The 55,831-nt window shown below is 60.9% G+C and carries 53 protein-coding genes and 1 tRNA gene (2 of these 54 only partly in view); 26 read left to right on the top strand and 28 right to left on the bottom strand.

Annotated features, from left to right (window positions below; translation table 11 throughout):
- Nucleotides 1-651, bottom strand: partial view of a bifunctional proline dehydrogenase/L-glutamate gamma-semialdehyde dehydrogenase PutA gene (putA, locus tag VXL81_RS06700; protein ID WP_416553440.1) — the start only. It extends 2,826 nt beyond the left edge of the window; the window shows 651 of its 3,477 coding nt (coding positions 1-651); it begins with the start codon at nt 649-651; its stop codon lies beyond the left edge, outside the window.
- A 136-nt stretch (nt 652-787) separates the two neighbouring features.
- Here putA and VXL81_RS06705 point away from each other — a divergent pair, with 136 nt between their 5' ends.
- From VXL81_RS06705 to VXL81_RS06720, 4 genes are all read left to right on the top strand, one after another.
- Complete coding sequence (locus tag VXL81_RS06705) at nt 788-1,261, top strand: Lrp/AsnC family transcriptional regulator (RefSeq protein ID WP_416536269.1); 474 nt, start codon at nt 788-790, stop codon at nt 1,259-1,261.
- Between the two features lie 69 nt (nt 1,262-1,330).
- Nucleotides 1,331-1,963, top strand: coding sequence for a tetratricopeptide repeat protein (locus tag VXL81_RS06710; protein WP_416553442.1), 633 nt, complete (start codon nt 1,331-1,333; stop codon nt 1,961-1,963).
- Between the two features lie 144 nt (nt 1,964-2,107).
- Nucleotides 2,108-2,193, top strand: a tRNA-Leu gene (locus VXL81_RS06715).
- 30 nt (nt 2,194-2,223) lie between these two features.
- Nucleotides 2,224-3,198: a glycosyltransferase family 2 protein gene (locus VXL81_RS06720; RefSeq protein WP_416542896.1), complete on the top strand. Its 975-nt coding sequence runs from the start codon at nt 2,224-2,226 to the stop codon at nt 3,196-3,198.
- Between the two features lie 133 nt (nt 3,199-3,331).
- Here VXL81_RS06720 and VXL81_RS06725 read toward each other — a convergent pair whose 3' ends face one another.
- The gene (locus VXL81_RS06725; RefSeq protein ID WP_416553444.1) at nt 3,332-5,860 is read right to left on the bottom strand and encodes an ATP-binding protein; all 2,529 of its coding nucleotides are present in this window, start codon (nt 5,858-5,860) and stop codon (nt 3,332-3,334) included.
- Between the two features lie 452 nt (nt 5,861-6,312).
- Between VXL81_RS06725 and VXL81_RS06730 the strand changes: the two genes are divergently transcribed.
- Nucleotides 6,313-7,680 carry a methyl-accepting chemotaxis protein gene (locus VXL81_RS06730; protein ID WP_416553446.1) on the top strand — a complete coding sequence of 456 codons (1,368 nt, stop codon included), beginning with the start codon at nt 6,313-6,315 and terminating at the stop codon, nt 7,678-7,680.
- Between the two features lie 338 nt (nt 7,681-8,018).
- Nucleotides 8,019-8,201: a hypothetical protein gene (locus tag VXL81_RS06735; RefSeq protein WP_416553530.1), complete on the top strand. Its 183-nt coding sequence runs from the start codon at nt 8,019-8,021 to the stop codon at nt 8,199-8,201.
- 30 nt (nt 8,202-8,231) lie between these two features.
- Here VXL81_RS06735 and VXL81_RS06740 read toward each other — a convergent pair whose 3' ends face one another.
- Nucleotides 8,232-8,990: an alpha/beta fold hydrolase gene (locus VXL81_RS06740; RefSeq protein ID WP_416553532.1), complete on the bottom strand. Its 759-nt coding sequence runs from the start codon at nt 8,988-8,990 to the stop codon at nt 8,232-8,234.
- A 144-nt stretch (nt 8,991-9,134) separates the two neighbouring features.
- On the opposite strand from VXL81_RS06740, the gene VXL81_RS06745 reads away from it, so the two are divergent.
- From VXL81_RS06745 to VXL81_RS06760, 4 genes are all read left to right on the top strand, one after another.
- Nucleotides 9,135-9,500 carry a hypothetical protein gene (locus VXL81_RS06745; protein WP_416553448.1) on the top strand — a complete coding sequence of 122 codons (366 nt, stop codon included), beginning with the start codon at nt 9,135-9,137 and terminating at the stop codon, nt 9,498-9,500.
- A 66-nt stretch (nt 9,501-9,566) separates the two neighbouring features.
- Nucleotides 9,567-10,154, top strand: a complete 588-nt coding sequence (locus VXL81_RS06750) for a TetR/AcrR family transcriptional regulator (RefSeq protein WP_416537362.1) — start codon at nt 9,567-9,569, stop codon at nt 10,152-10,154.
- A 91-nt stretch (nt 10,155-10,245) separates the two neighbouring features.
- Nucleotides 10,246-10,923 (top strand): PspA/IM30 family protein, encoded by a 678-nt coding sequence (locus VXL81_RS06755; RefSeq protein ID WP_416553450.1) that lies wholly within the window; start codon nt 10,246-10,248, stop codon nt 10,921-10,923.
- Nucleotides 10,924-10,999: 76 nt separating this feature from the next.
- A complete protein-coding gene (locus tag VXL81_RS06760; protein WP_416537364.1) occupies nt 11,000-11,284 on the top strand; it encodes a hypothetical protein in 285 nt (94 codons plus the stop codon).
- A gap of 81 nt (nt 11,285-11,365) precedes the next feature.
- Here the strand turns inward: VXL81_RS06760 and glyA are convergent, their stop codons facing one another.
- Nucleotides 11,366-12,664, bottom strand: a complete 1,299-nt coding sequence (gene glyA, locus VXL81_RS06765; protein ID WP_340545252.1) for a serine hydroxymethyltransferase — start codon at nt 12,662-12,664, stop codon at nt 11,366-11,368.
- A 169-nt stretch (nt 12,665-12,833) separates the two neighbouring features.
- Between glyA and VXL81_RS06770 the strand changes: the two genes are divergently transcribed.
- The gene (locus tag VXL81_RS06770) at nt 12,834-13,595 is read left to right on the top strand and encodes an NAD kinase (RefSeq protein ID WP_340545253.1); all 762 of its coding nucleotides are present in this window, start codon (nt 12,834-12,836) and stop codon (nt 13,593-13,595) included.
- A 428-nt stretch (nt 13,596-14,023) separates the two neighbouring features.
- On the opposite strand, the gene VXL81_RS06775 is transcribed toward VXL81_RS06770, so the two are convergent.
- Together VXL81_RS06775 and prpE are read right to left on the bottom strand one after the other, a co-directional pair.
- Nucleotides 14,024-15,451, bottom strand: coding sequence for an amidase family protein (locus VXL81_RS06775; RefSeq protein ID WP_416553452.1), 1,428 nt, complete (start codon nt 15,449-15,451; stop codon nt 14,024-14,026).
- Nucleotides 15,452-15,579: 128 nt separating this feature from the next.
- Nucleotides 15,580-17,469 (bottom strand): propionate-CoA ligase PrpE, encoded by a 1,890-nt coding sequence (gene prpE, locus VXL81_RS06780; protein WP_416553454.1) that lies wholly within the window; start codon nt 17,467-17,469, stop codon nt 15,580-15,582.
- Nucleotides 17,470-17,509: 40 nt separating this feature from the next.
- Here prpE and VXL81_RS06785 point away from each other — a divergent pair, with 40 nt between their 5' ends.
- Nucleotides 17,510-17,689, top strand: a complete 180-nt coding sequence (locus tag VXL81_RS06785) for a hypothetical protein (protein WP_340545256.1) — start codon at nt 17,510-17,512, stop codon at nt 17,687-17,689.
- 85 nt (nt 17,690-17,774) lie between these two features.
- Here VXL81_RS06785 and VXL81_RS06790 read toward each other — a convergent pair whose 3' ends face one another.
- Nucleotides 17,775-20,063, bottom strand: coding sequence for an NADP-dependent malic enzyme (locus VXL81_RS06790; protein WP_416553456.1), 2,289 nt, complete (start codon nt 20,061-20,063; stop codon nt 17,775-17,777).
- Nucleotides 20,064-20,215: 152 nt separating this feature from the next.
- On the opposite strand from VXL81_RS06790, the gene VXL81_RS06795 reads away from it, so the two are divergent.
- The 6 genes from VXL81_RS06795 (at nt 20,216) to VXL81_RS06820 (ending at nt 26,741) form a co-directional block, all read left to right on the top strand.
- Nucleotides 20,216-21,313 (top strand): cupin domain-containing protein, encoded by a 1,098-nt coding sequence (locus VXL81_RS06795; RefSeq protein WP_416536257.1) that lies wholly within the window; start codon nt 20,216-20,218, stop codon nt 21,311-21,313.
- Nucleotides 21,314-21,467: 154 nt separating this feature from the next.
- On the top strand, nt 21,468-21,860 hold the full coding sequence (locus tag VXL81_RS06800) for a cytidine deaminase (RefSeq protein ID WP_340545259.1): 393 nt from the start codon (nt 21,468-21,470) through the stop codon (nt 21,858-21,860).
- Between the two features lie 3 nt (nt 21,861-21,863).
- Entirely contained in the window at nt 21,864-23,174 is a 1,311-nt protein-coding gene (locus tag VXL81_RS06805) for a thymidine phosphorylase (protein WP_416553458.1), read from the top strand.
- Nucleotides 23,174-24,391, top strand: coding sequence for a phosphopentomutase (locus tag VXL81_RS06810; RefSeq protein WP_416553460.1), 1,218 nt, complete (start codon nt 23,174-23,176; stop codon nt 24,389-24,391). Before VXL81_RS06805 ends, VXL81_RS06810 begins: the two co-directional genes overlap by 1 nt.
- 156 nt (nt 24,392-24,547) lie before the next feature.
- Entirely contained in the window at nt 24,548-25,180 is a 633-nt protein-coding gene (upp, locus tag VXL81_RS06815; protein ID WP_014874324.1) for a uracil phosphoribosyltransferase, read from the top strand.
- 229 nt (nt 25,181-25,409) lie between these two features.
- Nucleotides 25,410-26,741, top strand: coding sequence for an SPOR domain-containing protein (locus VXL81_RS06820; protein WP_416553462.1), 1,332 nt, complete (start codon nt 25,410-25,412; stop codon nt 26,739-26,741).
- Nucleotides 26,742-27,350: 609 nt separating this feature from the next.
- Here VXL81_RS06820 and VXL81_RS06825 read toward each other — a convergent pair.
- The 4 genes from VXL81_RS06825 to VXL81_RS06840 form a co-directional block, all read right to left on the bottom strand.
- Nucleotides 27,351-28,103 (bottom strand): VOC family protein, encoded by a 753-nt coding sequence (locus tag VXL81_RS06825; protein WP_416537372.1) that lies wholly within the window; start codon nt 28,101-28,103, stop codon nt 27,351-27,353.
- A 4-nt stretch (nt 28,104-28,107) separates the two neighbouring features.
- Nucleotides 28,108-29,190, bottom strand: coding sequence for a ribosome small subunit-dependent GTPase A (gene rsgA / locus VXL81_RS06830; protein WP_416553464.1), 1,083 nt, complete (start codon nt 29,188-29,190; stop codon nt 28,108-28,110).
- Between the two features lie 457 nt (nt 29,191-29,647).
- A complete protein-coding gene (locus VXL81_RS06835; RefSeq protein WP_340545265.1) occupies nt 29,648-30,658 on the bottom strand; it encodes a hypothetical protein in 1,011 nt (336 codons plus the stop codon).
- A gap of 111 nt (nt 30,659-30,769) precedes the next feature.
- Nucleotides 30,770-32,398 carry an AMP-binding protein gene (locus VXL81_RS06840; protein ID WP_416536245.1) on the bottom strand — a complete coding sequence of 543 codons (1,629 nt, stop codon included), beginning with the start codon at nt 32,396-32,398 and terminating at the stop codon, nt 30,770-30,772.
- A gap of 137 nt (nt 32,399-32,535) precedes the next feature.
- Here VXL81_RS06840 and VXL81_RS06845 point away from each other — a divergent pair, with 137 nt between their 5' ends.
- Both VXL81_RS06845 and VXL81_RS06850 read left to right on the top strand, forming a co-directional pair.
- Nucleotides 32,536-33,201 (top strand): sulfotransferase family 2 domain-containing protein, encoded by a 666-nt coding sequence (locus VXL81_RS06845; protein ID WP_416553466.1) that lies wholly within the window; start codon nt 32,536-32,538, stop codon nt 33,199-33,201.
- Nucleotides 33,202-33,376: 175 nt separating this feature from the next.
- Nucleotides 33,377-34,066, top strand: a complete 690-nt coding sequence (locus tag VXL81_RS06850) for a Hint domain-containing protein (protein WP_416537375.1) — start codon at nt 33,377-33,379, stop codon at nt 34,064-34,066.
- 158 nt (nt 34,067-34,224) lie between these two features.
- Here VXL81_RS06850 and VXL81_RS06855 read toward each other — a convergent pair whose 3' ends face one another.
- The 8 genes from VXL81_RS06855 to VXL81_RS06890 all read right to left on the bottom strand — a co-directional run bounded on the left by VXL81_RS06855 (nt 34,225) and on the right by VXL81_RS06890 (nt 43,177).
- Nucleotides 34,225-36,426, bottom strand: a complete 2,202-nt coding sequence (locus tag VXL81_RS06855; RefSeq protein ID WP_416536239.1) for a 3-hydroxyacyl-CoA dehydrogenase NAD-binding domain-containing protein — start codon at nt 36,424-36,426, stop codon at nt 34,225-34,227.
- A gap of 23 nt (nt 36,427-36,449) precedes the next feature.
- Nucleotides 36,450-37,661 (bottom strand): acetyl-CoA C-acetyltransferase, encoded by a 1,212-nt coding sequence (locus VXL81_RS06860; RefSeq protein WP_416553468.1) that lies wholly within the window; start codon nt 37,659-37,661, stop codon nt 36,450-36,452.
- 10 nt (nt 37,662-37,671) lie between these two features.
- The gene (locus VXL81_RS06865; protein WP_416553470.1) at nt 37,672-38,310 is read right to left on the bottom strand and encodes a glutathione S-transferase family protein; all 639 of its coding nucleotides are present in this window, start codon (nt 38,308-38,310) and stop codon (nt 37,672-37,674) included.
- A gap of 281 nt (nt 38,311-38,591) precedes the next feature.
- The gene (locus VXL81_RS06870; RefSeq protein ID WP_416536233.1) at nt 38,592-39,743 is read right to left on the bottom strand and encodes an acyl-CoA dehydrogenase family protein; all 1,152 of its coding nucleotides are present in this window, start codon (nt 39,741-39,743) and stop codon (nt 38,592-38,594) included.
- Nucleotides 39,744-39,810: 67 nt separating this feature from the next.
- A complete protein-coding gene (locus VXL81_RS06875) occupies nt 39,811-40,023 on the bottom strand; it encodes a hypothetical protein (RefSeq protein WP_340545272.1) in 213 nt (70 codons plus the stop codon).
- 141 nt (nt 40,024-40,164) lie between these two features.
- Entirely contained in the window at nt 40,165-41,946 is a 1,782-nt protein-coding gene (locus VXL81_RS06880) for an acyl-CoA dehydrogenase C-terminal domain-containing protein (RefSeq protein ID WP_416553472.1), read from the bottom strand.
- Nucleotides 41,947-42,025: 79 nt separating this feature from the next.
- On the bottom strand, nt 42,026-42,427 hold the full coding sequence (locus VXL81_RS06885; protein ID WP_340545274.1) for a MerR family transcriptional regulator: 402 nt from the start codon (nt 42,425-42,427) through the stop codon (nt 42,026-42,028).
- Between the two features lie 372 nt (nt 42,428-42,799).
- On the bottom strand, nt 42,800-43,177 hold the full coding sequence (locus VXL81_RS06890) for a MerR family transcriptional regulator (RefSeq protein ID WP_340545275.1): 378 nt from the start codon (nt 43,175-43,177) through the stop codon (nt 42,800-42,802).
- A 115-nt stretch (nt 43,178-43,292) separates the two neighbouring features.
- Here VXL81_RS06890 and VXL81_RS06895 point away from each other — a divergent pair, with 115 nt between their 5' ends.
- From VXL81_RS06895 to VXL81_RS06905, 3 genes are read left to right on the top strand one after another with little or no spacing between them, the layout of a single operon-like run.
- On the top strand, nt 43,293-43,715 hold the full coding sequence (locus VXL81_RS06895) for a PaaI family thioesterase (RefSeq protein ID WP_340545276.1): 423 nt from the start codon (nt 43,293-43,295) through the stop codon (nt 43,713-43,715).
- On the top strand, nt 43,712-44,278 hold the full coding sequence (locus VXL81_RS06900; protein WP_416540323.1) for a PaaI family thioesterase: 567 nt from the start codon (nt 43,712-43,714) through the stop codon (nt 44,276-44,278). Before VXL81_RS06895 ends, VXL81_RS06900 begins: the two co-directional genes overlap by 4 nt.
- A gap of 5 nt (nt 44,279-44,283) precedes the next feature.
- Nucleotides 44,284-45,615 (top strand): MATE family efflux transporter, encoded by a 1,332-nt coding sequence (locus VXL81_RS06905; RefSeq protein WP_416553474.1) that lies wholly within the window; start codon nt 44,284-44,286, stop codon nt 45,613-45,615.
- 63 nt (nt 45,616-45,678) lie between these two features.
- On the opposite strand, the gene arsC is transcribed toward VXL81_RS06905, so the two are convergent.
- The 3 genes from arsC to VXL81_RS06920 are packed head-to-tail and all read right to left on the bottom strand — an operon-like array spanning nt 45,679 to nt 47,410.
- Entirely contained in the window at nt 45,679-46,020 is a 342-nt protein-coding gene (gene arsC, locus VXL81_RS06910; RefSeq protein WP_340545279.1) for an arsenate reductase (glutaredoxin), read from the bottom strand.
- Entirely contained in the window at nt 46,017-47,075 is a 1,059-nt protein-coding gene (locus VXL81_RS06915; protein WP_416553476.1) for a quinone-dependent dihydroorotate dehydrogenase, read from the bottom strand. The genes arsC and VXL81_RS06915 overlap by 4 nt, the downstream gene beginning before the upstream one ends.
- Complete coding sequence (locus tag VXL81_RS06920; protein WP_416553478.1) at nt 47,072-47,410, bottom strand: DUF952 domain-containing protein; 339 nt, start codon at nt 47,408-47,410, stop codon at nt 47,072-47,074. Before VXL81_RS06920 ends, VXL81_RS06915 begins: the two co-directional genes overlap by 4 nt.
- 154 nt (nt 47,411-47,564) lie before the next feature.
- On the opposite strand from VXL81_RS06920, the gene VXL81_RS06925 reads away from it, so the two are divergent.
- Both VXL81_RS06925 and VXL81_RS06930 read left to right on the top strand, forming a co-directional pair.
- Nucleotides 47,565-49,142, top strand: coding sequence for a bifunctional metallophosphatase/5'-nucleotidase (locus tag VXL81_RS06925; RefSeq protein WP_340545282.1), 1,578 nt, complete (start codon nt 47,565-47,567; stop codon nt 49,140-49,142).
- 100 nt (nt 49,143-49,242) lie between these two features.
- Entirely contained in the window at nt 49,243-49,551 is a 309-nt protein-coding gene (locus tag VXL81_RS06930; protein ID WP_416536219.1) for a DUF1992 domain-containing protein, read from the top strand.
- 117 nt (nt 49,552-49,668) lie between these two features.
- Here VXL81_RS06930 and VXL81_RS06935 read toward each other — a convergent pair whose 3' ends face one another.
- Entirely contained in the window at nt 49,669-50,160 is a 492-nt protein-coding gene (locus VXL81_RS06935) for a MarR family winged helix-turn-helix transcriptional regulator (RefSeq protein ID WP_416536217.1), read from the bottom strand.
- 163 nt (nt 50,161-50,323) lie between these two features.
- On the opposite strand from VXL81_RS06935, the gene mnmH reads away from it, so the two are divergent.
- Nucleotides 50,324-51,376 carry a tRNA 2-selenouridine(34) synthase MnmH gene (gene mnmH, locus VXL81_RS06940; RefSeq protein ID WP_416553480.1) on the top strand — a complete coding sequence of 351 codons (1,053 nt, stop codon included), beginning with the start codon at nt 50,324-50,326 and terminating at the stop codon, nt 51,374-51,376.
- An 8-nt stretch (nt 51,377-51,384) separates the two neighbouring features.
- On the opposite strand, the gene selD is transcribed toward mnmH, so the two are convergent.
- From selD to VXL81_RS06965, 5 genes are all read right to left on the bottom strand, one after another.
- Nucleotides 51,385-53,544: a selenide, water dikinase SelD gene (selD, locus tag VXL81_RS06945; RefSeq protein WP_416553534.1), complete on the bottom strand. Its 2,160-nt coding sequence runs from the start codon at nt 53,542-53,544 to the stop codon at nt 51,385-51,387.
- A 91-nt stretch (nt 53,545-53,635) separates the two neighbouring features.
- Nucleotides 53,636-54,016 (bottom strand): Na+/H+ antiporter subunit G, encoded by a 381-nt coding sequence (locus VXL81_RS06950; protein ID WP_340545286.1) that lies wholly within the window; start codon nt 54,014-54,016, stop codon nt 53,636-53,638.
- Nucleotides 54,017-54,025: 9 nt separating this feature from the next.
- Nucleotides 54,026-54,295: a K+/H+ antiporter subunit F gene (locus VXL81_RS06955; protein WP_014874349.1), complete on the bottom strand. Its 270-nt coding sequence runs from the start codon at nt 54,293-54,295 to the stop codon at nt 54,026-54,028.
- The gene (locus VXL81_RS06960; protein WP_416553482.1) at nt 54,292-54,789 is read right to left on the bottom strand and encodes a Na+/H+ antiporter subunit E; all 498 of its coding nucleotides are present in this window, start codon (nt 54,787-54,789) and stop codon (nt 54,292-54,294) included. The genes VXL81_RS06955 and VXL81_RS06960 overlap by 4 nt, the downstream gene beginning before the upstream one ends.
- A protein-coding gene (locus VXL81_RS06965) for a monovalent cation/H+ antiporter subunit D (protein WP_416553484.1) crosses the window boundary here: on the bottom strand, nt 54,786-55,831 show its 3' portion. Its footprint extends 517 nt past the window's final position; 1,046 of the gene's 1,563 nt are visible here — the last part of the coding sequence; the start codon falls outside the window, past its right edge; the stop codon is at nt 54,786-54,788. Before VXL81_RS06965 ends, VXL81_RS06960 begins: the two co-directional genes overlap by 4 nt.

The raw sequence follows: 55,831 nt of genomic DNA on the forward strand, positions 1-55,831 counted from the left end.
GGCCTCTCCCAGCATGTCGTAGGAATAGGTGTAGCCTTTGGCTTCCATCCCGGCGGCGCGTTTCATGGCCCCTTCAATGGTCTCGCCCAGCACGAACTGGCGGCCCATTTCCTTCATCGCGCGGCTGACGGCGGTGCGGATCACCGGTTCGCCCAGACGTTTGATGGCGCCGCGCAGCGCCGAGACCGGGCTGCGTTTTTCGTCAAGCACCTTGCCGGTCAGCATGAGGGCCCAGGTGGACGCATTGACCAGAGAGGAGGTGGATTTGCCCAGATGCTTGCCCCATTCCGACGGCGCGATCTTATCCTCGATCAGCGCGTCGATGGTGTCGGCGTCCGGCACCCGCAAGAGCGCCTCGGCCAGGCACATCAGGGCAACGCCCTCGTCGGTGGAAAGACCGTATTCGGCGAGAAATACTTCCATCAGGCCGGGCGAGGAATGGCCCCGGATGTCGCGCACCAGGGCGGCGGCATTGGCGCAGATGGTGCGACGGTCCGCAGCGCTAAGATCGGCCAGCGCAAACAGCCGGTCGCGCATCTGAGCCTGATCAACATAGGTGCCCGCGTCGATGCGGTAGCGTAGCGCCTCCGCGTGGTCCGCAGTCTGTGCGGAGGACAGGGGGGGCGTGGGCCGGGATTGGGTCGCTGTCATTTTAGGGAACTCTCCGAAGGAACCACAGGTCGTGCCGTGGTTGGTCTATCCGCATATGATATCGCGAAATTCCCGGGACAATCGCCCTATGTTGTGCAATCAATAGGCATAACGCCCAAAAAAGGACCTCAGGACAATGCAAATAGACTTTCCGGGCATGGATCGGTTCGATCAGGCGATTCTGGAGGCGCTTGGAGAGGATGGCCGCATGTCCATCGCGGATCTGGCGCGGCGGATCGGCCTGTCCAAAACGCCGACACAGGCGCGGCTGCGGCGGTTGGAGACCGAGGGCTTCATTACAGGCTATCGGGCGCTGATCGATCCGATCCGGCTGGGCCTGGATCACGTCGCCTTTGTCGAGGTGAAGCTGACCGATACCCGAGAGGAGGCGCTGGCGAAATTCAATGCGGCGCTGGCGCGGGTGCCCGAGATCGAACAGGCCCATCTGATGGCCTCGCATTTCGACTATCTGCTAAAGGTGCGGACGCGGTCGATGTCGGCTTATCGTGCGGTGCTGGGCGAGAAGATTTCGGCGCTGCCACATGTCGCGTCGACCTCCACCTATGTCGCCATGCAGGCAGTAATCGAGGATAGCGCGCTGCTGCCGTGACCCCCCAAGTCGTGACATCCACGCGAAATCGTGACTTGTCCGGCGATCGCTTTGCGGCAGAATAGGGGGATGCGACAGTCTTGGATTGCCCCGTTTCTAGCTCTTGGCCTCGCGGCCGCTGCACCCTTTGCTCTGGCCGAGGGGGCGGGCCAGGCGAGAGAATCCGAGGCGGCCGGGGCCTGTCCTGCCGCACCGGATCATGGTAATGCGGTCGAAGGGCTGATCCGCCGCGTGCAGGCGGCAAGCGATGAGATGACGGCGCAGGCCATTTCCAACCAGTTCTGGCAATATTGGGCAGATGCACCCAATGCGCAGGCGCAGGCGCTGTTGGATCGGGGGATGACCCGGCGCTCGGCCTTTGACTTTCTCGGTGCACTGGAGGCATTTGACAGGTTGGTCGCCTACTGCCCGGATTACGCCGAGGGCTACAATCAGCGCGCTTTTGTCCATTATCTGCGGCGGGATTTTGGCGCGGCGCTAACGGATCTGGATCGCGCAATCGCCCTGTCGCCGCGTCATGTTGCGGCGCTGAGTGGTCGGGCGCTGTCGCTTTACGGGTTGTCGCGCCTGACGGAGGCGCGCCAGGCGCTGGAGCAGGCGCTGGCGCTCAATCCTTGGCTGCCTGAGCGGCATCTGGTGGCGCCGGGTGGTCCATTGGCACCGGAAGGGGCAGGCCCGACGGCGCCTGAAGTGGACCTGTGATCTGTGGGCATTGAAACCCCTGTTTCGCATGACGCGGCGTCCGAAACACCGATGCGGGAAAAATTCCATGATCCGTGAGATATCCCATTGTGCCGCTGCGGCGTCCTCGCTAGGTCTGTGATTGCAACGGGCCAAGCCCGCTGTGCGGACGTGGTGGAATGGTAGACACCGGAGACTTAAAATCTCCTGGCCGTATGGCCGTGCGGGTTCGAGTCCCGCCGTCCGCACCAGTTTCCTCAGTTTGAGATCAGGAGCCTCCGTTGTCTTTTACGCTGGTTGCGACTGCCAAGAATGAGGGGCCCTCGATCCTGGAATGGGTCGCCTACCACAAGATGATCGGGTTTCAGAACATCATCATCTACCAGAACGACTCTGACGATTTTACAGATGAAATTCTGAAAACTCTGCGTGATCTCGGTGAAATTTCCTATTTCTACAATCGGGCTGAACGCGGGCGACATCAGGTCAAAGCCTACAAACGTGCCGCGCGCCAGCCGGAGTTCCGGGATGCGCGATGGGTCCTTGCGCTTGATCTTGACGAGTTTCTCGTCGTTCACACCGGCGCGGGAACCGTCGGCGATCTCATTGATGCCGTGCCGGACTGCGACCAGATCATGGTGAACTGGAAGAAGTTTGGCAGCGCAGGCAGTGCAACCCTGTCGGAGCAGCTGGTGGTGGAGACCTTTTTGCTGGCCGAGGATGACGAACGGGTTGCTACGCATCTGACACCGTTCAAGACGATGTTTGATCCTGCTGCTCATGAGCGGTGCGGCATCCACAGGCCAAATGGCGCGAAGCTTCCCGATGATCAGATCAGAATTTGCAATGGATCCGGCCTGCCGAGCAGCGCCTACGAACATCGCAATTTCAGGGCCAAGGACCCCAGCCTGCGCGCGCTGGCCCAGATCAACCACTACATCACCAAGGATGCGGCGAGTTTTGTTCTGAAGTCGCACCGTGGCAGTGCCCATCAGGCGAACCGGCTGATTGATCGCAAATACTGGCTGCGCCGCAATCACAATGTTCAGGCCGACACACGGCTTGCGGCCAAGGCTGATAGAATCAGGGCGGGTATGGCCGCATTGGATGTGGCGTCGGGCGGGCGGTTGTTTGACCTGCGCAGCAAGGCCATCGCGCTGCATCGCGCCCGGTTTGAGGCGTTGATGAAAGAGGCCGCCTATCGCGAACTCTATGAGTTCTGTCTGGAAAATCAGATGCTGCCAACAGGCGGCTGACCGTTGAGGTCTCCCCTAGATCTGATCGTTTTGCGGCCCATTCGTCGGACGGATTATCAACCCCAAGGCCGCAGGAGGGCGTCGGCCGTGGGGTTGCGGAGTGGTTGGATGAGGGCGCAAGCCGAGGCTGGCGTCAGGAGTTGGTGCCGTCCTTGGTCTGATCCTGCGGTGCCGCGCGTTCGGCTTGCACGGCGGCGATGGTTTCCAGCAGCAGCGGCTTGCGGATCGGTTTTTGCAGAAAACGGTCCATCCCGGCATCCAGGCAGGCGCGGCGATCGCTGTCAAACGCATTGGCCGTCAATGCGATGATCGCGGGCTGGGCCATGTCGCTGGCGCGGATCTGGCGGGTTGCAGTCAGGCCATCGACCTCGGGCATCGACATATCCATCAGGATGATGGCGGGTTGATGGTCGCGGCACATATCTACCGCTTCGCGTCCATTTTCGGCTTCGATCACCTTCAGCGGCGTGTCGGCCAGGAATTTCAGGATCAGCAGGCGGTTGGTGCGGTTGTCATCAGCCAGCAGCAATACCCCCGGACCAAGCTGCGGCTGGGAGGTTTCCCGGCTGATCTGGGTCGGGGCGATGGGGGCCGTGCGGGCAGCTGAAAGGCGGATTTCCAAGCGGAAGCAGGCGCCGTTGCCGGCGCTGGATTGCAGGCTGATACCGCCGCCCATGCGCTGTGCGAGAATATTGGAGATGGTCAGCCCCAGACCGGTTCCGCCATAGTGGCGTGTGGTGGCGGCATCGGCCTGCGAAAACCGCTCAAATACGTGTTTGGCCTGATCTTCTGAGATGCCAATGCCGGTGTCCACCACGTCGATAAAAAGATGATAGGGATCCTTTGCTCCGCGACTGACGTGCAGGGCGACACTGCCATCGTGGGTGAATTTCACCGCATTGCTCAGCAGGTTGACCAGGATCTGGCGCAGCCGACCGTCATCGCCATGGACCTGTTCGGGCAGGTCATGGGCAAAGCTCTGGGTAAAGGATAGCCCCTTTTCGCGCAGCTTCGGCCTGAGCACATCGACGGCGCCGTCGACGCATTTGCGCAGGTTGAAATCGACCGTGCTGATTTCCATCTTTCCGGCCTCGAGCCGGGACAGATCCAGGATGTCGTTGATGATTTTCAACAGCGCGACTGAGGAATCCCGAATGGTTTCGACACATTGCTCCTGTTCCTCCGACAGCGGGCTCTCAGCGAGGATGTCGGACATGCCGATGATCCCATTCATCGGCGTGCGGATCTCGTGGCTCATATTGGCGAGGAATTCGGTTTTTGCCTGATCGGCCTTTTCGGCGGATTGTTTGGCCTGGGTGAGCTGGGCGTTGCGATGGGTCAGCTGCTGGTTCGCGCGCTTCAACTCGTTGTTCAACTCAACATCGCGGGTGACATCCCATTCGACACCGATCATCCGGTTGCGCCCCCGTCGATCACGGAACGAACAGCCCATGGCCCGGATATTCTTATGAGTGCCATCTTTCAGCTCGATGCAGAAATCGACCGAGTGGTTGTTGCCATTGCGTAGCGCCTCCTGGAAGCCGCTAATAACGCGATCGCGATCCTTGGCGTGCAGAAATGATCGCCAGAGCGACAAAGGCACTTCACCGGATTCGGCAGGGTCGCCGTAGAGTTCACGCATCCGGCGGTCCCAGAGGGCGTTGTCAGAAGTCTCGTCTATTTCCCAGATGCCGATTTTTGAGGTTTCAACAGCCATTTCGAGACGGCGCGAGAGCGCCTCCAGATCACGTTCGCGCCGTTTGAGCGTCTGGATAACCGAACGCCGCGCTGCGGACAGGCGACCGGCGAGCGCGGTTGGAAACAGAATGAAGGCGCCAGCCAGCAGAACGGTGAACCGCAGTTGCCACTGGTTGTCTGCATGGGGGGGCCAGCCACCTTTGGGTCGGGCGGCCAACTGCCAGGTGCCTACGGGCAGAACAATATCCATCAGGACAGGATTGTCCCTCAATATGCTCGCGTCACCGTAGAACTGCTCGCCTTCGGCGCCCCTGCCGTCTTTGCCGACCAGCGCCACCTCGATCATCAGATCCGGGTCGTTGAGCCCCCCTTGGGTATAGATTGCATCGACATCAATCACCGCCGAGAGAATGCCCCAGAATGATCTGGTTGCTTGCGGACCCGCGAAGATCGGAAAGCGGGCGATCATACCGCGACCGCCCTGCATCAGGTTGACCGGTCCGGCAAGGACAAGGTCGCCGCTGTCGCGTGCGCGGAGCGCCGCAGCACGCTGTGCTTCATTCTTGCGGTAGTCCAGGCCGATTGCAGCCTCGTTGCCCGCAATCGGATACATCAGACGGATCACCAGATCCGGCGCCGCGGCGATGTTGCGCAAACTGGCTTGATCAGCAATCAGTTGTGACGCCAGCTCGGCAAATCGTCGCTGGGTCATTTTGGGTTCGGTCGAGAGGACCGCCTGCAGCCCGCGAACCAGCTGGATATCGGCTGACAGGTTACCCTCGATCCGGGCGCGGATCAGCCCCGCCTCGTATTGAACATCCGCACGCAGCTTTTGTTCATAGATGGTGTCATTCTGGGACTCGGCAGACAGCCCGGCCGCCACGATCACCACAAAGGCGACCAGGGTCGGAAGATAGGTCCGATTGTTCAGTGCCTGGATCCATGCTTTGGGCCGAAAACTCATGAAGGCTACACCAGTAGTTATCGTTTACTGCAATCTAGGGTCATTTCTGTCGCAAAACTGTTCAACCAGTATTAACAATGCCCAGTCTTTTCCGCTTTAGGCGATTTTTGTGAATTCAGGTCGCGCGAAAGGTGCTCTGCATAGGGTCGTTCTGCGAGGTTATCCTTGATTAATATCAAATGGCGTTGATTTCCGACTGGCCGTTCGTCAGAAATCCAACCACCTTGAGTTGAAGGCTCAGAAAATCAGTTTCTCATAGCGTTCAAATCGGCCGTATTCTTCAATTGCAGGCGTATTTTAAGTGTCTGGGATTATTGCGCAAAATCATGCCTCGGGTTCTCTGGCCATCGGCTTTCGATCGTGCTGGTGTCGCCCTCCCGGGTTAATGTTTGAGCAATGTCTCTTGGGTATTGAATTTATAGTGAACTTTCAATGTTTGGCCGAGGGTAACGATGTTTTTCAAGAGAGACACAAAGAAAAAGTCGGCAGAGTCGACGATGCAGCAGTCGGTCATGGAGATGATCGACAGGACACAGGCGGTGATCCACTTTGAACCTGATGGGACTATCATCGAAGCCAATGCCAACTTCCTTGGCGCGATCGGCTATCCTATTGAGGAAATCCAAGGCAAGCATCATTCGATGTTCGTGGACGCAGACTATGCCCGCAGCGAGGCCTATGCGGAGTTCTGGCGGGATCTTGCGGCTGGCAAGGCGTTTACGGATCAGTTTCCGCGTGTTGCCAAATCGGGCAAGACGATCTGGATCCAGGCCACCTACGCGCCGGTTCTGGACAGTGACGGCAAGACGATCCGCGTGATCAAGCTGGCCTCCGATATCACCGCGCGGCAGAACTGTATTGAGGATATCTCCAAAGCGCTAGAAGCGCTGAGCGAAGGCGACCTCAGCTACCGTGTACCAGCAAGTGATCTACCGGATATGCGGGTGCTTTGTGATGCATTCAACAAGGCGCAGGACACCTTGATGGGTGCGGTCGAAACGGTGAAAGCCGTGGCCGAGGCCGTTGGTAGCACCGCCTCTGAAATCAGCCAGTCCTCCAGCGAATTGTCGCATCGCACCGAAACCCAGGCGGCAACCCTGGAAGAAACGGCAGCGGCGATTGAAGAGCTGACCTCGACCGTCCGCTCGGCCGCTGATGGCGCCCGCGAGGTCGAGGAAATTGTCAGCAACGCCCGCGTCACCGCAGAAGAAAGCGGTGAGGTTGTGAATAGTGCGGTCACTGCCATGTCGCAGATCGAGGAATCGTCCGGCAAGATCTCCCAGATCATCTCGGTCATTGACGACATTGCGTTTCAGACCAACCTGCTTGCACTGAACGCAGGCGTTGAAGCTGCGCGAGCTGGCGAGGCAGGGCGCGGGTTTGCCGTTGTGGCCTCCGAAGTGCGGGCGCTGGCGCAGCGGTCCTCTGATGCGGCGGGCGAGATCAAGCAATTGATCACCGAAAGCTCGCAATATGTTGGCAATGGCGTGAAGCTGGTGAGCCGGGCCGGGGAAGAGTTGCAAAAGATCATCGGCAGCGTCAGCACGATTTCGGGCCATGTCAGCCAGATCGCAACTGGCGCCGCTGAGCAATCTGTCACGCTGGTGGAAATCAACACGGGCGTCAGCCAGCTGGATCAGGTGACCCAGCACAATGCGGCGATGGTTGAGGAGGCAACGGCTGCCAGCCAGACCCTGTCCAATGACGCCAATGAGCTGACCCGCCAGATCTCCATCTTCAAGACCGGTTCGGGCGGGCAAAACATCGTTTCCTTCGCAAATGGTGGCGCTGGCGGCTATGGTGCACGGGCTACCGGCTAGAGCTGACATAGATGCGGCAGACCCGGGCTTGAGCCGGTCCGACCAGCTGCTGCGTCACAAGCCATAATATCTGGGGGCACGTCTGTACCAATTGCCCCCGGCAGGCCACCGTCGTACCGCGAGAGCAGGTGCGGCGGTTGTCCGTTTCGGATACGCGCTAGATCCTGATCAGGCGCGCCCGGTCTGATGATCGCTTCGGGCGGCATCGAAACAGATGACTCCCTATCGGCAAAACCGTCATGAAGAACCTGATCAGGATCAAAGACCATGGAGCGGTCGCGATGGTCTAAGGGGGCAGTACTAAATGACATCTGCAAACCATGACCGGAGTGATCGACATGATCCGCCTAGCGTCCATTCTCTATTCCCTGATCGGCAGCAGCCTTGCCGGAGCTGCGGTGATCGCGGTGCTGGTCGCCGGTCACGTATCGGTGGCTGCAATCCTTATGGCGGCAGCCATCGGCGCTGTTGCTGGCCTGCCGGTGTCCTTTCTCGTGGCGCGTCGCCTGTATCAGGGATGACTCCTGGTGGGTCTGGCGAGTTATCCTAGCTCAGGCGTCAAAGAATCCGCGGGCTGTGGCAACAAATGCGCGCGGGTTTTCTGCATGAAGCCAATGGCCGCAGTCCGGCAGCTTGGCGAAATGCGACTGGCTGAAACGGGCTTTGATCAGAGGGCGGTGCTCGGCGAGGACATAGTCGGATGCAGCGCCGGAAAGAAACAGCGTGGTGCCGTCCCATTGCGCCTCGGTTTCGGGAAAATCCATGATCTTGGGCATATCACGCTCCAGCGTGTCCAGGTTCAGCCGCCAGCGTTTGTTGGGCAGGTCAAGCGACTGAGTGAAGAAGCTCTGCAATGCTTTTTCAACCCCCAGTTCTGCCAGCTGGGCCTCCGCATCGGAGCGCCGCTCAACCCGTGACAGATCGACCTGACGCATGGCGTGGATGAACTGGATTTGGCTATGGCCATAGGCGACCGGAGCGATGTCGGCGACTAACAGTCGGCGCAACGCGCCAGGATGATTGAGCGCGAGTGTCATCGCCGCCTTGCCGCCCATGGAGTGGCCGATCATATCGACCGGACCGCCGTGCTGCTCGATGACCTTGGCAAGGTCGTCGGCCAGATCGAGATAGCTGTGGCTCTCCGTCCAAGGGCTGTTGCCGTGGTTGCGCATATCGACGGCGATGACCTCGCGATCATCGCAGAGCCGCTTGGCAATCGCGCCCCAGTTGCGGGCGGATCCATAGAGCCCATGCACGATCATCAAGGTGGGTTTATCAGTCGGGGCGCCATGGCGGATGGTGTTCAGCATGTCCCCGTGATAGCGCCCGATCACGGCGGTCGCCAGTCCCTTTGCGCGGGGGATTGCCCCAATCCTGACCAGAGCCGCCCAGCCATTGAGCGTCGGACCCGGCCCGGCTAAGGTGCGCGAAACTCCTCATACTTCGGGCAGCCCATGGCAGAGACACTTCTGAAAGAGATCGAACAGGTTCAGGATCTGCTGAAGGACCGTGAACAGGCGGGCGGGGATCTCTCTGCGGCGTTGAACCGGGCGCGGCGACGGCTGCCCCGACGGATTTACCAGCAGGGGCTGCGACTGGCAGAGGCACAGCATCTTCTGGCGCATCCGAAACTGGCGCTGACGGTGGATCACGAACCGCTGCAACGCGCGGCGCGCGAGGTGAGCAAACATCTGAAATCCATTGATCTGGCCGATCGGCGACGGGGGCGGATACTGGACATCGTTGCGACGATGGCATTTTCACTGATCGTTGTTGCGGTGCTGCTGGTGGTGGTGCTGCGCTGGCGGGGTTTTGTCTGATTGCTCTTTTGTTTGCCTGTCTGAGGCGATAACTTGAACGTGGTTCAAGATTGAGGGGCAGAGCAGATGGCGAGCAAGGCCGAAATCCGCAAGCAAGAGTTGCGCGAAAAGCTGGTGGCGGCGGCAGAGATCCGCATTCGCCGCGACGGGGCAGGGGCGCTGCGGGCACGTGATCTGGCGACCGATGCAGGCTGTGCAGTTGGGGCCATCTACAACGCTTTCGACGACATGAATGCCATCGTGATGGCTGTAAACGGGCGGACTTTTCAGGCGCTGGGGCAGGCGGTGCAGCGATCGCTGGTTGGCGCGCAGACGCAGGCGCCAACGGACCGGCTGATCCTGATGAGCCACGCCTATCTGGGGTTTGCGGCTGAAAACACGCGGCTCTGGCGGGCCTTGTTCGATGTTCGGGCGGAGGAGGCCGAGGTGCCCGACTGGTACAGGGCGGCGCTGGAGAAACTATTTGCCAATATTGCCGCGCCTGTTGCCGAGATTTTTCCTGATAAGGCGCCTGAGGATCTGGCGCTCATGGTGCGGGCGCTGTTCTCGGCGGTGCATGGAATCGTGCTTCTGGGGCTGGAGAACCGGATCTCCGGGGTTCCGATCGCCAAGATCGAGCGGATGATTTCCGAGGTATTATCGCGACTTGCATGATTTCCTGAACGTTGTTCAAAATAATCCTTGAACAACGTTCAGGATTTTTCTATACCAGATTTATGAACGATGTTCAGATTTGGAGGATGTGATGTTTGCAACGATTAAGACCCTGATCCGAGGCATTGATGCCCGTGCCGAGGAACGGTTGAGCGACACCTATGCGATTGACCTGATCGACCAGAAGATCCGCACCAGCGAAGCAGATCTGACCCGTGCGAAGCAGGTTCTGGCCGGGTTGATCCAGAAGTCCCGTATGGAAACCCGGCAGCTGGATACGGTGACGCTGCGGATTGCGGATCTGTTGGAGCGGGCGCAGGCAGCGCTGACAGAGGGGCGGGAGGATCTGGCCCAGACAGCTGCCGCCGCGATTGCCGAACTGGAGAATGAGCAGGCCATGCGCCGCCGTACCGTCGATATGCTGGAGCAGCGCAGCCTGCAATTGCGCCAGTCGGTCGAGGCCAGCCATCGTCGCCTCATGGATCTGAAACAGGGCGCCATCGCGGCCCGCGCCACCCGCAAGGCGCAACATGCGCATGGCGGCATGGCCCGCAGCGCCGGTTCCGGTGACACGCTGGGAGAGGCCGAAGCCCTGATCAATCGGGTGATGTCTGCCGAAGACCCCTTTGAACAGAGTGCGATCCTCAAAGACATCGAAACCGGGCTGAGCCATGGCTCGGTGGCCGACGATCTGGCTGATGCAGGGTTTGGGAAGCCGACCCGCAGTACTGCTGCCGATGTGCTGGCACGGCTGCACGCAAAAGCCTGACACAAAACGTATAGGGCCGATGCGCCCGATATCTGAATGACCTCAACACCACCTATGACCAACCGGGAGAAACCCAATGACAAACGCACGCAATGACAACAACCTGATCATCACTCTCAACGTGGCCGGTGTGGCCGTGGCTTACGGAATGCTGGGCATTTCGCTCTGGCTGTCGACCGATGTGCCGCTTGCGACCAAAGGGTTCTGGGGCATGGGGATCATGCTTCTGACGCTGAGCCTGATCAATGTTGTGAAATACCGTTTTGATATCCGGTCCAGCGAGGATCGCATCCGCCGTATCGAAGAGGCGCGTAATGAGAAGATGCTGGAGGAGGCTCTGGCAGAGACCAAATCGCTCTGATCCCAGTGGGCAGAGATCATGAATAGAAAACCGCCGCGCGCCATGGGCTCGCGGCGGTTGTTGTTTGTTTCCGCGAACGGATCAGTGGTTCGGGTAGAGCGGGAAGCGGGCGCAGAGGGCGGCCACTTTCTCGCGTACCGATGCCTCAACAGCGGCGTTGCCATCTTCACCATTGGCTGCCAGGCCGTCGACCACCTCGATGATAAGATCGGCAATCTCGCGGAACTCGGCTTCACCAAAACCACGGGTGGTGCCTGCCGGGGTACCGAGACGGATACCGGAGGTCACGGTCGGCTTCTCCGGGTCAAACGGAATGCCGTTCTTGTTGGTGGTGATATGGGCGCGGCCCAGAGCCTTGTCCACGATATTGCCGGTCACGCCTTTCGGGCGCAGGTCGACCAGCATCACATGGGTGTCGGTGCCGCCAGTGACGATGTCCAGACCGCCCTTGATCAGCTGATCGGCCAGCGCGACGGCATTGGCCCGCACCTGCTTCTGGTAGTCTTTGAACTCGGGGCGCAGTGCTTCACCGAATGCGACGGCCTTGGCGGCGATCACATGCATCAGCGGGCCACCCTGGATGCCGGGGAAGATCGCGGAGTTCACTTTCTTGGCGATATCGGCGTCATTGGTCAGGATCATGCCACCGCGCGGACCGCGCAGGGTCTTATGCGTGGTGGTGGTCGCAACATGGGCATGGGGGAAGGGCGAGGGGTGTTCACCCGCCGCAACCAGACCGGCGAAATGCGCCATGTCGACGTGCAGATAGGCGCCAACCTTGTCCGCGATCTCGCGGAAGCGGGCAAAGTCGATGACCCGCGGAATGGCGGAACCACCTGCGATGATCAGCTTGGGCTGATGCTCCAGCGCCAGCGCTTCGACCTGATCATAGTCGATCAGGTTGTTGTCTTCACGCACACCGTAGTGGATGGCGTTGAACCATTTGCCGGACTGGTTGGGACGCGCACCGTGAGTGAGGTGGCCACCAGAGGCGAGGTCCATCCCCAGGATGGTGTCGCCGGGCTGGATCAACGCCTGGAACACACCCTGGTTGGCCTGCGAACCGGAGTTGGGCTGAACGTTTGCAAATTCGCAGTTGAACAGCTGTTTTGCGCGGTCGATGGCAAGATTTTCTGCAACATCAACATATTGGCAGCCACCATAGTAGCGACGCCCCGGGTAGCCTTCGGCGTATTTGTTGGTCAGAACGGAGCCCTGAGCCTCCATCACGGCGGCGGAAACGATGTTCTCCGATGCAATCAACTCAATCTCGTCGCGCTGACGGCCGAGCTCATCCGTGATCGAGCCGAACAGCTCCGGGTCGCGCTCTGCGAGGGATTGGGTAAAAAAACCGGGGTCGCGGGAGGTGGTCTCGGTCATGATGACACTCCATCAGTTGGCGTAGTATTCGAGAGATTTCCTATCGGAAACACCTAGGCCCCGAAAGCCCGGAATGCGACGAAATCCCCGCTGAGAGCGGCAAGACTGGCAATCTTGGGAAAGCTGTGATTGTTTCGGAACGAATTGCGTAACACCGGAAACAGATTTGATGACAATGAGAATCGCCTTTCTGGCCAGCCGGGCTCCGGTGGCGCAGTCAGCTCAAGCCGAGATGGTCGCACGCTACGGAAACGTGCCCAAGGAAGAGGCGGATGTGATCGTTGCGCTTGGCGGCGATGGCTTCATGCTCGACACGCTGCACGACACGATTGATCTGTCGGCGCCGGTCTATGGCATGAACCGAGGTACTATCGGCTTTTTGATGAATGAATATGGCGTCGTTGACCTGATCGCGCGGCTGATGGCAGCCGAGGAAGAGATTATTAACCCGCTGTCCATGGTCGCACTGGATGCAGAAGGGCAGACGCATCGGGCTCTGGCTATCAATGAGGTTTCATTGCTGCGGGCCGGTCCGCAGGCAGCCAAGCTGAAGATCTCTGTTGATGATCGTCAGCGTATGGCGGAACTGGTCTGTGACGGGGCGCTTGTATCAACGCCAGCGGGGTCGACGGCCTATAATTATTCGGCGCATGGTCCCATTTTGCCCATCGGTTCGGATGTGCTGGCATTGACCGCAATCGCCGCCTTTCGTCCGCGCCGCTGGCGCGGTGCCTTGCTGCCCAGCAATGCAACAGTGCGGTTTGATGTGCTGGAACCTGAGAAACGGCCCGTGATTGCGGCCGCGGATTCCGTTTCTTTTGCCAATGTTGTTCAGGTTGAGATCGCAACCCAGACCAGGATCCGCCACAAGATCCTGTTCGACCCCGGCCATGGGCTGGAGGAACGGTTGATTTCGGAGCAATTCACCTAAGGTAGATGGCCATTGCCCGGGGTGGATCACGTGTTTGTGATCGCAAGGATCGCGTTTTTGTGCGATAGTCGAACTCTAGACAAGGCCGATGCCAGCGGTGACAGCCAAAGGGCATAGCGCTCTCAAGAAGAGAGGCGCAGGATCTACCGGGATGGCCATCGGCCCCTATATTTTAAGCAGCTAAGATTTTGCTTCAGCCGGACTGTGCGGGTATTGATCCGTACGCGTTTGGATCCGCGAAGGCGGGAAACGCCGGGGCGATGGTCCCGCAACCTTCGTGTGATGTTTGTGAACGAGTATCCGGTGGTATCGGAAAATCCGGGGGTCGGTGTGAGCCGAGTCCCGGGTTTCCTTATCCGCGAGCGTGTTGGTTTCCCGCGGTTCTTTTCGCGCACCCATAGTATGTATCCGACCATCTGCCAGCCGGGTTAGAGCTGCTCCCACAGTCTGTCACACATGCGCCCGATCCGATCCTCAATGGCGATACAGGCGTCCACTGCCATGTCCTCGCGCCAGCGCGATGCTGCGATCTGCACATTGATCGGCTGCGATCCTGAGGGCAATTTGGCAAGGCGGCTGGGAACCGAGGCCGCAGGCAGGCCGAGGAAGTTCATCGCATAGGAATAGACAGCACAGCCCAGCACCTCATGCACGCCTGCCGCCCCTTCGGTGTCGCGGTCGGGTTTGAAAAATGGCTGCGGCAGGAACGGGGTCAATACCAATGGGTAGCGCTGCATGAAGAGCGACCAGTCACGCGCGTATTGCGTGCGTTTGGCCATCATCTGCAACAGCTCGACGCCGGCAAAGGGCGGGAATTCCTCAAAATAGACTGCAAAGATATCCCGCACCGTTTGCGACCCGGCTGCGTCAACATCGTCTTTCATCAGGGCATAGACCTCGCCCATCAACGCGCGGTACCCTGTGCGCCCGGCATCGAAGACATCGGGGAGCAGGGTTTCCTCGACGATATAGCCTGCATCCAGCAGGGCTGCGCGCGCGTCATCCAAGGCGGCCTCCACCTGCGGGTGGAGTTCGTAGCCGTAGGTCTCCTTGGAAAAGGCGACGCGGATTGGGCCTTCGGTGGCCTGACCGTGCCAGGGCATCGGCACGTGGAAGGGATCGCGAGGATCGGGCGCAATAAGGCTGGGCATCGACAGATGCAGATCCCGTGCCGTGCGGGTGATCAGCCCCTGTACGGACATATTCTGCGCCAGTATTCCACGCTCTGCGCTTTGGCTGGGGTTCCAGGCAGGCACGCGGCCAAGGCCGGGTTTGACGGTTACCGCGCCATTGGCAGCGGCGGGAAAACGTAAGGAGCCGCCGATGTCATTGCCATGGGCCAGCGCGCCGATCCCGGCCATCACCGCCGAACCGGCCCCGCCGGAGGAGCCGCCAGGCGAGATATGGCGCCCCCAGGGATTATGCGTGCGCCCAAAGAGCGGGTTGTCAGTGTCGGCGCGAAAGGAGAACTCAGGCGTGTTGGTGCGGCCAATCACGACGGCCCCTGCATCCTGGAGGTTCTTCACCACCGGCGCATCATCCGGCGCGATCAGGTCCTTCAGCGCGGTCACACCGTTGGAGGTGGCGTGGCCCTTCTGATCGACGTTGATCTTGATGGTGACCGGCACACCGTGCAGTGGACCGGGCGTGGCACCCGCATTGCGCGCCTTGTCCAGCGCTCTGGCCCGCTCCAAGGCGTCACTGCTCAGATCCTCGACAACGGCATTCAGATCGGGATTGACCGCTGCCATGCGGTTGATGGAGGCGTCAACGGCGGCTTCGGCGGTCAGATCTCCCGCTTGGGTGTGCTGTGCCAGTTCCGTTGCGCTCAGGCGCCAGATGTCGATGTGTGTCATATACATGCCTCCTTCCCGGCAGGGTAGGCGGGCACGACCGAGTTGCAAGGAAAACCGCGCGGCACATCATACAAAGACAGGCTCCGCCGGGTGGCGAAGCCTGCGTTTGTCAGAAGCCTGCGCGCGTCTTACTTCGCGTATCCGAGAGTTTGCAGCGCTGTGGTGATCTCGTCCAGAATGGCCGGGTCATCGATGGTCGCGGGCATCTTCCACGGCGTGCCGTCGGCGATGTTCACCATCGTGCCGCGCAGGATCTTGCCGGAGCGGGTCTTGGGCAGGCGGTCCACGACGCAGGCCAGTTTGAACGCCGCCACCGGGCCGATCTTCTCGCGCACCAGTTTCACCACCTGCGCGACTACCTCCTCATGGGGCGTGTTGCAGCCAGCATTGAGGCAGAGGAAACCCAATGGCATCTGCCCCTTGAGGCTGTCGGCGACGCCAATTACCGCGCATTCAGCGACATCCGGGTGGCCTGCCAGCACTTCCTCCATGCCGCCGGTGGACAGGCGGTGGCCCGCCACGTTGATCACGTCATCCGTGCGCGCCATGATGTAGAGATAGCCGTCCTCGTCCTTCATCCCGGCATCGCCGGTCTCATAGTAGCCGGGGAAGGTGGTGAGGTAGCTTTTCTTGAAGCGGTCCTCAGCATTCCAGAGCGTCGGCAGCGTGCCCGGCGGCAGCGGCAGTTTCACCGCAATTGCGCCCAGCTCGCCCGGCGCCACCGGGTTGCCGCCTTCGTCCAGAATATCGACTTCATAGCCCGGCATCGGCACGGCAGGGGAGCCGAGCTTGACCGGCAGCTCCTCGATCCCCAGCGGGTTCGCGGCAATCGACCAGCCGGTCTCTGTCTGCCACCAGTGGTCGATCACCGGCACCTTCAGCTGCTCCTGCGCCCAGGTGATGGTGTCGGGGTCCGCACGCTCGCCGGCCAGATAGACCTGTTTGAGGCAGCTGAGGTCGTATTTCTTGACGAACTCGCCCTTCGGGTCCTCGCGTTTGACTGCCCTGAAAGCAGTCGGCGCGGTGAAGAAGCTCTTGACCTTATGCTCGGAAATCACCCGCCAGAAGGTGCCCGCATCGGGCGTGCCGACGGGCTTGCCCTCGAACACGATTGTGGTGTTGCCGTGAATAAGCGGCCCGTAGCAGATATAGCTGTGGCCCACGACCCAGCCCACATCCGAGGCGGCCCAGAACACGTCGCCGGGATCGACGTTATAGATGTTCTTCATGGTCCAATTGAGTGCCACCAGCTGGCCTGCGGTGTGGCGGATCACCCCCTTGGGCTGGCCAGTGGTGCCGGAAGTATAGAGAATATAGGAAGGGTGGTTGCCCTCAACCGGCACACATTCGGCAGGTTCCACACCGTATTGGAAACCGTGCCAGTTCACGTCGCGGCCTTCGATCAGCTCGGCCACTTCCTGCTCGCGCTGGAAAATAACGCAGAAGTCGGGTTTGTGGGTGGCCAGGTCGATGGCGCCGTCCAGAAGTGGTTTGTAATGGACCGTCCGCCCCGGCTCCAACCCGCAGGAGGCGGCGATGATCGCCTTGGGCTTGGCATCGTCGATCCGTACCGCCAGCTCGTTGGCGGCAAAGCCGCCGAACACCACTGAATGCACCGCGCCAATGCGGGCGCAGGCCAGCATCGCCTCCAGCGCCTCGGGGATCATCGGCATGTAGATGATGACGCGGTCGCCTTTTTCCACGCCCTTGGCCCGCAGCGCCCCGGCCAGGGTGGCGACACGGTTGCGCAGCTCAACATAGGAGATTTCGCGCTTCGTCTGGGTGATGGGGCTGTCGTAGATGATCGCCGTCTGCTCTCCCCGGCCTGCTTCGACATGACGGTCGACAGCGTTGTAGCAGGTGTTCACCTTGGCATCGGCAAACCATTCGTAGAGCCCATCGCCCTTGTCGGTCAGGGCCTTGCTCGGCGCGCGATCCCAGCTGATCGACGCTGCGGCTTCCATCCAGAATTGTTCCGGATTGGACCTCCAGCCCTCATAGACCTCTGAATACGACATGCGGTTCCTCCTCACTCATCCTTGGAGGTGAGTTAGGCGCATGGATCGCCACCGGGCAAGCGTGCTGGGCGACGTCGCGTCAGATTGGCGCAAGAAATTTGCATTTTTTGCCGGTGTGGCGTTGCAAAGTTTTGCAAACAGGGTGCGTTCGCGGAATTTACAGCAAGATGAAGCGCAGTTTGCAAAGTCTCTGCGCAAGCCTCAGAAGCCGGTCGTCTGAGGGAGGGTGGGGCAGGCACTCTGATTCGAGGCCACGTGCCTGCTCTGTTTGTGGCGCTGCGGGTTCCGCGCCCCGCAGCCAGCCGTCAGCTGTAGTGGGCGACGGGCGTTCCGGCGATTGCCGCCATGTTCAGCAGCCCGCGGGCGGTGATCGAGGGGGAGACGATATGCGCGCGATTGCCCATGCCCATCAGGATCGGCCCGACCTCCAGCCCGCCGGCCCGCATCTTGAGGATGTTGCGCACACCGCTGGCGGCATCGGCATGGGCAAAGATCAGCACATTGGCCTCGCCCTCCAGTCGCGAATTCGGGAAGATCCGGCTCCGCAGCTCAGGATCCAGCGCGGTATCGATATTCATCTCGCCTTCGTAGATGAAATCGCGGGGCGTCCGGTCGAGGATCTCGATGGCGGCGCGCAGCCGTGCGCCGGAATCGCAGCTGGTATTGCCAAACTGCGATTGCGAACACAGGGCGATCTTTGGCTCCAGGCCAAAGCGGCGTACGTGGCGCGCGGCGCCCAGAACCGTTTGCGCAATCTGTTCCGGGGTTGGTTCGATCCGCACATGGGTATCACCGATGAACAGCGGCCCGTCCTCAAGGATCATCAGTGACAGCGCCCCATGGGGCTCATAGCTGCCACCGCCAAGCACCTGGTTCACGTAGTTCATATGCCAGCGATATTCGCCAAAGGTGCCGCAGATCATGCTGTCGGCCTCGCCCCGGTGGACCATGATTGCGCCGATGGCCGTGGTGTTGGTGCGCATGATCGCCTTGGCCAGATCCGGGGTCACGCCTTCGCGCTGCATCACGCGGTGGTAGCTGGTCCAGTAGTCGTAGTAACGCGGATCGTTCTCCGGGTTCACGATCTGGACGTCGGTGCCGGGGCGGATGCGCAGGCCCAGCCGTTCACAGCGGGTTTCGATCACCTCGGGCCGACCGATCAGGATCGGCGTTTCGGTGGTCTCTTCAAGGATGCCCTGAGCCGTGCGCAACACCCGCTCATCTTCGCCCTCGGTGAAAACGATGCGGCGCGATGCAGCCTTTGCCGCCTCAAAGACGGGTTTCATCAGCAGGGCGGATTTGAATACGGTCTGGTTCAATTTCGCGCGGTAGGCGACAAGATCATCAATCGGACGCTGGGCGACACCGCTGTCCATGGCGGCCTTGGCCACGGCGGAGGACACCACACCGACCAGACGCGGGTCAAACGGCTTAGGGATGAGGTAGTCGGCGCCAAAGGTCAGCTGTTCGCCCTGATAGGCGGCTGCCGCCTCGGCCGAGGTGGTCATCCGGGCCATTTCGGCGATACCCTCGACACAGGCGATCTGCATGGCGTCGTTGATCTCTGTCGCGCCCACATCCAGCGCCCCACGGAAGATGAAGGGGAAGCAGAGGACGTTATTGACCTGATTGGGAAAGTCGCTGCGGCCGGTGGCGATGATGGCGTTGGGGGAGACGCTGCGCGCCACATCCGGCAGGATCTCGGGGTTGGGGTTGGCCAGGGCAAAAATGATCGGACGATCCGTCATCTTTGCCACCATCTCCGGTTTCAGGACATTCGGGCCGGACAGGCCGAGGAAGAGGTCCGCGCCCTCGATCACCTGATCCAGCGTGCGCAGGTCGGTTTTCTGTGCAAAGGCGGACTTATGCGGGTTCATATCCTCGGTGCGGCCTTCATAGACCAGCCCGTGCAGGTCGCAGAGCCAGATATTCTCACGCTTCACGCCCAGTTTCACCAGCATATTGAGGCAGGCAATCCCCGCCGCGCCACCACCGGTGGAGACAATCTTGATGTCTTCGAATGTCTTACCCGCGACGTGCAGTGCGTTTTTGGCGGCTGCGCCCACGACGATTGCGGTGCCGTGCTGGTCATCGTGGAAGACCGGGATATTCATCCGCTCGCGGCAAATCTTTTCCACGATAAAGCAGTCGGGGGCCTTGATATCCTCAAGATTGATCGCCCCAAAGGTCGGCTCCAGCGCGCAGACGATCTCGGCCAGCTTCTCCGGATCGCTTTCGTTTACTTCGATATCGAAACAGTCGATGCTGGCGAATTTCTTGAACAGGACGGCCTTGCCTTCCATCACCGGTTTTGACGCCAGCGCGCCGATGTTTCCAAGGCCAAGGACCGCTGTCCCATTGGTCACAACCGCGACCAGATTGCCGCGCGACGTGTATTTCGCCGCGTCCGCAGGATCGGATTTGATTTCGATGCAGGCCTCTGCCACGCCCGGCGAATAAGCCCGCGCCAGATCGCGGCCATTGGCCATCGGCTTGGTTGCGCGGATCTCCAGCTTACCGGGGTTGGGATAGGCGTGATAGTGCAGCGCGGCATCGCGCAGGGTTTGGGTGTCGGACTTTGGATTTTTGGTCATCAGGCGCTCCAGAGACTATAGTTTAGCATTAAATGACTTTTGACGTCAGGGAAACAGACTATTCTCGTTGGGTGTTTGGGGGCTTTCGCAAGAGCTTGCGCCCGAGCGCGCTTGGTCTCACTGTGTGGCAAAAGACCAAAAGGGAGCGAAGAATGGCGGATACGATTGCGGAGCTGCGGCTGCCGACGCAGGAGCTTCGGGACGACATCCCGTTTTACACCAAAACCCTCGGGATGAAGCTGGACTCGATCTATCCGGCAGATGATCCGGCTATCGGGGTGTTTTCGGGCCATGGACTGCGGCTGCGGATCGAGCGCGGCGCCGCTGAATCACCCGGCACCATTCGCATCCTGACTGATGATCCCGATGGGTTTGCCGGTGGTGCCCGCAGGCTGACCGCTCCCAATGGCACCCAGATTGAGATTGAAGAGCGCAACCCACCACTGGTGATGCCCGAAACAGTGCATAGTTTTGTGGTGCGGCGGCTGAAGGATCAGGCGCCATGGATCATTGGGCGCGCGGGTATGCACTACCGCGACCTGGTGCCGGACCGGCTGGGCGGCTCGATCATCGCCAGCCACATCCGCATTCCCGACGGCGGCCCGGTGCCGGATATGGTGCATTTCCACAAGGTGGGCTTTCAGCTGATCTTCTGTATCCACGGCTGGGTTGATGTCGTCTATGAGGATCAGGGAGACAAGATGCGGCTGACCGCCGGTGATTGCTTCATCCAGCCGCCGGAGATCCGCCACCGGGTGCTGGAGGCCAGCGACAATGTGCAGGTGATCGAGATCGGCGTCCCGGCCGAGCATGTGACCGAGATCGACCACGAGATGACCCTGCCGACGCCGCACTACCGCCCCGAACGGGAATGGCAGGGTCAGCGGTTTGTTTACAACAAGGCAGAAGGCGCCGAATGGATGCCGTTCCGCCTGCCGGGCTACATCTGCCGCGACACGACGATTGCCGAGAATACCAAGGGCGTCGCAGGCGTACAGGTGGTGCGCCGCGGAGAAGGCGCGCCGCAGTGGGCCGCGCATGACACCGATATCCATTTCACATTTGTCATGAACGGCACAGTCACGCTGGAGGGCGAGGGCCGCGAGCCTTATCAATTGGAACAGGGCGATGCCTTCGTCATTCCGCCGGGGATGAAAACCCGCCTCAGCGCGCCGTCGGATGATGTGGAACTGCTGGAGGTGACGCTTCCGGGTGTGTTCAACACCAGCTTGGCAGAGCCAACGGTCTGACCGCAGATCCTGGGTGGATCATCAGGCAATAGCGGTATTGGCCGGAGGATGTGATATTGTGGTTCAGCTTGGTCGAGGGGGCTTTCGCTCCTTCGGCAAATTCAGCTATCGTCTCAAATTCTGACCAGTTGATCAAAAAAATCAGGGAATCGCCATGAGCCTCAAAGATGCTGCCACCGCCGTTCGTGAAAACGCACACGCGCCTTATTCCAACTTCAAGGTCGGTGCGGCGATCCGGGCAGCATCCGGGACGGTCTATGTTGGCTGCAATGTGGAAAACGTCGCCTACCCAGAAGGCACCTGCGCAGAAGCCGGTGCCATCGCCGCAATGGTTGCCGCAGGCGAGACAAAGCTTGAGGCGGCATATGTGATTGCCGATTGCCCGGCGCCAATCCCGCCCTGCGGCGGCTGCCGTCAGAAGCTGGCGGAGTTTGGCGCGCCCGAGGTGAAGGTGACGCTTGCCACCACAGATGGGCTGGAGCGCGAAACCACGATTGGCGATCTGCTGCCCGGTGCCTTTGGCGCGGACCATATGGAACGGAGCTGAGCCATGGACGCACGCGCGATCATCGCCAGCCTGCGCCGGGGAGAGACACCCGGCGATGAAGACCTGCGCTGGTTTGCCGAAGGATTGGCCAATGGGGCTGTCTCGGATGCGCAGGCGGGTGCGTTTGCCATGGCGGTTTGTCTGCAGGGGCTTGGCGTCGATGCGCGGCGGGCCTTGACGCTGGCAATGCGTGATAGCGGTGACGTGCTGCGCTGGGATCTGGATGGGCCGGTGCTGGACAAACACTCTACCGGTGGGGTCGGCGATTGCGTGTCGCTGCTGCTGGCACCCGCGCTGGCGGAATGCGGTGCCTATGTGCCGATGATCTCCGGTCGGGGTCTGGGCCATACCGGCGGGACGCTCGACAAGATGGAAGCCATTCAGGGCGTCAGCACCCAAGTGTCCGAACAGGGGCTGCGCAGCATGATGCAAAGCGTAGGCTGCGCCATCGTCGGGGCGACCGCAGAGATCGCCCCGGCAGACAAGCGGCTATATGCGATCCGTGATGTCACCGCCACGGTGGATAGTCTGGACCTGATCACCGCCTCGATCCTGTCAAAGAAACTGGCGGCCAGCACCGATGCGCTGGTTCTGGATGTGAAAATCGGCTCCGGTGCCTTTATGAAAACGCTGGAGGAGGCCGAGGCGCTGGCCCGCAGTCTCACTGAGACGGCGAATGCGGCCGGTTGCAGGACGTCGGCGCTGATCACTGATATGAACCAGCCTTTGGCGCCCGCGCTGGGCAACGCGTTGGAGGTGGCGGAGGTCATGCGGGTGCTGACCGGTATCTGCGGTCAGGCGGGCGCCTTGGCGGAGCTGACAGCGGAGCTGGGAGGTGTCTTGTTGGCACATGGCGGATTGGCGGCGCAGAGCGATGCCGGGGCGGATATGATCCGCAAGGCCATTGCCAGCGGGGCGGTTGCCGAACGTTTTGCCCGAATGGTCGCCGCGATGGGCGGCCCGACCGATTTCGCAGACCACTGGCAGACAATTCTGCCGACGGCTCCGGTGGTACGCCCCATCACCGCAGATCGGGCGGGCCATGTTCACGCCATCAATGGCGAGGCGCTCGGCCTTGCGGTCGTGCGGCTGGGCGGCGGGCGGATGATCGAAAGCGACGTGGTCGACCCCTCCGTCGGACTGGCGGAGCTGGCGCCGCTTGGATGCACGCTTTCAGTCGGCGATCTGATTGGTGTGATCCATGCCGCTGATGAAGACGCCGCTGATGCAGCCGAGGCCAGTCTGCGCGCAGCCTATCAGCTGTCTGACAGCGCGCCGGAGCCGCTGCCGCTGATCTACACGAGGGTTTCGTAATGGCGCGTGCGTTTCTGGTGGTGATGGATTCCGTCGGTATCGGTGGTGCGCCAGATGCTGGTCAGTATTTCAATGGTGATCTGCCGGACATTGGCGCAAATACGCTGGCCCATATCGCCCAGGCCTGCGCTGCGGGCCGCGCAGAGGAGGGGCGCAGCGGTCCGCTGCAGGTGCCAAATCTGGACCGCCTCGGATTGGGGGCTGCCGTGGCGCAGGCCTCGGCGGTGCCTTGCCCTGATCTGGGTGGGGCGGAGATTATCGGGCGCTGGGGTGTCGCCCGCGAGATCAGCCGGGGCAAGGATACCCCCTCTGGTCATTGGGAACTGGCGGGCCTGCCGGTGCCTTGGGATTGGTGCTATTTCCCGGATCAGACACCCGCGTTCCCGGATGATCTGGTGGCCCATGTCTGCGCGGCGGCCGGAACCAAGGCTCTACTTGGCAATTGCCATGCCTCGGGTACTGCGATCATTGCCGAACATGGCGCCGCGCATATGCAGTCGGGGCAGCCAATCTGTTATACCTCTGCCGATAGTGTCTTCCAGATTGCCGCCCATGAGGAGAGCTTTGGTCTTGGCCGGTTGTTGGCGCTCTGCGAGGCGGTGGCCCCCTATCTGCACGCGATGAAGGTGGGGCGGGTGATTGCGCGACCCTTTGTCGGCACGCCCGAGACCGGATTTCAGCGCACCACAAACCGGCGTGACTACGCCATCATGCCGCCTGAACCGATCCTGACCAATTGGGTGCAGGATGCCGGTCGACCAGTGCACGCCATCGGCAAAATTGGTGATATTTTCTCGATGCAGGGGATTGATACGCTGAAGAAAGGCGATGACGCGAGGCTGATGCGGCATTTGCAGGCGGCTGTGGCTGAGGCCGAGGACGGCAGCCTGACCTTTGCCAATTTTGTCGAGTTTGACAGCCTCTACGGGCATCGTCGCGATATCTCGGGCTATGCGCGGGCGCTGGAATGGTTTGACCAAGAGATCGGCAAGCTGCTGCCGCATCTGCGGGATGGCGACCTGCTGATCCTGACGGCCGATCATGGCAACGATCCGAGCTGGCCCGGCACCGATCACACCCGTGAACAGGTGCCGGTGCTGATGGCCGGCGCGGGGGCCGGACCGCTGGGCAATCTGGCATTCGCGGACGTGGCAGCGACCGTGGCGGACCATCTGAAAATCCCTGCTCAGGGGCCGGGCCGGTCGGTGCTGACCTGATTGAAGCGGGCGGATGAGATGGCGTCCTCGGCAGCGTCTGCGCGCTGAACGGCGCCCGAATTTGCAGCGGTTGGAGACAATAGCCGACAAATCCGCCTTGCCTGTCCCACAGTGCAGGCACTAAGAGAGATTGAATTTTCCTGAAAGGAGCGCCCAATGTCCGATCATCTGACCGTTGTCGACCACCCGCTGGTGCAGCACAAGCTCACCCTGATGCGCGACAAGGGCACCTCTACCGCCGGTTTCCGCCGCCTGCTGCGCGAGATTACCCAGCTGTTGGCCTATGAGATCACCCGCGAGATGCCGCTGACCACCACCACCATCGACACTCCGATGGAGGAAATGGAGGCACCCATCCTTGCGGGTAAGAAACTGGCGCTGGTTTCGATCCTGCGGGCGGGCAACGGGATGCTGGACGGCGTGCTGGAACTGATCCCCTCGGCACGGGTAGGCTTTGTCGGTCTCTACCGGGATGAGGAAACCCTGCAGCCAGTGCAATATTACTTCAAGGCACCCGAGGGGCTGAAGGATCGGTTGGTCATTGCGGTAGATCCGATGCTGGCAACCGGCAACAGTTCGGCCGCGGCCATCGACCTGCTGAAAGAGGCCGGAGCAAATGACATCCGTTTCCTCTGCCTGCTGGCCTCGCCCGAGGGGGTGGAGCTGATGAAGGAGAAGCATCCGGATGTGCCGATCGTGACGGCCTCGTTGGACCGGCAGCTGAACGAGAAGGGGTATATCCTGCCCGGGCTCGGCGATGCGGGTGATCGGATGTTCGGCACCAAATAAGCCTGCGGTCCGCGTGCAGTTCTTGGGGCGGCATGGACACAAGGCACGGCCATCAAGGCAAGGGCGTCTGGCAACAGGCGCCTTTTCCATGTCCGTCGGGTGACACACCCGGGTGCGGGGAGGGTAAGGGTCGCGATGTCTCTGGGATCTTTCGTTAAATCGGGGAAACCCTGCTTTACTCAGATTCGCTTTTCGGGCATCCTGCGGCCATATGTTGTGGGGCTCTCGGATGACGCTTACTAGAATTATTGCAAGTGCTTTGATCGCGGCGGCCTGCTTCGGCACAGCAGAGGCGCAGTCGATCCGCCCCACCGAACCGCCGGCAGAATTTCCGCCCGCCTCCTTTGCAGGCAAGCAATATATCGACAGTCGCGGCTGTGTTTTCATTCGGGCGGGGATCGACGGCAATGTCACCTGGGTGCCGAGGGTAACCCGCAGCCGCAAACAGCTTTGCGGCTTCCAGCCCACTGAGCTTGCTGCGGCCCCCAGTTCGCCGAGAGCCACTTCGGCTCCGGTGCCGGAGCTGATCACCCTGCCGGAGGGGCAGCGAGCGAATAATCTGGAAGGCGCCGTAACTGCAACTACAGAGCCGGTTGCAGCAGCGCGCGCGCCGCAGACCGTCACCACCACCAAGCCGCAGCGCAGTGCCGTGCGACAGGCAAAACCGCTTCGGGTTGGCACATCAACGGCGAAGCTGCCGCGCCGACAGCCACTGGATGATGCCTATCGTCCGCCCGTCAGCACCGTAACCACGGCCAGTTCGGCGCCGGGCTTTGGCCGCTGTCCCGGCGCGTCTGCCCTGAGCCAGCAATATATCAACCAGACGGGCAACGTGCGATGCGGGCCGCAGGGGGGCAGCAGCCGCCTGTCCTCGGTTCTGGATCCCAACACCCGCGTTGTTCCCAAGCATGTCTATCAGGAGCGCAGCCTGAGCCGAGGGCTGGTAGTGCCGCAGGGGTATCGCCGCGCATGGGAGGATGACCGTCTTAATCCGCGCCGGGCGGAGATGTCGCTGGGCGGCGTACTCGCGGCGGCCAACGATGGCGTGCCTGCGGGATATGTGCGGGTGATCCATCAGGATCGCTACAATCCGAACCGCGGACCGCAAACCGGCGCGATCTGGACGCGCACCGTCCCCCGCGAAGGCATTCGCCGTCCGGTCGATCGACCGGTTGTGAAGCTTTCGCAGAGACAGCTTGCAGGAGATGCGAGCACGTCCGTGGGCACCGATGAGGAGACCCTGGTCACCCGTCTGTCGACCCGGTCGGCGCCTTCCGGCGATGCGACATCAGCGCGCGCGGCCTCGGCTTCGATGGCCAAACCTCAGTCATCTCCGGCTACGCGGTATGTGCGCGCGGCGACCCTCGCCGATGTAAGTCAGGCCGACGCCGTGGCTCAACGGTTGCGCCAAAAGGGGTTGCCGGTGCGTCTGGGTCGGGTCAACCGCAATGGTCAGAGTCTGCAGGTCGTTCTGGCAGGGCCTTTTGTCGGGGAGGCGGCGCAAGCGGCCCTGTCGACAGTGCGCGCGGCCGGGTTCTCTGGCGCGCGGCTGAGCAAGTAATCACGACGGTGGGTCCGGTCAGCCACGTTGTTTGGCCAATCTGCGTTCACGCAACGGAGCGGGGGCGGCTTGGCGCGGCGCTATGATTGCGCCAACCGCTTTTAGAACGTCAGAGATATTTGACTTTTTCGTCTCATCATTAACCCAACACGGCCCCGGCCGAACTCCTCCTTCACAACATTGTCGCAATATCGGCAAATGGCTCGCGGACGTTCTGTATTGTCCTAACAATTGCGCCGCGCCATTGTGCCAATATGCGTCAGCCCACAAAGCAGCATTTAGATAGACGTGACCGCCGCAACGCCGATCTTCGAGTTCGGGGAAGCTCCCTTGCAAGGATTGCCTGCGAATTGGGAGTGACGGACTCTGCGGTACTTTGGTAGGCAAAAGAATGAGTAGATCGCAAAGATTGAGCAGGCGTTGGCCGACGCTTCGCAAACTACGCCAGAGCAGCTTTCCCCTGATCTTTGCGAAGAGAACTAGAGCGGCCATCCATGGGCGACGCAGCGAAAGCGGGCAGTGAGCCCTGAGTTACGGATACTGCAGAGCGTACAAATGTCCGATCTGCAGTTCCTGTGAAGAATTGGCGAACTGCTAGAAAGTGGTCGTCTATTCGATGCCAAGAGCAAATGGCGCGCCGTCTGGATCACACAGGATGGGGTTACGGGCTTGAAAAGTTCCCTTCACATCCACAGGAGCCGGACGCGCCCCTTCGGCTTCAGCAGCACGGCAGGCATCGGCGACTGAAGCAACCTTGATGCACGGGACCCAAGCTGCATTTGAACCGATTGGCCAGGTCGCGGCATGTTGGAGTGCAACAAGATCGCCCTCAGGCCCGAGGAGTGCAAGACAATCCGTGTCCTGCTCGGGAGAGACCTTCCATCCAAAAAGCTCTGCATAGAACGCCAGCGGGAAGTCAGTCCCGTTGCCGACGTACACGTCAGGGCCGAACTGCCGGTGCGGAACAGGGAAGCTGTGCCGGGACAGCGAAATCCCGACCAGAGCACCGAGCGGATCGCGGACGAGTGCGTTGCGACCGACACCCGGCACCTCGAATGGCTCCCGAACGATCTTGCCTCCGAGCGTGGCGACGCGTCTGACCGCCGCGTCCACGTCGGGAACCTCGATGTAGGCGATCCAGCCATTTTCCTGCTCGGCAGGCGTCTCGGCCAACCCCGCACCCGCTTCGTCCCCGGAGAGGGCGAGGATGAAATCCTTCTCGCCGCCTCCCCAGGCAAAATCCGTCGCCCGCTCGACTTCATACGTCCATTTGGCCACGTGCTGGTAAAATGCCATCGAACACGCCCTGTCCGATGTGAAAAGATCGTGCCATACGATTTGACCTGCTTTCGACTGCGTCATCGTCTTACCTCCTGACATCTTTGATTTTCTTGACGCCGCGCACCATTTTTCCGAACGCCCTGTCGCGCGACCTGCGTTCCACAAGGCTCGCGGAGTTGAACGCGTCCTCCGCTATCAGCTTACGCCATCTGCCAAGCCGACGGGCATCGAGAACGCCATCATCAACAGCCGTCAGAATCGCGCATCCCGGCTCGGTCTCGTGCTGACAGTCGTTGAATCGACACCGCGCGGCCAACTCCTGAATATCGGCAAAGAGATCATTGATTCCGTCCGCCGCATCGGTGAGCTGCAATTCCCGCATGCCCGGCGTGTCCAGGATCAGACAGCCATTGCGCATAGCATGAAGCTCACGCCGCGTCGTCGTATGCCGCCCCTTCGCGTCGTCCTCGCGAATGGTCTGGGTCTCGATGGATTGGCTGTCGAGCAACGCATTGGCCAGCGTCGATTTCCCAACACCGGATGAGCCAAGGAACGCTACCGTCTTGCCGGGCTTGCACCAGGTCGCAAGGTCTGTCTTCGGGGCAGAACCGCGCGCGTCAAGTGCGACGACGTCGATTATGTCCGACACCGCGTGGGCCGCGTCAATGTAGTCTTGAGGATCCGCCAAGAGGTTGGTTTTCGTGAGGACGATGACGGGCGTGATCCGCGCCTCGAACGCCAAGGAGGCATAGCGTTCAAGCCGGGCCAATTTGAAGTCCTGATTGCAGGACGTGACGATAAAGGCCGTATCAATGTTCGCCGCGATTAGTTGTTCCTGCCGGTCGGTGCCGGGCGCGCGCCGCTTGATAAGGCTGGCACGCTCAAGAGCCCGACTGGACCGCGGGTGCGACTGGTCCAGCAACAGCCAGTCCCCGACAGTCACATCGGCTCTGGGCGGAAGGATGGTATCGATGCCGTCACCAAGGGCGTGCAGCCCGCTGCGATGCACTTCGACAACGCGAACAGGAGGTATCGCGGCCATGTCTTCCACGCTAACTTGCTGGGTGAAAAACGGTTGCCATCCCAGCGCATGAAGGGGGCTGAGTTTGGCCTGTGATCCGGTGTCGCGCGCGCGACGCGGAAGGAAGTCTGAGTAATCCCTCGTCATAGGGTGTTCACTTTCATGTCTCTGGCCCAAGTCAATTTTGGGCGCCGATGGTAGGAAACGAGTGAGCACATCAAACCGACCCGTCAGCTACAAAGTGACGGCGATGTTTGCGATCTTGTATGTGCTCCGGGAGGCGCGCTGCCTCCCTTCCTTACCAGGACATGAAATCTCCATTACAGATGACGTGCAGATAGTGGGGAAACATGCACAACACAACCGTTGATGGCTGATTTGGAACTCGTATTCAGGTATCTGTAGCAGCCATTCAGCAGGAAAAAGGGTATGTCAGCTCCGTCGCATTCTGCCGACCCTGGAAACGTTCGCAGTGAAGTTCCGATCGGGATTCCGAATGCTCGACGTTTGCGTCAGTATTGCGTGCAGCGGCCCGGTGACAGGATGCAGAAATCTCAACGCATCGTGTCAGAGATGCGATGTGTTCCACACCGGAGTTGGTGGATCAGCCGCAGATGCTTTGTAGCTGCACCCAGTCGCGGTCATTCAGTACCGGCTGCAAGTCACGGCCCGCCATCGGATCGGCCTCGATCAGGCCGAGCACTGTTTCACCGGTAATGTCCTGAGCGTAGGCATAGGGGCTGGAGGGAACGGCAGCACGGGCAAATTCAGCGAGTGTCGTGGCCTCGTCCGGCGTGGGGCGCGGCGCGCTGATGACGGTTTCCGCATAACGGTCGAGGGTTGCACGGGTCAGTTCACCGGTTGTGAGCATCCTGAAGGTGGCGCGAATGCCGCCCGCGGCCAGAAGCTCGGCCAGGGGGTCTTTTTCCACCGCACGGGCGCGCTCCACCAGTACCGCGCCAGCTGCTACCGCCGGATCTTCGTGATCCTCCACCAGCTCGCGGTTCAGAAGCACGATGCCACCTGGTAGATAAAGGCTGCTGGCCACGCCGCTGCGCAGGATCACCAACTGACGCACATCCAGCCGCTCTGCGAGACGTTCCAGAATGGGCGCGGTCTCCAATGTGCTGCAGGCCTGACCTGACACCCGTTCGATCCGGCCAAGCAGCGCCTGTCCTAGCGCCTTGCGTTTGATGTCCGGCACCACATTCACTGTATGCGAGAGCAGCGCATCGGGCAGCCAGAACACCGCCAGACCGGTCACGACAGCCAGCGCCGACAGCAGCGTCACCGAGCGAAGGCGACCGGGGCGGGCACGAGCGCGGGTGAGGGCGGATTGCAAACGGTCGATTGCGTCCAGCATCGCGGTTTCATCTTCGGCGATCTCCAGCGTTTCGCCCTGATCTCCGTAAGGGTGGAACAACGCGGGGAAACTGCCGGGGTTCTGTCGCTCTAGTGCTGCCAGTGACCAATGGGCCAGTGGCCGGTCATTCATATCCGCAATGGTCAGGGTCGCGTCGCCAACCGAGACGATCACATCGCGCCGCTGCGCGTCAGGGGCAGCCCGCCACAGCGCAGCAGCTTCCAGCCGTTGATATTCCCGCAATGCCGTCATGAATGGGGCGCGTCCTCACCGTCGATTGTTCACAGATCAAATAGCACGCAGCCCCCAGCGTCAGCAATTGACTTTGCGGCAGTTCGCGCCTGCTTTGGTCAGGAAACCGGGTCAGAGAGCCTTGGCCTGCTGGCGCAGTTCGAATTTCTGGATCTTTCCGGTCGATGTCTTGGGAAGTTCTTGGAAAATCACCTGTTTTGGCGCTTTGAAACCGGCCAGCGTTTCGCGCGCAAAGCGGATCAGTTCGGCAGGATCAACCTCCGCGCCGGGCTTCAACTCGACAAAAGCACAAGGCACTTCGCCCCATTTTTCGTCAGGTTTGGCAACCACCGCGGCTAGGTTCACATCGGGGTGCCCCATCAGCACGCCCTCAACCTCCACCGAGGAGATATTCTCGCCGCCGGAGATGATGATATCCTTGGCGCGGTCGGCGATCTGGATATAGCCATCGGGATGCTGCACGGCGATATCGCCGGAATGGAAATACCCCCCCTGAAAGGCCTCGGCGGTGGCTTCGGGGTTCTTCAGATATCCCTTCATGACCGAATTGCCGCGCATCACGATCTCACCCTGATCCTGACCGTTCATCGGAATCTGCTGCATATCGTCGGACATGACCGTAATGTGATCCATCATCGGGAAGGCCACGCCCTGACGCGCCTTGATCGCGGCCCGGCCCTGCTGGTCCAGTGTGTCCCAGCTGCCGCCTTTCCACAGGCATTCGGTGACGTGGCCATATGTTTCCGTCAGCCCGTAGACCTGCGTGACATGAAAGCCGATAGCCTCGATCTTTTGCAGGGTGGCCGGGGCGGGCGGGGCGCCGGCGGTGAAGACCTCGACCGTGTGATCAAAGCTGCGCCGGTCCTCTTCGGGTGCGTTCACCAGCATATTGAGCACAATTGGCGCACCGCCGAAATGGGTCACCCCTTCGTCGGCAATCGCATCGTAGATCGCGGGCGCGGTGATATCGCGACAGCACACCAGGGTGCCACCCAGAACCGGCATCATCCAGGTGTGGTTCCAGCCGTTGCAGTGAAACAGTGGTACAATGGCAAGGTATTTCGGCTGCATCACCATGCGCCAGGAAATCACCGTGCCCATGGTCATCAGATAGGCGCCACGGTGATGGTAGACCACGCCTTTCGGGCGGCCCGTGGTGCCGGAGGTGTAGTTGAGCGCAAGGCTTTCCCATTCGTCCTGCGGCATGATCCAGTCGAAATCATGGGAGGCAGCGGCCAGAACATGCTCGTAGACCGGGTGCCGACCGGACGCCGGATAGGCTGCCTGATCATCCGGGACCTCAATGATCAGCGGTCCCGGGCCGTCGCAGGCTGCTTTGGCCTCTTCGGCGAGTGGCAGGAACTGGCTGTCGACCAGCACGACCTTGGCCTCTCCGTGGTCGAAAATATAGGCGACCGTGCTGACGTCGAGACGTGTGTTGATCGTGTTGAGAACGGCACCGCAGGCAGGCACGCCAAAATGCGCTTCGGCCTGGGCCGGCAGGTTGGGGATCAAGGTCGCCACCACGTCGCCGGGGCGGACGCCCATCCCCGCAAGCGCCGAAGCCAGCCGCGTGCAGCGATCATAATAGGCCGCATAGGTCTTGCGATGGCTGCCGTAGATGACGGCAGGGACATCGGCAAACACATGCGCGGCCCGGCGCAGATGTGACAGCGGCGTCAGCGGCACATAGTTGGCGGCGGTTTTCTCCAGTCCCGACTCGTCCGACATCCAACCCATTTCGACCCCTCCAAGATGATTCATGCGACGTGGTTGCAAGATATTGCGCAAAGTTGCCCCCAATGAAAGGCGTAAGACATTTTTGTCTGACAGGGCCGAGGTTTCCATTGGTCTTCAAACCGCTTAGCCTGCCTGTCATGATCCTGTCGCCTGGCCGTTCCTATATCTTCGTGCATATCCCCAAGACCGGGGGCACCGCGCTGTCCCTCGCGCTGGAGGCGCGGGCCATGGCAGATGATCTCATGCTCGGCGACACGCCCAAGGCCAGCAAGCGGCGGCGACGCCTCAGAGACGCTAAAACCCGGGGCCGATTGTGGAAACACTCAACTCTTGCCGATATCGACGGTCTGGTGCCCGAGGCGCAGCTGCGCGGTCTCTTTGCCTTTACGCTGGTACGGAACCCGTTTGATCGGGTGCTGAGCCTCTATCACTGGCTGCGCGAGCAGAGCTTTGATCACCCTTCGGTCGCCCTGGCCAAAGCGTTGGCATTTCCCGATTTTGCCAGCGATCCCCGGATGCTTGCAGCGTTTCGTGCCCATCCGGCGCGGTCATATATGCGGCGCGCGGATGGGGGCGAACAATGCGACTGCTATATCCGCCTGGAACATTTCGCATGCGATGCGGCCCCGCTCTTTGATCACCTGGGTTTTGAGCTGCAGCTGCCACGGGCCAATGTCTCAGAGCGTCCCAGAGGCTGGCAGGACGCCTATACCGACGCGGCCCGCGCGGCGGTGGCTCAGGCTTGCGAGGCGGATCTTGCCCAGTTTGAATACTCTTTTAACGATTCACCGATAGACCAGTAGTCGAGAGATGGAATCACATGGGACGGCGCAGGGTCCGAAGTCTTCGCCAAAATGGCGCATCTTCGATCCGCGACCATGATCATCTCTCCCGTAGGCGCGCCAGTGGCCGCCTATCGGACGGGTAACGTGACGGGTCATGCAGAACGTATGGCTGCCTTGGTGAAAGGGAAAACCGATGCTGGATTGGCTGCTGAAACGCAAGCTCTCTCCGATGGCCGAGGCTCTGGCAACAGAGTACCCGTTGGTCGCAGCCGGACAGGGCGGGATCCTGTCGGGCACCCATGTGGCCTCACATCTTGGCTGGCGCCCGATTGAGGCTTTGGCCGTGGGCGATATGGTCCTGACCTTCGACCATGGGATGCAGCCCATTGTCGATATCCACCGCGAAACTATCCTGCTTTCCAGCGGTGGACCCAATCCGCTGACATGCCCGGTTCATATTCCGCAGGATGCGCTGAACAATCGCGCGCCGCTCTGGGTGATGCCGAACCAGGGGATCCTGATCGAGAGCGATCTTGCCTGTGATGGGCAGGGCGATCCGTTTGTTGTCGTACCCGCCTGCGCGCTGGAAGGGTACCGCGGCATTGGCCGGGTCGAGCCTGACACACGGGTCGAGATCGTGGTGCCACGGTTTGCACAGGATGAGGTCATCTATCTGGAGGCGGGTCTGCTGAGCTTTAGCGTGTCACCGCGTGACATTCTGTCGTTCGACACCAGCGCCTATGCCGAGCTTTATCGGGTTCTGGAGCCCGACGCTGCCCGCGAACTGGTGATCGACATGATCACCGAGGAAAGCGTCTGGGCCAATACATTGCCGATGGGTCCTGGTGGGCATGGTGCTGCGGAATACGCAGCGATGGTCTAGACCGCGCTGCAATCCAACAAGTGAAAACAGAGACAGGACCGTCACCATATCGGAGGCGGTTTTTATTTTTCATAACCACTTAGGCGGCTTTCCTGATGTGAAAAAAGCGGCACCCGGAGGCGCCGCTTTCAGAGCTTTCAGACGTCATCTGACCTCAATCAGGCGGCCTTTTCGGCCTCCGGGCTGAACCGGCCATAGAAAGTCTGGCCTTTCTCAGCCATCTCGCGCAGCAGCGGCGGACAGGTGAAACGTTCGCCATATTTCGCGGTCAGCTGGTCGCAGCGCTCGGCAGCATATGGCGTGCCGATGATGTCCAGCCAGCTCAGCGGGCCACCGGACCAGGGCGCAAAGCCCCAGGCCAGGATCGCGCCAACATCCCCTTCGCGAATGTCCATCAGAACACCTTCTTCCAGCGCGCGCACGGCTTCCAGGACCTGTGCAAACATCAGGCGTTCCTGGACCTCGATCAGGTCCGGCTGTTCCTCGGCCAGCGGGTATTTCTCCTGCATGCCCTTCCAGTAACCCTGCCGCTTGCCCTTGTCGTCATAGTCGAAGAAACCAGCGTTGGACTTGCGCCCCAGACGGCCCTGTTCTTCCATCCAGAAGATCAGATCATCCGCAGCACTTTCGGGATAAGCATCGCCCATTGCCGCCTTGGTGGCGCGAGCGATCTTGGCACCGAGGTCAATCGAGGTCTCATCGGTCAGTTGGATCGGACCGACCGGGAAGCCCAACTGGCGTGCGGCATTGTCGATCAACGCAGGGGCAACGCCCTCGGTGATCATCCGTGCGCCTTCGTTCACGTAGGGGATGATGCAACGGTTGCAGTAGAAGAACCGGGCATCATTGACCACGATCGGAGTCTTGCGGATCTGGCGCACGTAGTCCAGCGCCTTGGCCACTGCGCGGTCGCCGGTTTTCTCACCCTTGATGATCTCCACCAGGAACATTTTTTCCACCGGTGAGAAGAAGTGAATGCCGATGAACTGCTCCGGGCGCACCGAGGCCTCGGCCAGACCGGTGATCGGCAGCGTCGAGGTGTTGGAGGCAAAGATGCAATCGTCGGGGATGATCGCCTCGACCTTCTTGGTCATCTCCGCCTTCACGCCGGGATCCTCAAAGACCGCTTCGATGATCAGATCGCAGCCCTTGAGATGGTCCAGATCAGGGGTTGCGGTGATGCGTGACAGCATCGCCTCTTTCTTGTCGGCCGTGACTTTGCCGCGCTTGATGCCCTTGTCGAGATAGCTTTCGGTATAGGCCTTGCCCTTGTCGGCGGCGGCCTGATCACGGTCGATCAGAACAACCTCCATCCCGGCCTGAGCGGAGACCAGCGCGATACCGGCCCCCATCATGCCAGCGCCCAGAACGCCGATTTTCTTGACCGACTGATCCTCGATGCCCGCCGGGCGCACAGCGCCTTTTTCCAGCGCTTCCTTGTTGAGGAAGAGCGAGCGGATCATCGCCTCGGACGAAGGGTTCATCAGCACATGGGTGAACCAGCGCGCCTCAATCTTCAGCGCGGTATCAAAGGGCACCAACGCGCCTTCATAGACCGCACTCAGCAGCGCTTTGGCTGCCGGGAAGGCGCCAAATGTTTTGCCATGCACCATGGCTGCTGCACCAAGGAAGGTCATGAAGCCCGCAGGATGATAGGGCGCGCCACCGGGCATCTTGTAACCCTTGGCATCCCAGGGTTTGACGATATCGGCGTCTTTTGCCTCCAGAACCCAGGCGCGTGCGGCGGCCAGCGGATCCTCGACCACTTCGTCGATGATGCCTGCGGCCTTGGCTTTTTTGGGATCGACCAGCTTGCCTTCCAGCAGGAAGGGCGCAGCGTTCATGGCACCCATCTTGCGTACCAGACGGGTGGTGCCGCCTGCACCGGGGAAGATGCCGACCATGATCTCCGGCAGGCCGATTTTGGCCTTGGGGTTGTCAGCGGCAAAGATGCGATGCGTCGACAGCGGCAGTTCCAGACCAATGCCAACAGCTGTGCCGGGCAGGGCTGCTGCCACGGGTTTGCCACCCTTGTTGGTTTTCGGATCCATGCCGGCCCGTTCGATCTTGCGCAGACCGTGGTGCATTTTCATGATGCCTTCGAACAGACCACGGGCGGGTTCGTCACCGGCATCCTCTTTCATCTTGGCCAGCACATTGAGATCCATGCCGCCGGCAAAGTCTTTCTTGCCCGAGGTGATGACGATGCCCTTGACGGCATCATCTGCCAGCGCGTCGTCAACCAGCCCGTCGAGGTCTAGCATCGCCTGACCGTTCAGAACGTTCATGCTTTTGCCGGGGCAGTCCCAGGTGATGATGGCGACGCCGTCGGCGTCTTTTTTCATTGTGAAATCAGACATATCTTAGTCTCCTGTCGCCTGGGTTACACGCGTTCGATGATGGTGGCCGCGCCCATGCCGGACCCGATGCAGAGTGTCGCAAGACCGGTTTCGCGGTCGCTGCGCTCCAGCTCATCCAGCAGTGCGCCGAGGATCATGGCGCCGGTCGCACCAAGTGGGTGGCCCATGGCAATCGAGCCGCCATTGACGTTCACCTTGCCATGGTCGACGCCAAAGGCCTGCTCGAACCGCATGACGACGCTGGCAAAGGCCTCGTTGACCTCAAAGAGGTCGATGTCACCAATCTCCATGCCATTGTCGCGCAGGATCTTCTCGGTGACGGGCACGGGGCCGGTCAGCATGATGGTGGGGTCGGTGCCGATCTTGGCTGTGGCCTTGATACGGGCGCGCGGTTTCAGGCCCATCGCCTCGCCGAACTCCTTGTCGCCAATCAGTACGGCAGCGGCGCCGTCGACGATGCCGGAGGAATTGCCCGCGTGGTGGATGTGATTGATCCGCTCCAGATGCGGGTATTTCAGCATCGCGATCTTGTCGAAGCCGGGCATTTGCTCACCCATCATCTGGAACGAGGGGTTCAGACCGCCGAGCGACTGCATGTCGGTGCCGGGGCGCATGTATTCATCGTGATCGAGAATGGTCAGCCCGTTGATATCGCGCACCGGGACAACGCTGCGCGCAAAACGCTTGTCGTCCCAGGCCGCCTTCGCCCGGCGCTGGGATTCCACCGCCATGGCATCGGCATCATCACGCGAGAAACCATATTCGGTGGCGATGATATCTGCCGAGATCCCCTGGGGCACAAAGTAGTTCTCGATGGCAATCGCCGGATCAACAGCAATGGCACCGCCGTCCATGCCCATGGGGACACGGCTCATGGATTCCACACCGCCGGCGATGTAGGCATGACCAGCACGTCCCCGCACCTGGTTGGCGGCCATGTTGACGGCTTCCAGACCCGAGGCGCAGAAGCGGTTGATCGACACGCCGGGGATCGATTCATCCAGATCAGAGGCCAGAACAGCGGTCCGCGCCAAGCAGGCGCCCTGTTCGCCAACCTGGGTCACATTGCCCCAGATCACGTCCTCGACTGCGTGGCCTTCCAGATTGTTGCGCTCCTTCAGAGCGTTGAGCGCCACCGCAGAGAGACGCGCGGCCGTTACTTCATGCAAGGATCCATCCTTGCGGCCTTTGCCACGCGGGGTGCGCACGGCGTCGTAAATATAGGCTTCGGTCATATCAGTCTCCTCAGGCTCGGTCCGACGGGTTGCCGGGCATTAGGTCGTAGGGGGCTTTCCAGCCCGGTTGTGCGCTCAGCCGCGAGAGCCAAGCGTCAATATGGGGCCATTCGGCTCGATTAAAGCCGAAGGGTTCGGGGTAATAGAGATAGGAGCAGCAGGTCAGATCGGCATTGGTCAGCCCATCGCCGACAATCCAGCTTCGCCCCTCAAGATGTTTGTCCAGGATCGCGTAGGCGCCTTGCAGACGGCCCTGAAGGAAGGCGATGACCTCCTGCGGGCGTTTGTCTTCCGGCAGGAAATTCATCAGGAACCGGCACAAGCCTGCGTTTGAGGACAATTTGTGATTGTCCCATAGCTGCCAGCGCAGGATCTCGCGCTTTTCCTCGGAAGTGGCGCCGCCGAACCGGCCATAAGTGTCCGACAGATACTGCTGGATCACCCCGGATTGGCTGAGTGTCAGATCGCCATCCACCAGCACCGGGCATTCTCCCATGTCGTTGATATCTCGACGGAAGGCATCACCCCGGGTGGTGCCGCTGAAAAAATCCACAAACACCGGCTCCCAGTCGATCCCGGCCAGTTCAAGAGCCAGGGCGGCCTTATAGGAATGGCCGCTTTCACCGAAACAATGCAGTTTGAGTGTCATATGTTGCTCCCTGTGTCTGCTGGCGGAGCGGGGGTTTCACACCCCCGCACCCCCGTGGAGTATTTCTGGAAAGATGACGGAACCTTCACTCCGTATTAAGGTAGATGGCGTCAGCATGGTCCTGCGGAACAGGCTGGAGAGCCGATGACCGTGAAAGGTGACGGCGCGCCGACCCATTAGGCGGAGAGCTCGGGGGGAGGCGCGTCTCATCCTGTCATCTTTCCCCAAATACTCCCGCCGGAGGCTTCCGGCATCCGCGTCTATATGTGCAGCCCGAAGCCTCACAGGGACCTCGCGATCAATTCCTTCATGATCTCATTGGTGCCGCCATAGATGCGCTGAACGCGGGCATCTGCCCACATCTCGGCCACGGCATATTCCTGCATGAACCCGTAGCCGCCATGCAGCTGGACACATTCGTCGAGCACCTCACCCTGGGTATCGGTGATCCAGTATTTGGCCATCGCCGCCTTTTCCACGGTCAGCTTGCCCTGCAGATGTTCGACCATACATTCATCAAGGAAAGCACGGGCAACCTTTGTTTTTGTCTGGCATTCGACCAGTTTGAACCGGGTGTTCTGAAACTGCGTCAGCGGCCCGCCAAAGGCCTCGCGCTCCTTGCAATAGGCGATCGTGCGTTCAACCGCCCCTTCCATGGCACCGACGGCGCCACAGGCGATGATCAGCCGTTCCTGCGGCAGCTGCTGCATCATCTGGTAGAAGCCCTGACCCTCGGCGCCGCCGAGGATGTTTTCCGGCGCAATCTCGACATTGTCGAAGAAGAGTTCCGAGGTATCTGCGGCATGGCAGCCGATCTTGTCGAGGTTGCGGCCGCGGCTGAAACCCTCTGCGCCATCGGTCTCAACCGCCACCAGCGAGATGCCCTTGGATCCTTCGGTGGGGTCGGTCTTGGCCGCCACCAGGATCAGATTGGCGTGCTGGCCATTGGTGATGAAGGTTTTCTGACCGCTCAGCCGGTAGGCGTTGCCATCTTTGACCGCTTTTGTCTTGATCCGCTGCACGTCGGAGCCGGTGGAGGGTTCGGTCATCGCCAGAGCGCCGACCAGCTCGCCGGTGATCATCCTGGGCAGCCAGCGCTGTTTCTGCTCTTCGGTCCCATAGGCCAGCACGTAATGGGCGACGATGCCGGAATGGATCCCGTGGCCCCAGCTGGCGAGATTGGCGCGGCTGCCTTCGATCAGGATTGCGGCTTCATGGCCAAAATCACCACCGACGCCGCCGTATTCTTCCGGTACGGAGGGGCAGAGCAGGCCAAGGGCGCCAGCTTCATTCCAGGTGGAGCGATCCATCATGCCTTGCTTGCGCCAGGTCTCGAATTTCGGCGCCCATTCGCGGGTGATGAACTGGGCGGTCATATCCGCCAGCATCTGATGCTCTTCGGTCATCCAGCTGGATTTTTGCTCTGCGCTCATGGGGCTCCCCTTTGGTGGCTGTCTCGTGCCTTGTGGCATCTGTTTTCTTTGGACGGTGTGGGCCGGCCTATTTTTTGCGGTCCTCAAGCTCGGCATTGAAGAGCCGCAGCCGGTGGGTGAGGTTGTCGCGATCTGTGACGCTGTCGAAATTCTCAAACAGGAAGGAGAGGGCTTCGCCTTCGTCGAGGCCGGCCTCCTGCGAAAATCGGCGCAAGCGGCGATAGCCGTCTTCGGTCATGGCAACCGGCAGGCGGCGCGTGAGGCGAAAGCGTTTGGGCATTGTCTCTCCTCCGATTGCGACGCCCTGGTTCTGGCGCCCCGGATGGCCCGGATCGCCTGTTATCCTGCCGCCCCGATGATCAGACGGGGGCGGTGTCGGAGACCCTCACGAAAAGGGGCCCCGAGGTGATCAAACTGCGCTTCAGAACTGGTCTGCCGCCAGTGCCATCACCGTGTCGCCGCCGGTCTGGATACGGCTGAGGTGCAGCGCCGTCGCAGGCAGCCTGCGTGCCATGTAATACCGCCCGGTCGCGATTTTTGTCTCGTAGAACGCGGCGTCAGAAGACCCGGCGTCAAGCTCTGCCTGTGCCGCCTTGGCCATCTCCGCCCACATCAGGCCGAGGCAGACGTGACCAAACATGTGCATGAAGTCATAAGACCCAGACAGCGCATTGTTCGGGTTGGTCATGCCGTTTTGCATGAAATACATGCCAGCGGCCTGAAGGTCCTTCGACGCGGCTTTCAGAGGGTCGATGAACTCCTTGCTGTAAGCGTCGGAGATGTCTCCGTTTTCTTTGCAGAAATTCTTCACCATCTCGAAGAAGGCCATGACATGTTTGCCGCCATCCTGCGCCAGCTTGCGGCCGACCAGATCCAGCGCCTGAACGCCATTGGCGCCTTCGTAGATCATCGCGATCCGGGCATCGCGGGTGTATTGCGACATGCCCCATTCTTCGATGTAGCCGTGACCGCCGTAGATCTGCTGCGCCTGAACGGTCATGTCATAACCCTGATCGGTCAGGAAGCCTTTGATGACCGGTGTCAGCAGCGAGATCAGCCCGTCGGCATTCTTATCCGCGGCGCGATGCGCCTGGTCGATCATCTTTGCGCCCCAGAGGATGAATGCGCGCGCGCCTTCGGCAAAGCTTTTCTGATCCATCAGGTTGCGGCGGATGTCCGGGTGGACGATCAGCGGGTCTGCCGGGCCTTCCGGGTTCTTGGCGCCGGTCACGTCGCGACCCTGAAGACGGTCCTTGGCATATTCCAAGGCGTTCTGATAGGCGGCGTCGGCCTGAGCCAGACCCTGCATGCCAACGCCGAGGCGGGCTTCGTTCATCATCGTGAACATGGCGCGCATGCCCTTGTGCTCGGTGCCGAGCAGGTAGCCGGTTGCGCTGTCGTAGTTCATCACACAGGTCGAGTTGCCGTGGATGCCCATCTTTTCTTCGATCTTGCCAACGGAGACACCATTGCGTTCGCCGAGCGAGCCGTCCTCGTTCACCATAAACTTCGGCACGATGAAGAGCGACACGCCTTTGATGCCCTCGGGGCCGCCGGGGATCTTGGCCAGCACCAGATGGATGATGTTGTCGGCCATGTCGTGATCACCGGAGGAGATGAAGATCTTCTGGCCGGTGATCTTGTAGCTGCCGTCATCCTGCGGTTCGGCCTTCGTGCGCATCAGACCCAGATCGGTGCCGCAGTGCGGTTCGGTCAGGTTCATCGTGCCGGTCCATTCGCAGGACACCATTTTCGGCAGATAGGTATCTTTCTGGGCGTCGCTACCATGGGCGAGGATCGCCGACGCGGCGCCATGGGTCAGGCCCTGATACATGGTGAAGGCCTGGTTCGCAGCGGAGAACATCTCGCCCACGGCTGTGCCCATGATATAGGGCATGTTCTGGCCACCGTATTCTTCCGGCATGTCGAGACCGGTCCAGCCGCCTTCCTTGACCTGCTCAAACGCAGCCTTGAACCCGGTCGGTGTGTAGACGACGCCATTTTCAAGGCGGCAGCCTTCGGTATCGCCGACGGTGTTCAGCGGGTGCAGGACTTCGCTGGAGATCTTGCCTGCTTCTTCCAGCACGGCATTGGTGAAATCGGCGTCCAGCTCGTCATAGCCGGGAATGGCGCTTTCTGAGATCTTCAGAACATTGTGAAGAATGAACTGAGTGTCTTTGATCGGGGCGGTGTAACTGGGCATCGCGGTCCTCGCTGTGGTTCTGCGGTGTCTGTCTGGTTGCCTCTCCCATCGTGGGACAGGCAGGCATGGGGGCCGGGATCTATTCCGCGGCTTCTTGTTTGGCGCTCATCGAGGCGATCACACGTTCGCCCCAACGCAGCTGCTCTTTCAGATCGTCAATGGCCTCGTTCAGCTCATCGCGCTGCCGCTCCATATCGGCGAGCCGGTCGCAGGCGATGTCATAGGTGCGGGTCAACTGCGTCAGCTGCTGGTCGCCCATATGATAGAGATTCAGAAGTTGCCGGATTTCCTCGAGGCTGAAGCCAAACCGCTTGCCGCGCAGGATCAGCTTGAGCCGGGCCTGGTCGCGTTTGGTAAAGAGGCGTTTCTGACCCTCGCGGATCGGGAACAGCAACTCCTTGGCTTCGTAAAACCGCAATGTACGCGGCGTAACGCCGAACTCATCGCACATCTGGCGGATGGTCTTGGTTTCATCGGTCATCGTCGTAACTCATAACTGCTGGGTTGTGAGACTAAGGTGAGCAGCTTGCCCGTCGTTTACAACAGCAACTTGACGTTGACGTAAGTTGAACGCTGCGTCACTTTCCGAGGTGACGTAGGATCCACCGAACTGACGCAACGTTACTTCGTTTCGGGTTTGGCTATCAGCCCTTAAAATAGGGCGATCGTGCAAATTACCGACAAAATTATCGGGCTTTTTCGCGTGGATTATGTTCGATTTTTTTGATTGGAACATCCGTCACATGGACGGCAGATCACGTGCTGACGAGCCCGCAGAACGGCAAACGCCCCACCAGTCGGCGGGGCGTTGAGTGTCAAAAGCGGATCCGACCTGACGCTTGGTCGGCGGGAATCAGGCGTCTTGTTTCAGCAGGTTGAGCGTGGTGGCTCGCAGGTCGTGGAGTTCCTGAAGCGCTTCGTCGAGCTGTTCGCGCTGCTTGCGCAGCTCTTCCATCTGGCGGTCGGCCATTTCGACAAAGGCGCGATTTTGAGCCTCATCGCCCTCGTTTTCATAGATCAGCAGCCACTGGCGGATCTCTTCGAGCTGGAAGCCGAACTTGCGTCCCCGCATAATCAGCTTCATCCGGGCCCGCTCGCGGGCACCGTAAAACCGCGACCGGCCTTCGCGATCGGGTTGCAACAATTCGATGTACTCATAGTAGCGAAGCGTGCGCGGGGTCACGTCGAATTCGCTGCACATCTCCTTGAATGACAATTTCTGTTCGGTCATTCCGTATCTCCCTTACCCGCAAACTAAGCACAACCGGCAAAGGGTTCAACCGCCGGGGTTGCTCTTCGGCCAAGGTCTGGCCGATAAAGAGGAAAACATAGGAACGGGGAAGCCCATGGTCGACAAGACGCAGCTCGCGCGACAGTTCATTGAAGCCATCCCGCATGCGCAGGAACTGGGGATGACCCTCACGGAACTGGGGGATGGCACGGCCGAGATCGTGATGCCCTATGATGAGAAACTGATCGGCGACCCGGAAACCGGGGTGATCCACGGTGGCGCGGTGTCGGCGCTGATGGATACCTGCTGCGGCGCGGCGGTGATGTGCCACCCGTCGGCGCCGGGCGGCACCGCCACGATCGACCTGCGTATCGACTACATGCGTGCGGCCACCCCCGGGCAGCGGATCGTGACCCGCGCGACCTGTCATCACATGACCCGCAACGTCGCCTTCGTCCGTGCGACGGCGATGGACGAGGATGAGGCACATCCCGTCGCCACGGCGGTTGGCGCCTTTACCGTGGAGGCAAAATTTTGAGCCGCCCCCGTCCCGAACCCGTTCAGGTGGTGAAGCAGCGGCGCGACGCTGCCCTCGCCGCGCTTGTGGAATCCGTGCCCTATGCGCGTTTTCTCAACATCACGTTTGATCGTCGCGGCGATGAGCTGACGGCGCAGCTAAATTTCGATCACAAGCTGATCGGTAACCCGTTTCTACCCGCCATCCACGGTGGTGTCACAGCGGCCTTTCTGGAGGTGACAGCCGTGATGACCCTGACCTGGGCCAACCTGTGGGAGCGCATCGAAAGCGGCACGCTCGATGTTGAGGAACTGGCCGCAGGTAAATTGCCACGCCAGCCGAAGACCATTGATTTCACGGTGGATTACCTGCGTTCCGGGCTGCCGAGAGACGCCTATGCACGCGCCACCGTGTCCCGGTCCGGTCGGCGCTATGCCTCGGTCCATGTGGCGGCCTGGCAGGATCACAAGGACAAATTGTTCGCCCAGGCCACGGGCCATTTCCTGATGCCGCAGGAGGCGGCAAAACAGGGGTCTGCCGCGCCGGATTTCGTGGCCGACGCCGCGCCTCGGGACAAGGGCTAGAACGCATGTCCACGGCCAGCGCCGAGGTGCCGGAACCGATCAGCCATGCGCGGGTGCTGAAGATTGCGCTGCCGATTGTACTCTCGAATGCGACGGTGCCTATTCTGGGGGCCGTGGATACTGGAGTTGTCGGCCAGATGGGGCAGGCGGCTCCTATTGGGGCGGTAGGCATCGGTGCGGTCATTCTGGCGACGATCTATTGGATCTTCGGTTTTCTGCGGATGGGCACCACGGGTCTCGCCGCGCAGGCCCGCGGGGCTGGAGACTGGGCAGAAACGGGCGCGCTGCTCACCCGGGGGATCCTGCTGGCCTTTGCTGCGGGCCTTGTGTTCATTGTTGGACAGGTCGCGGTGTTCTGGGGGGCCTTTGCGCTGGCCCCTGCCAGTGCCGAGGTCGAGTGGCTGGCGCGGGATTACCTTCAGATTCGCATCTGGGGTGCCCCTGCGACCATCGCGCTATATGCGGTCACAGGCTGGCTGATCGCGGTTGAACGCACACGCGGTGTTTTTGCCCTGCAAATCTGGATGAACGGTCTCAATATTCTGCTGGATCTCTGGTTCGTGCTGGGGCTGGGCTGGGGAGTCGAAGGGGTCGCGGTCGCAACCCTGATCGCGGAATGGAGCGGTCTTGCGCTGGGGCTGTGGCTGTGCCGCGATGCCTTTGCGGGCAGCCAGTGGCGCAACTGGGCCCGTGTGTTCGATCCTGTGCGGCTGAAACGCATGATGCAGGTCAATGGCGATATCATGATCCGCTCGGTGCTGCTGACCGGATCCTTCACGACCTTTCTATTCATCGGCGCCGATCTGGGCGATGTGACGCTCGCAGCCAATCAGGTGTTGCTGCAATTCGTTGAGATAACGGCCTTTGCGCTCGACGGTTTTGCCTTTTCTGCCGAGGCGTTGGTGGGCAGCGCGGTCGGTGCAAAGGCGCGGATGCAGCTGCGACGCGCAGCGGTGGTGACCAGCCAATGGGGCGTGGGCGGCGCAATCGCACTGGGGCTGCTGTTCTGGCTGGGCGGTGGTTGGCTCATCGATGTCATGTCCACTTCGCCTGAGGTGCGGGCAGAAGGGCGGGATTACCTGATCTGGGCTGCGATATTACCGCTGCTCAGTGTGGCCAGCTATATGTTCGACGGGATCTACATCGGGGCGACCTGGACGCGGGACATGCGGATCGCGATGCTGCAATCGGTGGCGATCTACGTTGTGGCCCTGTTGGTTCTGGTGCCGCTCCTCGGCAATCACGGGCTTTGGGCGGCATTGATGGTGTTGAATCTTGCGCGAGGTGCGACGCTTGGTCTGCGCTATCCACGGCTCGAAGCGCAGGTCGGCGCATAGGTCGGGGATGGGCTGAAAGAGAGCAGCTGTGTTTCAGGCGGCCACTGTTTCGGGCAGCTCCTGTCAGAGCAGTTTTTTCAGCGCTTCGGTAGGACGGCCTATGACGGCTGCTGTTTCCGAAATGGCGATGGGGCGCTCAATCAGGATCGGATGCGCGGCCATCGCCGCGATCAGCGTTGCGTCATCATCCGATGGGCTGAGGTTCTGCTCCCTGAAGGTGGCATCGCCGCTGCGCATCATCTCAATTGCAGTGACACCCAGTTTGGCCTGAACCTCCGCCAGCTCTGCCTCCGAGGGCGCATCTTTCAGATAAAGGCGCAGGGTGACCGCTGTTCCGGCCTCCTCAAGCAGGGCAAGGCCCGCACGGGATTTTGAGCAGCGCGGATTGTGCCAGTAGGTGATCATAGCCAGTCCCCGCGTTTGCTGCCGACGGCATCTGCGACAGTGTCAAAACCGTCGCGGGCCAGCAGCTGGTCCAGCCCGCGCGCGATCTCTCCGGCCAATGACAGCCCGGCATAGACCATGGCGGTATAAAACTGGACCGCCGATGCGCCGGCGCAGATCTTGGCATAGGCTTGTTCGGCTGTGGAGATGCCGCCCACCCCAATCAGAGGCACCCGACCGTCCAGAAGCTCGGAAAGCTGCGCCAGAACGCGGGTGGATTTCTCAAACAGCGGCGCGCCAGACAGGCCGCCCGTTTCGCCACGATGTGCACTGTTCAGCCCGTCGCGATCAAGCGTTGTATTGGTGGCAATCACCGCATCAATACCGGTTTCAAGCGCCACCTCGGCAATATCCTCGATCCCGGCGCGGTCAAGGTCGGGGGCGATTTTCAGGAACACCGGCACCCGCTGGTCCAGCCCGTCCCGCGTCTCAATCACGCCGCTGAGCAGCGCTGACAGGGCGGCCTTGCCTTGCAGATCGCGCAGTTTCTCGGTGTTGGGCGAGGAGACATTTACCGTCGCAAAATCCAGATGCGCCCCACAATGGGCTAGCACCTTGGCAAAATCGGCAGCGCGGTCGCTGCTGTCCTTGTTGGCCCCAAGGTTGAGGCCGATCACAGCATCGCGCGGGCGGGCCGCAAGACGCTGGCCGATCACGCTCATGCCGTCGTTGTTGAAGCCGAACCTGTTGATAGCCGCCTGATCTTCGGTCAGACGAAACAGGCGCGGCTTGGGGTTGCCGGGTTGCGGGCGCGGCGTCGCGGCCCCCACCTCGATAAAGCCGAACCCGGCCTGAGAGAGCGGGCGCAGTGCTTCGGCGTTCTTGTCAAATCCCGCCGCCAAGCCAACCGGATTTGGCAGGGACAGACCGGCGATCTCGGTCGCAAGACGCTGGGAGGTGACCGGGCCGGGGGCGGGCGCCAGCCCCAGTTTCAGCGCCTTGATCGACAGGCCATGGGCGGTCTCCGGGTCGCAGCGATGCAGCGCACCAAGGGCAAGACGTTCAACGAGGCTCACGCCATATCCTCCGGGAATTGATGGGTGCCGTCGACCAGCGGCAGCGGTCTCGCCCAGACCACATCAGTCATGGTCATCTTGCGGTAGAGATGGGGAAACTCGGCGCCGCCCCGCGACACTTCCCAGCGCAGGTCTAGCCCCAGCCGTTCGGCATCGACCGCAATCAGCCAAAGCCCGTCAACTCCGGCAAAATGCTTGGCTGCGGTCTCCTGGGACTGATCAGCGGTGGAGAAATGAATGTAACCATCGCTCAGATCGATGGGGGCGCCGAGGGTCTCACCCTCTGCCTTAAGGGTGGTCCATTCGTCGGTGCGGAAGATTTTATAGATGAGCATGGCGCGGTGATGCCCTGCGCGCAGAGGTGAATCAAGGCTGAATATGATCGGTCTTGACGCAAAGACAGCACGGTGATGAATTTTTCCCCTTTGACTGCGCCCGCATTTCCCCTCACCATCCGGCAATAGAAAAATAATAAGGGAGTATGTTTCCATGATGACGCGTTTTCTGACGTCTGTTGCCGCGCTTGGCCTGACGGCGGGCGTAGCCGCAGCCGACTACAAGCTGACCATCCTGCACACCAATGACTTTCATTCGCGGTTTGAGCCGATCAGCAAGTATGACAGCGGCTGCCGCGAAGGGGACAATGCCGAGGGCAAGTGCTTTGGCGGATCTGCACGTCTGGTAACTGCGCTGGCGGATGCGCGCGCGCGCAGCAACAACAGCATTCTTGTTGATGGTGGCGACCAGTTTCAGGGCTCGCTCTACTACACCTACTATAAGGGCAAAGTTGCCGCCGAGATGATGAATAAGCTTGGCTATGACGGCATGACTGTCGGCAACCACGAGTTCGATGATGGCCCCGAGGTCCTGCGCGGGTTCATGGATTCGGTTCAGTTTCCGGTTCTGATGTCCAATGCCGATGTCAGCGCTGAGCCTGCCTTGGCCGATGTGCTGAAGAAATCCACCGTGATCGAACGCGGCGGTGAAAAGATCGGCCTGATCGGCCTCACTCCCGAAGATACGCCCGATCTGGCCAGCCCGGGCAAAAACATCACCTTCACCAACCCGGTTGATGCCGTGCAGGGGGAGGTCGACCGGCTGACCGCCGAGGGCGTCAACAAGATCATCGTGCTGAGCCATTCGGGCTATGCCGTGGATCAGCGCGTTGCGGCGGGCACCACGGGTGTGGACGTCATCGTGGGTGGGCACAGCAACACCTATCTTTCCAACACTTCGGAAGATGCTTCAGGGCCATACCCGACCATGGTCAATGATGTGGCCATCGTGCAGGCCTATGCCTATGGCAAGTTCCTGGGTGAGCTGAACGTGACCTTCGATGATGCAGGCAATGTCGTCGAAGCGGTTGGCGAACCTCTGATTATGGATGGCACTGTCACCGAGGACGCGGATACCGTCGCACGCATCGCCGAGCTGGCCAAACCGCTGGACGAGATCCGCAACAAGGTTGTGGCCGAGAGCGCAGAAGCTGTTGATGGCGACCGCGACAATTGCCGTGTTCAGGAATGCCAGATGGGCAACCTGGTGGCCGATGCGATGCTGGACCGAGTGAAGGATCAGGGTGTCAGCATAGCGATTGCCAACTCGGGCGGTATCCGTGCGAGCCTGGAGCCGGGCGAGGTCACGATGGGAGAGGTCCTGACGGTCCTGCCGTTCCAGAACACGCTCTCGACCTTTGAAATCACTGGCGAGGACGTCATCGCGGCCCTGGAAAACGGGGTGAGCCAGGTTGAAGAGGTCAAGGGCCGCTTCCCGCAGGTCGCTGGTCTGAAATTCACCTGGGATCCGTCGGTTGCACCCAATGAGGGCCGCATTCAGGAGGTCATGGTGAGCGAAGGCGACAGCTTCGTGCCGATTGATCCGGCCAAGACCTATGTTGTCGTGACAAACAACTACGTCCGCAATGGCGGTGATGGCTACAAGGTCTTCGCAGGCGACGACAAGAACGCCTATGACTTTGGCCCGGATCTGGCGGATGTCATGGCAGAGTATCTGGTCGAGAACTCCCCCTATAAGCCCTACACCGACGGCCGCATCAGCCAGAAGTGACCGGGCGCAGCTATTGCGCTGCCTCAACAATCCAGACTGGACCGCGCCGTATCTTCGGCGCGGTCTTTGTTTTTCCTGTCAGCTGCGGCATAACACCGTTATGGATCACCCCCTGATTGACCTTATCAACGCGCGTATCCAGAAGGCGGAGGCCGATGGCGCTTTTGACAACCTGTCAGGAGCGGGCAAACCGTTGCCACCGGTTGACGACCCGGAGAATGCGCTGGTCAACCGATTGATCAAGGAGAGCGGCGGTGTGCCGGAGTTCGTCACGCTGTCGCGCACGCTTGCGGTTCTGCGCCAACAGCTTGCCGATACCGGCGACCGTTCAAAACGCCGTGATATCATGAAAGAAATGACAATTCTGGAAGCCCGCATCGACCTCGCGCGCAAGGCCTATGGTCGATAACCAGCGTTGCACGCGATCTGGCTAGGGCGTTGACGGTGCTGTTCGGGTCCTGCGTCGGCAGCTTGTTATCCGCTACTTACCATATGGCTGCCGGGCCGTCTCCGCGCGATAGCGGGGTCAGAATTCCTTCTGCGAGCCTGTTTGCGCGCGGTGCGGAGCGCGGCGCAGCCGGTCGCCGATCTGGGTCGCCTTGGTCAACAATGTGGTGATCTGAACCTGCTCCGCCGGGCTGAGGCCGGTCAGGATTTCGGACTGTAGCGCCTCGACAATCGGCATGGCTTTGTTCAGGAGCGACTGGCCAGCCTCCGTCAGGGTGACAACGCGCGCACGTCTATCAGCTGGAGAAATATCACGCCGGATCAGCCCCTTGGCCTCTAGCCGGTCGATCACTTTTCCAAGCGTTGCGCGGTCATAGGCAATGCGGGCCGCGATTGTTGCCTGATCAACACCGGGTTCGTGGGCCAGGGCGTCAATCGCGGCAAACTGTACCGGTGTCAGGTCGATGTCATTGCGCGCCATATGATCCGCAAACAGGGCAACAGAGATCTGGTGCAACCGCCGGATCAGATGACCGGGGAACTGCAAGGTATCTATCTGTGGCTCTGCCATGTCCTGCCTCCCGCTGGAAAAAGCATCCAGTTCACATCCGGGAACCGGCTGTGATCGGTTTATAGATAGAATTTCAGACGAATCTTTGATCCATAATAAAATGTTTAAGGTATAAAGGGAATGCGACTTTTCCTTGCGCGCGCGGCGCGGTAGATCATCAGACATGGCCCTTCGTTTTACATCGCTATCCGAAATTCTCGATCAAGACTACGATTGTGTCATCGACGTGCGGAGTCCCGCCGAATTTGCTGAGGATCACTGGCCCGGGGCCATAAACCTGCCGGTTCTGGATAATGAAGAGCGCGCCGAAGTCGGCACGATCTATGTCCAGCAAAGTCCGTTTCTGGCCCGCAAGGTCGGTGCGGCGAAGGTGTTTCGCAACGCTGCCGACCATATTGAGCAACGGCTGAGCCATCATCCGGGATCCTGGCGCCCGCTGGTCTACTGTTGGCGCGGCGGGCAACGGTCCGGCAGTTTTACCTGGCTGTTGCAGCAGATTGGATGGCGGGCGGATGTGGTCGAGGGCGGCTACCAAAGTTACCGCAGACTGGTCCATGACTATCTCTATAAAGCCGCGTTGCCGCATCGTTTCGTTGCGCTGGATGGCTACACGGGCACCGCAAAAACCGATATCCTCCAGCGTGTTGGACTGCTTGGCGCACAGGTGCTGGACCTCGAGGGGCTGGCACATCATCGCGGCTCGCTGCTGGGCGATCACCCGACCCCGCAGCCCAGCCAGAAGGCGTTTGAATCCGCATTGGCCGGTCAACTGGCACGGATGAACCCGAAACGCCCGGTGCTGGTGGAGGCGGAGTCGAGCAAGATCGGCGCACGGATCATCCCACCGCAGCTCTGGGCGGCCATGAAACAGGCTCCGCGGATCGAGATCCACGCACCTGTGGCGGCGCGTTGTCGATACTTGCTGGCGGGTTATGATGATATTCTGTCAAACACGGAGATGCTGCGCGTGCGTCTCGATGGGTTGCGGGCACATCGCTCCAATGCGGTGGTCGATGGCTGGTTGCAGAGGATTGCCGAAGGCGACAAACCGGCGCTGACGGAGGCGCTCATCACGCAGCATTACGACCCCGCCTATGAGACTGCGCGCCGGGCCATCGGTGCTGATGTGATAACCACGCTGGGGGCAACCGACCTGCGGGGGCCAGATCTGGACCGGCTGGCCGCGGATCTGCGTCTTGAGCTGGACCGGCTATAGCCGCGACTTCAGATCAGCGTGATCGCGCCCGCAGAGCCGGTGATATGGCCGATGATCGTGGCCTCAGCTGCGTATCTGCGGAGTACGGGTAAGAGCGCCTCGGCCTGATCGCGCGGCAGTGCGGCCAGCAGGCCACCGGCAGTCTGCGGATCGAACAGCAGATCCTGTGGCCCGCCGGTGGTTATCTGCGGCAAAAGCGCGGCATTTTCTTCAAAGAGCGAGGACCTGATCCCGCGTGCTGTCAGTGCGGCGGCACCGGGCAGCGCAGGAATTGCCTCGAGGTCCAGTTCAGCTCCAACCGCGGAGGCTTCGCAGATCCCCAGCAGATGGCCCAGCAGGCCAAATCCGGTCACATCGGTCATCGCATGTGCGGCGTGCAGCAGCTCGGCGGTCTTGTCCTGCGACTGGCTCATCGACGTTAATGCCGCGGCGACCCAGGCACCCTCGGCCTTTCCCACCATTTCCGCCGCCATGATCACCCCGGTGCCCAGCGGTTTTGTCAGGATCAGGGCGTCACCCGGCTGTGCCCCGGCCAGGGTGATGGGCGCCGCGTCGCATAGTCCGGTCACGGTAAACCCTATGGTCAGCTCGTCTCCCACGGAGGTGTGGCCACCAACGATCTCGGCGCCGGCTTTCCTCAGGATGTCACCGGCGGCAGACATGATTTCATCAAGGGTCCGGGCCTGAAGTTCCGCCGACAGTCGGGGCAGGATCAAGTTGGCGGTCGCGGCCTGCGGCTCGGCGCCCATCGCCCAGATATCGCCAAGCGCATGGACCGCCGCGATACGGGCCATCACCACCGGGTCGGCGGTAAAGGCCCGCAGGTGATCTGTGCTGATCACCTGCCTTTGCCCGCCCGTTATCAGCAGCGCGGCGTCATCACCGGGAAGCGGGGCGATGTCCGTGCGCTGAGTATTCGGCTGCGATCGGAGCGTCGCCTTGAGCGTGCGCGCGCCAACCTTGGCACCGCAACCTCCGCACATCGGTTTATGGCCAAGCGCCTCTGGCAGATCATGGGTGTGTTCGGGGGGCAGCGCCGGCTGATCCATCTGCGGCAGATCTCGGAACTGCGCCATGAAGCACTGATCGATGTGGTCTTTCCAGCGCCAGATCCAACCGCCCGAAAAGGTCTGTCCAAAGCGTTCTCCAACAGCGGTTTTGCCGCCCATCGAGATCAGTTTCAGATAGTCTTTCTGCGGGCGGTAGCGGCGCAGCGGATCCCGCGTCAGGCTGGCGCGCAGATTATGATAGAGGATCGGCGCCTGACGCACCGCATAGACCCCGGCCTTCGGACGCGGGTCGGGGCTGAAATGAGCACAGTCGCCGGTAGCAAAGACGCCTTTGCGACTGGTCTGCAAATAGGCATCAACCGAGAGAAACCCGTCGTGCAGGTCCAGCCCGGTTCCGTTGAGCCAGGGGTAGGGACGTGCCCCCGCAGCCCCGGTTGTGAAATCGGACCGGATTGCGCGGTCGTCCGCCAGCAACACATGAGTGGCCTCGATCTGGGCAATCTTCGCGTGTTCTATCACGGTGACGTCAAGACCGCGCAGCGCAGCGCGCAGTCGGGCGCTGGACTTGGTGCCGGTGTCAGTCAGGATTTCGCTGCGATCAATCAACGTGGCTTGCACCGTCCGGCCCCGGGCCCGCAGCGCATGGGCCATGGCGAGGATCAGCTCCACTCCGGCCACACCGCCACCGATCACCGCAACATGGGCGGCGCTGTCGCCGTGCAGATACGCGGCCCAGCTCTCCGCAAAACGGCCGAGTGGTTTTGCCGGGATCGCATGGTCATCAAATCCCGGCATATCGGGCATGGCAGAGGTGATGCCCAGGTTGATTGCGGCAATGTCATAGGCAATTGGGGGGCGGCCCGAGACATGGACCTCGCGTCTATCGGTGTCGATGTGATCAGCCGCCCCGAGCACCAATCGCGCCCCGGCAAAGCGTGCCAGCTTCACCAGATCAATATCCAACGCCTCGCGCGCGTAATGCCCGGCGACAAAGCCCGGCAACATGCCGGAGTAGGGGGCGGTCGGACCGGGGTTGATCACGGTCAGGCGCGCTCCGGCGAGGGGCCGCATACCCCATTTGCGCAGCACCAGCGCATGGGTGTGGCCGCCGCCGATCAATACCACGTCTTTGGTCAGGGGGAGGGGGGCTGCGTGCATCATCTATGTGTCACCGGGCTGGGCTGGCTCACCCGGACAGGCTCCGCCCCGGATGAAAGACCCCCGCCGGACGGGCGGGGGCGTTGGGAGATCAGACCTCTGGGCCGATCACTTCGTTTTCGGGCAGTTTATGCGTCGCCCATATCTTATCTTTACCTGCGTCTGGCAGGCTGTCTGGCGTGTCGTGCCGGTGGATGTGAACCTTGGCAATGAAATTTGCCGTGATCGGCGCCGTCAGGAACAGAAATAGCGTAATCATCAGCTCATGCACCGACAGGTGGTATTCGTAGACGGCGGCATGGGTCATAGAGGCCAGCAGCACACCGCCAACACCCAGCGTCGTCGCCTTGGTGGGCGCGTGCAGCCGGGACATGCGGTCGTTGAGCTTCAACAGGCCAAATGATCCCACGATACCGAAGATGCCGCCGATCACGAGAAATCCGGCGATCACGATGTCAAAGAACAGGTCCATGATCTCTCCTCACTCGATGATATTGCCGCGCAGGATGAAGCGCGCATAGGCCACTGTGGACACGAAGCCCAGCATGGCGATGATCATTGCCGCCTCAAAGAAGATCTCGGTTCCCAGCGCCAGCCCATAGAGCACCATCAGCGCGATGGCGTTGATGAACATCGTATCCAGCGCCAGGATCCGGTCGGCAACATCCTCGGCGGAGACAACTTTCCACAGGTTCATCAGCAGCGACAGCGCAAAGCAGACAAACGCAAAGATTGCAGCTGTTTCGATCATTCGAAAATCTCCTTCAGGCGGCGTTCGTAGCGGTCCTTGATCTCGTCGCGCACCGCTTCGGGGTGCGGCGCGTCAAGGCAGTGGACCAGCAGCGCATGACCTTCGGCTGAGAGATCGGCAGAGACGGTCCCCGGGGTCATGGTGATGGTCGCTGCCAGCACCGTGATCGCTTCGGGTGTGCGCAGGTCCAGCGGGATCGTCACCCAATTGGGGTGGCGGCTGGCATTGGATTTGAACAGGACGATCTTGGCCACCACCAGATTGGCCACCACGATATCATAGAGTACGATGAGGATGTAGCCGACGATCTTCACCGGGCCTTTCATCTTCAGCTGTTGGGGCCAGTAGGGCTGTGTCAGGAAGGGGATCAAAACCCCGAGCATGAACCCGAACACCAGCGAGTTGAGCGACCAGCCATTCACCAGCAACAGCCAGGTTGCGGTCAGCACCAGTGTCAGGATCGGGTGTGGCAGTACGCGGCGCATCAGCTTCATTTCAAAGCCCCCCCAAGGACGGTTTCGATGTAGGCGGTTGGGGTGAACAGCTGGGCCGCCGTGGCGTCGGCATAGCGGGTCATCGGCCCGGCAAAGAGGGTGAGCAGCACAATCGCCGCCATCAGCCCAAAGCAGACAACAAGCGGCAGGACCGGCGCCGCCGCTGGGGCTGCGGTGGCGTTGCCGTCGAGAAGATCCTCGTCACCTGCATCGGATGCGACCGTGCTGTCGGTTGCCTGCAGGCCATGGCTTTTCCAGAAGATCAGCGTGCCTGCACGAGCCAGACCAACGATGGTCACAAGCGAGCCGAGCAGAATGACCGCCCAGATCCACCAGACCAGGTCATGATCGCGCGCGGCGTCCATCACCAGCAGCTTACCGATGAAGCCGGAAACTGGTGGCATACCGGCCAGCGCGATAGCGGCGATAAAGAACATCACCGACAGCAAGCCGCTCTGCGGCATCAGACGAAGGGCGGCAATAGCACCGCCCTGACGTTCCATGACCTGATCGGCAATCAGGAACATCAGCGCCGTCGCCAGCGTCGAATGGACGATGTAGTAGAGTGCGGCTCCGGTTGCGGCAGGGGTGAACAGGGCAATGGAAATCAGCAGTGTCCCCATCGAGGTGATCGCCCCAAAGGCGACCAGTCGCCCGATCTCGCGCGAGCCGAGGACACCGATGGCGCCGACGGCCAGCGTGACCATGGCGGCAGGCAGCAGCCAATCGCCGACCAGCCCTTCGGTGATCGCAACATCCGGGCCAAAGATCAGCGTGTAGACCCGTAGGATTGCATAGGCGCCGACCTTTGTCATGATCGCAAACAGCGCGGCCACCGGCAGCGGGGCATGGCTGTAGGAGGCGGGCAGCCAGAAATGCAGCGGCAGCACCGCAGCCTTGATCGCGAAGACCAGCAGCAGCATGACCGCACCAACGCGCAGCAGGGCGGTTTCCTCGCCCGACATCTCGGCCACGCGCACCGCCAGATCGGCCATGTTCAGCGTGCCGGTGACGGCGTAGATCGTGCCGAGCGCAAACAGGA

The organism is Phaeobacter sp. JH204B, from assembly GCF_048055755.1.
GTDB lineage: Bacteria > Pseudomonadota > Alphaproteobacteria > Rhodobacterales > Rhodobacteraceae > Phaeobacter > Phaeobacter bryozoorum.

Excerpts from the sequence above, each read along its gene's own strand:
- VXL81_RS06705 (WP_416536269.1), top strand. The coding sequence starts at position 788 with ATGCAAATAGACTTTCCGGGCATGGATCGGTTCGATCAGGCGATTCTG.
- VXL81_RS06710 (WP_416553442.1), top strand. The coding sequence starts at position 1,331 with ATGCGACAGTCTTGGATTGCCCCGTTTCTAGCTCTTGGCCTCGCGGCC.
- VXL81_RS06725 (WP_416553444.1), bottom strand. The coding sequence starts at position 5,860 with ATGAGTTTTCGGCCCAAAGCATGGATCCAGGCACTGAACAATCGGACC.
- VXL81_RS06730 (WP_416553446.1), top strand. The coding sequence starts at position 6,313 with ATGTTTTTCAAGAGAGACACAAAGAAAAAGTCGGCAGAGTCGACGATG.
- VXL81_RS06735 (WP_416553530.1), top strand. The coding sequence starts at position 8,019 with ATGATCCGCCTAGCGTCCATTCTCTATTCCCTGATCGGCAGCAGCCTT.
- VXL81_RS06740 (WP_416553532.1), bottom strand. The coding sequence starts at position 8,990 with ATGCTGAACACCATCCGCCATGGCGCCCCGACTGATAAACCCACCTTG.
- VXL81_RS06745 (WP_416553448.1), top strand. The coding sequence starts at position 9,135 with ATGGCAGAGACACTTCTGAAAGAGATCGAACAGGTTCAGGATCTGCTG.
- VXL81_RS06750 (WP_416537362.1), top strand. The coding sequence starts at position 9,567 with ATGGCGAGCAAGGCCGAAATCCGCAAGCAAGAGTTGCGCGAAAAGCTG.
- VXL81_RS06755 (WP_416553450.1), top strand. The coding sequence starts at position 10,246 with ATGTTTGCAACGATTAAGACCCTGATCCGAGGCATTGATGCCCGTGCC.
- VXL81_RS06760 (WP_416537364.1), top strand. The coding sequence starts at position 11,000 with ATGACAAACGCACGCAATGACAACAACCTGATCATCACTCTCAACGTG.
- glyA (WP_340545252.1), bottom strand. The coding sequence starts at position 12,664 with ATGACCGAGACCACCTCCCGCGACCCCGGTTTTTTTACCCAATCCCTC.
- VXL81_RS06770 (WP_340545253.1), top strand. The coding sequence starts at position 12,834 with ATGACAATGAGAATCGCCTTTCTGGCCAGCCGGGCTCCGGTGGCGCAG.
- VXL81_RS06775 (WP_416553452.1), bottom strand. The coding sequence starts at position 15,451 with ATGACACACATCGACATCTGGCGCCTGAGCGCAACGGAACTGGCACAG.
- prpE (WP_416553454.1), bottom strand. The coding sequence starts at position 17,469 with ATGTCGTATTCAGAGGTCTATGAGGGCTGGAGGTCCAATCCGGAACAA.
- VXL81_RS06785 (WP_340545256.1), top strand. The coding sequence starts at position 17,510 with ATGGATCGCCACCGGGCAAGCGTGCTGGGCGACGTCGCGTCAGATTGG.
- VXL81_RS06790 (WP_416553456.1), bottom strand. The coding sequence starts at position 20,063 with ATGACCAAAAATCCAAAGTCCGACACCCAAACCCTGCGCGATGCCGCG.
- VXL81_RS06795 (WP_416536257.1), top strand. The coding sequence starts at position 20,216 with ATGGCGGATACGATTGCGGAGCTGCGGCTGCCGACGCAGGAGCTTCGG.
- VXL81_RS06800 (WP_340545259.1), top strand. The coding sequence starts at position 21,468 with ATGAGCCTCAAAGATGCTGCCACCGCCGTTCGTGAAAACGCACACGCG.
- VXL81_RS06805 (WP_416553458.1), top strand. The coding sequence starts at position 21,864 with ATGGACGCACGCGCGATCATCGCCAGCCTGCGCCGGGGAGAGACACCC.
- VXL81_RS06810 (WP_416553460.1), top strand. The coding sequence starts at position 23,174 with ATGGCGCGTGCGTTTCTGGTGGTGATGGATTCCGTCGGTATCGGTGGT.
- upp (WP_014874324.1), top strand. The coding sequence starts at position 24,548 with ATGTCCGATCATCTGACCGTTGTCGACCACCCGCTGGTGCAGCACAAG.
- VXL81_RS06820 (WP_416553462.1), top strand. The coding sequence starts at position 25,410 with ATGACGCTTACTAGAATTATTGCAAGTGCTTTGATCGCGGCGGCCTGC.
- VXL81_RS06825 (WP_416537372.1), bottom strand. The coding sequence starts at position 28,103 with ATGACGCAGTCGAAAGCAGGTCAAATCGTATGGCACGATCTTTTCACA.
- rsgA (WP_416553464.1), bottom strand. The coding sequence starts at position 29,190 with ATGACGAGGGATTACTCAGACTTCCTTCCGCGTCGCGCGCGCGACACC.
- VXL81_RS06835 (WP_340545265.1), bottom strand. The coding sequence starts at position 30,658 with ATGACGGCATTGCGGGAATATCAACGGCTGGAAGCTGCTGCGCTGTGG.
- VXL81_RS06840 (WP_416536245.1), bottom strand. The coding sequence starts at position 32,398 with ATGGGTTGGATGTCGGACGAGTCGGGACTGGAGAAAACCGCCGCCAAC.
- VXL81_RS06845 (WP_416553466.1), top strand. The coding sequence starts at position 32,536 with ATGATCCTGTCGCCTGGCCGTTCCTATATCTTCGTGCATATCCCCAAG.
- VXL81_RS06850 (WP_416537375.1), top strand. The coding sequence starts at position 33,377 with ATGCTGGATTGGCTGCTGAAACGCAAGCTCTCTCCGATGGCCGAGGCT.
- VXL81_RS06855 (WP_416536239.1), bottom strand. The coding sequence starts at position 36,426 with ATGTCTGATTTCACAATGAAAAAAGACGCCGACGGCGTCGCCATCATC.
- VXL81_RS06860 (WP_416553468.1), bottom strand. The coding sequence starts at position 37,661 with ATGACCGAAGCCTATATTTACGACGCCGTGCGCACCCCGCGTGGCAAA.
- VXL81_RS06865 (WP_416553470.1), bottom strand. The coding sequence starts at position 38,310 with ATGACACTCAAACTGCATTGTTTCGGTGAAAGCGGCCATTCCTATAAG.
- VXL81_RS06870 (WP_416536233.1), bottom strand. The coding sequence starts at position 39,743 with ATGAGCGCAGAGCAAAAATCCAGCTGGATGACCGAAGAGCATCAGATG.
- VXL81_RS06875 (WP_340545272.1), bottom strand. The coding sequence starts at position 40,023 with ATGCCCAAACGCTTTCGCCTCACGCGCCGCCTGCCGGTTGCCATGACC.
- VXL81_RS06880 (WP_416553472.1), bottom strand. The coding sequence starts at position 41,946 with ATGCCCAGTTACACCGCCCCGATCAAAGACACTCAGTTCATTCTTCAC.
- VXL81_RS06885 (WP_340545274.1), bottom strand. The coding sequence starts at position 42,427 with ATGACCGATGAAACCAAGACCATCCGCCAGATGTGCGATGAGTTCGGC.
- VXL81_RS06890 (WP_340545275.1), bottom strand. The coding sequence starts at position 43,177 with ATGACCGAACAGAAATTGTCATTCAAGGAGATGTGCAGCGAATTCGAC.
- VXL81_RS06895 (WP_340545276.1), top strand. The coding sequence starts at position 43,293 with ATGGTCGACAAGACGCAGCTCGCGCGACAGTTCATTGAAGCCATCCCG.
- VXL81_RS06905 (WP_416553474.1), top strand. The coding sequence starts at position 44,284 with ATGTCCACGGCCAGCGCCGAGGTGCCGGAACCGATCAGCCATGCGCGG.
- arsC (WP_340545279.1), bottom strand. The coding sequence starts at position 46,020 with ATGATCACCTACTGGCACAATCCGCGCTGCTCAAAATCCCGTGCGGGC.
- VXL81_RS06920 (WP_416553478.1), bottom strand. The coding sequence starts at position 47,410 with ATGCTCATCTATAAAATCTTCCGCACCGACGAATGGACCACCCTTAAG.
- VXL81_RS06925 (WP_340545282.1), top strand. The coding sequence starts at position 47,565 with ATGATGACGCGTTTTCTGACGTCTGTTGCCGCGCTTGGCCTGACGGCG.
- VXL81_RS06930 (WP_416536219.1), top strand. The coding sequence starts at position 49,243 with ATGGATCACCCCCTGATTGACCTTATCAACGCGCGTATCCAGAAGGCG.
- VXL81_RS06935 (WP_416536217.1), bottom strand. The coding sequence starts at position 50,160 with ATGGCAGAGCCACAGATAGATACCTTGCAGTTCCCCGGTCATCTGATC.
- mnmH (WP_416553480.1), top strand. The coding sequence starts at position 50,324 with ATGGCCCTTCGTTTTACATCGCTATCCGAAATTCTCGATCAAGACTAC.
- selD (WP_416553534.1), bottom strand. The coding sequence starts at position 53,544 with ATGCACGCAGCCCCCCTCCCCCTGACCAAAGACGTGGTATTGATCGGC.
- VXL81_RS06950 (WP_340545286.1), bottom strand. The coding sequence starts at position 54,016 with ATGGACCTGTTCTTTGACATCGTGATCGCCGGATTTCTCGTGATCGGC.
- VXL81_RS06955 (WP_014874349.1), bottom strand. The coding sequence starts at position 54,295 with ATGATCGAAACAGCTGCAATCTTTGCGTTTGTCTGCTTTGCGCTGTCG.
- VXL81_RS06960 (WP_416553482.1), bottom strand. The coding sequence starts at position 54,789 with ATGAAGCTGATGCGCCGCGTACTGCCACACCCGATCCTGACACTGGTG.